General features: G+C 71.3%; 49 protein-coding genes, 1 tRNA gene and 5 pseudogenes. 24 read left to right on the forward strand and 31 right to left on the reverse strand.

Going from position 1 to position 55,803, the window contains the following annotated elements:
- Window positions 1-249: 249 nt before the first annotated feature.
- The 4 genes from ASG96_RS03435 to ASG96_RS23080 all read right to left on the reverse strand — a co-directional run bounded on the left by ASG96_RS03435 (window position 250) and on the right by ASG96_RS23080 (window position 3,223).
- Complete coding sequence (locus tag ASG96_RS03435) at window positions 250-1,323, reverse strand: hypothetical protein (protein WP_056759672.1); 1,074 nt, start codon at window positions 1,321-1,323, stop codon at window positions 250-252.
- A complete protein-coding gene (locus ASG96_RS03440) occupies window positions 1,316-1,822 on the reverse strand; it encodes an RNA polymerase sigma factor (RefSeq protein ID WP_056759670.1) in 507 nt (168 codons plus the stop codon). Before ASG96_RS03440 ends, ASG96_RS03435 begins: the two co-directional genes overlap by 8 nt.
- A 179-nt stretch (window positions 1,823-2,001) precedes the next feature.
- Window positions 2,002-3,075 carry a hypothetical protein gene (locus tag ASG96_RS03445; protein WP_057586590.1) on the reverse strand — a complete coding sequence of 358 codons (1,074 nt, stop codon included), beginning with the start codon at window positions 3,073-3,075 and terminating at the stop codon, window positions 2,002-2,004.
- Window positions 3,068-3,223 carry a hypothetical protein gene (locus ASG96_RS23080; RefSeq protein ID WP_157610612.1) on the reverse strand — a complete coding sequence of 52 codons (156 nt, stop codon included), beginning with the start codon at window positions 3,221-3,223 and terminating at the stop codon, window positions 3,068-3,070. Before ASG96_RS23080 ends, ASG96_RS03445 begins: the two co-directional genes overlap by 8 nt.
- Before the next feature lie 1,511 nt (window positions 3,224-4,734).
- Here ASG96_RS23080 and ASG96_RS03450 point away from each other — a divergent pair.
- On the forward strand, window positions 4,735-5,139 hold the full coding sequence (locus ASG96_RS03450; RefSeq protein WP_157610613.1) for an SMI1/KNR4 family protein: 405 nt from the start codon (window positions 4,735-4,737) through the stop codon (window positions 5,137-5,139).
- Window positions 5,140-5,387: 248 nt separating this feature from the next.
- Here ASG96_RS03450 and ASG96_RS03455 read toward each other — a convergent pair whose 3' ends face one another.
- On the reverse strand, window positions 5,388-6,440 hold the full coding sequence (locus ASG96_RS03455; protein WP_057586595.1) for a cation diffusion facilitator family transporter: 1,053 nt from the start codon (window positions 6,438-6,440) through the stop codon (window positions 5,388-5,390).
- Window positions 6,437-6,823: a metalloregulator ArsR/SmtB family transcription factor gene (locus tag ASG96_RS03460; protein ID WP_056760331.1), complete on the reverse strand. Its 387-nt coding sequence runs from the start codon at window positions 6,821-6,823 to the stop codon at window positions 6,437-6,439. Before ASG96_RS03460 ends, ASG96_RS03455 begins: the two co-directional genes overlap by 4 nt.
- Before the next feature lie 717 nt (window positions 6,824-7,540).
- Between ASG96_RS03460 and ASG96_RS03470 the strand changes: the two genes are divergently transcribed.
- Together ASG96_RS03470 and ASG96_RS03475 are read left to right on the forward strand one after the other, a co-directional pair.
- Window positions 7,541-7,834 carry a hypothetical protein gene (locus tag ASG96_RS03470; RefSeq protein WP_057586597.1) on the forward strand — a complete coding sequence of 98 codons (294 nt, stop codon included), beginning with the start codon at window positions 7,541-7,543 and terminating at the stop codon, window positions 7,832-7,834.
- A 9-nt stretch (window positions 7,835-7,843) separates the two neighbouring features.
- The gene (locus ASG96_RS03475; RefSeq protein ID WP_056760336.1) at window positions 7,844-8,566 is read left to right on the forward strand and encodes a DinB family protein; all 723 of its coding nucleotides are present in this window, start codon (window positions 7,844-7,846) and stop codon (window positions 8,564-8,566) included.
- Between the two features lie 264 nt (window positions 8,567-8,830).
- On the opposite strand, the gene ASG96_RS03480 is transcribed toward ASG96_RS03475, so the two are convergent.
- From ASG96_RS03480 to ASG96_RS03490, 3 genes and pseudogenes are all read right to left on the reverse strand, one after another.
- On the reverse strand, window positions 8,831-9,646 hold the full coding sequence (locus tag ASG96_RS03480; protein WP_057586599.1) for an IclR family transcriptional regulator C-terminal domain-containing protein: 816 nt from the start codon (window positions 9,644-9,646) through the stop codon (window positions 8,831-8,833).
- 48 nt (window positions 9,647-9,694) lie between these two features.
- Window positions 9,695-9,946, reverse strand: a pseudogene (locus ASG96_RS03485) (3-oxoadipate CoA-transferase); the annotation flags it as partial.
- Complete coding sequence (locus ASG96_RS03490; protein WP_056760341.1) at window positions 9,925-11,154, reverse strand: thiolase family protein; 1,230 nt, start codon at window positions 11,152-11,154, stop codon at window positions 9,925-9,927. The gene ASG96_RS03490 and the pseudogene ASG96_RS03485, both read right to left, overlap by 22 nt.
- A 404-nt stretch (window positions 11,155-11,558) precedes the next feature.
- On the opposite strand from ASG96_RS03490, the gene ASG96_RS03500 reads away from it, so the two are divergent.
- Window positions 11,559-12,095: a GNAT family N-acetyltransferase gene (locus tag ASG96_RS03500; protein ID WP_056760345.1), complete on the forward strand. Its 537-nt coding sequence runs from the start codon at window positions 11,559-11,561 to the stop codon at window positions 12,093-12,095.
- Between the two features lie 41 nt (window positions 12,096-12,136).
- Here ASG96_RS03500 and ASG96_RS03505 read toward each other — a convergent pair whose 3' ends face one another.
- Window positions 12,137-12,877 carry a phosphotransferase family protein gene (locus ASG96_RS03505; protein WP_056760347.1) on the reverse strand — a complete coding sequence of 247 codons (741 nt, stop codon included), beginning with the start codon at window positions 12,875-12,877 and terminating at the stop codon, window positions 12,137-12,139.
- Window positions 12,878-13,106: 229 nt separating this feature from the next.
- On the opposite strand from ASG96_RS03505, the gene ASG96_RS03510 reads away from it, so the two are divergent.
- The 3 genes from ASG96_RS03510 (at window position 13,107) to ASG96_RS03520 (ending at window position 18,650) form a co-directional block, all read left to right on the forward strand.
- The gene (locus tag ASG96_RS03510; protein ID WP_056760348.1) at window positions 13,107-13,931 is read left to right on the forward strand and encodes a nucleotidyltransferase domain-containing protein; all 825 of its coding nucleotides are present in this window, start codon (window positions 13,107-13,109) and stop codon (window positions 13,929-13,931) included.
- Between the two features lie 89 nt (window positions 13,932-14,020).
- Complete coding sequence (locus tag ASG96_RS03515; RefSeq protein WP_057586603.1) at window positions 14,021-18,142, forward strand: AAA domain-containing protein; 4,122 nt, start codon at window positions 14,021-14,023, stop codon at window positions 18,140-18,142.
- 70 nt (window positions 18,143-18,212) lie between these two features.
- Window positions 18,213-18,650 (forward strand): tetratricopeptide repeat protein, encoded by a 438-nt coding sequence (locus ASG96_RS03520; protein ID WP_056761101.1) that lies wholly within the window; start codon window positions 18,213-18,215, stop codon window positions 18,648-18,650.
- Window positions 18,651-18,787: 137 nt separating this feature from the next.
- Here the strand turns inward: ASG96_RS03520 and mscL are convergent, their stop codons facing one another.
- From mscL to ASG96_RS03535, 3 genes are all read right to left on the reverse strand, one after another.
- Complete coding sequence (gene mscL, locus ASG96_RS03525; protein WP_057586606.1) at window positions 18,788-19,153, reverse strand: large conductance mechanosensitive channel protein MscL; 366 nt, start codon at window positions 19,151-19,153, stop codon at window positions 18,788-18,790.
- Window positions 19,154-19,313: 160 nt separating this feature from the next.
- The gene (locus tag ASG96_RS03530; RefSeq protein ID WP_057586608.1) at window positions 19,314-20,015 is read right to left on the reverse strand and encodes an SAF domain-containing protein; all 702 of its coding nucleotides are present in this window, start codon (window positions 20,013-20,015) and stop codon (window positions 19,314-19,316) included.
- Window positions 20,015-20,893 carry an S-methyl-5'-thioadenosine phosphorylase gene (locus ASG96_RS03535; RefSeq protein WP_200958665.1) on the reverse strand — a complete coding sequence of 293 codons (879 nt, stop codon included), beginning with the start codon at window positions 20,891-20,893 and terminating at the stop codon, window positions 20,015-20,017. Before ASG96_RS03535 ends, ASG96_RS03530 begins: the two co-directional genes overlap by 1 nt.
- Window positions 20,894-20,976: 83 nt before the next feature.
- Here ASG96_RS03535 and ASG96_RS24595 point away from each other — a divergent pair, with 83 nt between their 5' ends.
- On the forward strand, window positions 20,977-21,195 hold the full coding sequence (locus ASG96_RS24595; protein WP_056760357.1) for a hypothetical protein: 219 nt from the start codon (window positions 20,977-20,979) through the stop codon (window positions 21,193-21,195).
- A gap of 62 nt (window positions 21,196-21,257) precedes the next feature.
- On the opposite strand, the pseudogene ASG96_RS24600 reads toward ASG96_RS24595, so the two are convergent.
- Both ASG96_RS24600 and ASG96_RS03545 read right to left on the reverse strand, forming a co-directional pair.
- Window positions 21,258-21,353, reverse strand: a pseudogene (locus ASG96_RS24600) (FmdB family zinc ribbon protein); the annotation flags it as partial.
- 45 nt (window positions 21,354-21,398) lie between these two features.
- Window positions 21,399-22,919, reverse strand: a complete 1,521-nt coding sequence (locus ASG96_RS03545; protein ID WP_082591586.1) for a potassium/proton antiporter — start codon at window positions 22,917-22,919, stop codon at window positions 21,399-21,401.
- A 229-nt stretch (window positions 22,920-23,148) separates the two neighbouring features.
- On the opposite strand from ASG96_RS03545, the pseudogene ASG96_RS03550 reads away from it, so the two are divergent.
- Window positions 23,149-25,238, forward strand: a pseudogene (locus ASG96_RS03550) (penicillin acylase family protein); the annotation flags it as partial.
- A 1-nt stretch (window position 25,239) separates the two neighbouring features.
- Window positions 25,240-25,637: pseudogene (locus ASG96_RS24015) on the forward strand (penicillin acylase family protein); the annotation flags it as partial.
- Window positions 25,638-25,742: 105 nt separating this feature from the next.
- On the opposite strand, the gene ASG96_RS03555 reads toward ASG96_RS24015, so the two are convergent.
- Entirely contained in the window at window positions 25,743-26,357 is a 615-nt protein-coding gene (locus ASG96_RS03555; protein WP_056761112.1) for a 5-formyltetrahydrofolate cyclo-ligase, read from the reverse strand.
- Window positions 26,358-26,416: 59 nt separating this feature from the next.
- Between ASG96_RS03555 and glp the strand changes: the two genes are divergently transcribed.
- From glp to ASG96_RS24020, 5 genes and pseudogenes are all read left to right on the forward strand, one after another.
- Entirely contained in the window at window positions 26,417-29,062 is a 2,646-nt protein-coding gene (glp, locus tag ASG96_RS03560) for a gephyrin-like molybdotransferase Glp (protein WP_057586610.1), read from the forward strand.
- Window positions 29,059-29,562 (forward strand): cyclic pyranopterin monophosphate synthase MoaC, encoded by a 504-nt coding sequence (gene moaC, locus ASG96_RS03565; protein ID WP_056760363.1) that lies wholly within the window; start codon window positions 29,059-29,061, stop codon window positions 29,560-29,562. The genes glp and moaC overlap by 4 nt, the downstream gene beginning before the upstream one ends.
- On the forward strand, window positions 29,555-30,049 hold the full coding sequence (locus tag ASG96_RS03570) for a molybdenum cofactor biosynthesis protein B (protein WP_056760365.1): 495 nt from the start codon (window positions 29,555-29,557) through the stop codon (window positions 30,047-30,049). The genes moaC and ASG96_RS03570 overlap by 8 nt, the downstream gene beginning before the upstream one ends.
- Window positions 30,050-30,118: 69 nt before the next feature.
- Window positions 30,119-30,757 carry a GNAT family N-acetyltransferase gene (locus ASG96_RS03575; RefSeq protein WP_235509044.1) on the forward strand — a complete coding sequence of 213 codons (639 nt, stop codon included), beginning with the start codon at window positions 30,119-30,121 and terminating at the stop codon, window positions 30,755-30,757.
- A gap of 70 nt (window positions 30,758-30,827) precedes the next feature.
- A pseudogene (locus tag ASG96_RS24020) lies at window positions 30,828-31,079 on the forward strand (hypothetical protein); the annotation flags it as partial.
- A gap of 1,180 nt (window positions 31,080-32,259) precedes the next feature.
- Here ASG96_RS24020 and ASG96_RS03585 read toward each other — a convergent pair.
- Window positions 32,260-33,483, reverse strand: a complete 1,224-nt coding sequence (locus ASG96_RS03585; protein WP_235506828.1) for an AI-2E family transporter — start codon at window positions 33,481-33,483, stop codon at window positions 32,260-32,262.
- Window positions 33,484-33,849: 366 nt separating this feature from the next.
- Here ASG96_RS03585 and ASG96_RS03590 point away from each other — a divergent pair, with 366 nt between their 5' ends.
- Entirely contained in the window at window positions 33,850-34,722 is an 873-nt protein-coding gene (locus ASG96_RS03590; protein ID WP_057586613.1) for an SDR family oxidoreductase, read from the forward strand.
- Window positions 34,723-34,785: 63 nt separating this feature from the next.
- On the opposite strand, the gene ASG96_RS03595 is transcribed toward ASG96_RS03590, so the two are convergent.
- The 9 genes from ASG96_RS03595 to ASG96_RS03635 all read right to left on the reverse strand — a co-directional run bounded on the left by ASG96_RS03595 (window position 34,786) and on the right by ASG96_RS03635 (window position 44,733).
- Window positions 34,786-35,943: an acetate/propionate family kinase gene (locus ASG96_RS03595; protein ID WP_057586614.1), complete on the reverse strand. Its 1,158-nt coding sequence runs from the start codon at window positions 35,941-35,943 to the stop codon at window positions 34,786-34,788.
- Window positions 35,940-38,045, reverse strand: a complete 2,106-nt coding sequence (gene pta, locus ASG96_RS03600; protein ID WP_057586615.1) for a phosphate acetyltransferase — start codon at window positions 38,043-38,045, stop codon at window positions 35,940-35,942. Before pta ends, ASG96_RS03595 begins: the two co-directional genes overlap by 4 nt.
- A 9-nt stretch (window positions 38,046-38,054) precedes the next feature.
- Complete coding sequence (locus ASG96_RS03605; RefSeq protein WP_057586616.1) at window positions 38,055-38,570, reverse strand: OsmC family protein; 516 nt, start codon at window positions 38,568-38,570, stop codon at window positions 38,055-38,057.
- Window positions 38,571-38,690: 120 nt separating this feature from the next.
- A complete protein-coding gene (locus ASG96_RS03610) occupies window positions 38,691-39,521 on the reverse strand; it encodes a DUF72 domain-containing protein (RefSeq protein ID WP_056760387.1) in 831 nt (276 codons plus the stop codon).
- A gap of 40 nt (window positions 39,522-39,561) precedes the next feature.
- The gene (locus tag ASG96_RS03615) at window positions 39,562-40,641 is read right to left on the reverse strand and encodes a sulfite oxidase (protein WP_082588910.1); all 1,080 of its coding nucleotides are present in this window, start codon (window positions 40,639-40,641) and stop codon (window positions 39,562-39,564) included.
- A 45-nt stretch (window positions 40,642-40,686) separates the two neighbouring features.
- Window positions 40,687-41,550 (reverse strand): enoyl-CoA hydratase/isomerase family protein, encoded by an 864-nt coding sequence (locus ASG96_RS03620; protein ID WP_057586618.1) that lies wholly within the window; start codon window positions 41,548-41,550, stop codon window positions 40,687-40,689.
- A gap of 27 nt (window positions 41,551-41,577) precedes the next feature.
- On the reverse strand, window positions 41,578-43,029 hold the full coding sequence (locus ASG96_RS03625; protein ID WP_200962643.1) for a Dyp-type peroxidase: 1,452 nt from the start codon (window positions 43,027-43,029) through the stop codon (window positions 41,578-41,580).
- Window positions 43,030-43,037: 8 nt separating this feature from the next.
- Window positions 43,038-44,168 carry a DUF4331 family protein gene (locus ASG96_RS03630; protein ID WP_056760397.1) on the reverse strand — a complete coding sequence of 377 codons (1,131 nt, stop codon included), beginning with the start codon at window positions 44,166-44,168 and terminating at the stop codon, window positions 43,038-43,040.
- Between the two features lie 28 nt (window positions 44,169-44,196).
- The gene (locus ASG96_RS03635) at window positions 44,197-44,733 is read right to left on the reverse strand and encodes a hypothetical protein (RefSeq protein ID WP_235509045.1); all 537 of its coding nucleotides are present in this window, start codon (window positions 44,731-44,733) and stop codon (window positions 44,197-44,199) included.
- Window positions 44,734-45,091: 358 nt separating this feature from the next.
- Between ASG96_RS03635 and ASG96_RS03640 the strand changes: the two genes are divergently transcribed.
- From ASG96_RS03640 to ASG96_RS03650, 3 genes are all read left to right on the forward strand, one after another.
- Window positions 45,092-45,496 (forward strand): SHOCT domain-containing protein, encoded by a 405-nt coding sequence (locus ASG96_RS03640; protein WP_056760403.1) that lies wholly within the window; start codon window positions 45,092-45,094, stop codon window positions 45,494-45,496.
- Between the two features lie 187 nt (window positions 45,497-45,683).
- Entirely contained in the window at window positions 45,684-46,733 is a 1,050-nt protein-coding gene (locus ASG96_RS03645) for a peptidoglycan-binding protein (RefSeq protein ID WP_235509046.1), read from the forward strand.
- A gap of 143 nt (window positions 46,734-46,876) precedes the next feature.
- Window positions 46,877-46,949, forward strand: a tRNA-Ala gene (locus ASG96_RS03650).
- Window positions 46,950-47,070: 121 nt separating this feature from the next.
- Here ASG96_RS03650 and ASG96_RS03655 read toward each other — a convergent pair.
- The 3 genes from ASG96_RS03655 to ASG96_RS03660 form a co-directional block, all read right to left on the reverse strand.
- Window positions 47,071-47,445: a hypothetical protein gene (locus tag ASG96_RS03655; protein WP_235509047.1), complete on the reverse strand. Its 375-nt coding sequence runs from the start codon at window positions 47,443-47,445 to the stop codon at window positions 47,071-47,073.
- Window positions 47,446-47,566: 121 nt separating this feature from the next.
- Window positions 47,567-47,971 carry an NUDIX domain-containing protein gene (locus ASG96_RS22510; RefSeq protein ID WP_082591588.1) on the reverse strand — a complete coding sequence of 135 codons (405 nt, stop codon included), beginning with the start codon at window positions 47,969-47,971 and terminating at the stop codon, window positions 47,567-47,569.
- Window positions 47,972-48,579: 608 nt separating this feature from the next.
- Window positions 48,580-49,050 (reverse strand): DUF1801 domain-containing protein, encoded by a 471-nt coding sequence (locus ASG96_RS03660; protein WP_057586627.1) that lies wholly within the window; start codon window positions 49,048-49,050, stop codon window positions 48,580-48,582.
- A gap of 617 nt (window positions 49,051-49,667) precedes the next feature.
- Between ASG96_RS03660 and ASG96_RS03665 the strand changes: the two genes are divergently transcribed.
- The 3 genes from ASG96_RS03665 to ASG96_RS03675 all read left to right on the forward strand — a co-directional run bounded on the left by ASG96_RS03665 (window position 49,668) and on the right by ASG96_RS03675 (window position 51,188).
- On the forward strand, window positions 49,668-49,871 hold the full coding sequence (locus ASG96_RS03665) for a hypothetical protein (protein WP_057586629.1): 204 nt from the start codon (window positions 49,668-49,670) through the stop codon (window positions 49,869-49,871).
- A 201-nt stretch (window positions 49,872-50,072) separates the two neighbouring features.
- On the forward strand, window positions 50,073-50,498 hold the full coding sequence (locus tag ASG96_RS03670) for a hypothetical protein (RefSeq protein WP_056760430.1): 426 nt from the start codon (window positions 50,073-50,075) through the stop codon (window positions 50,496-50,498).
- A 36-nt stretch (window positions 50,499-50,534) separates the two neighbouring features.
- Window positions 50,535-51,188, forward strand: a complete 654-nt coding sequence (locus ASG96_RS03675; protein WP_057586631.1) for a vWA domain-containing protein — start codon at window positions 50,535-50,537, stop codon at window positions 51,186-51,188.
- Window positions 51,189-51,671: 483 nt separating this feature from the next.
- Here the strand turns inward: ASG96_RS03675 and ASG96_RS03680 are convergent, their stop codons facing one another.
- Complete coding sequence (locus ASG96_RS03680; RefSeq protein WP_057586633.1) at window positions 51,672-53,267, reverse strand: dolichyl-phosphate-mannose--protein mannosyltransferase; 1,596 nt, start codon at window positions 53,265-53,267, stop codon at window positions 51,672-51,674.
- Window positions 53,268-53,334: 67 nt separating this feature from the next.
- Window positions 53,335-54,210 (reverse strand): CPBP family intramembrane glutamic endopeptidase, encoded by an 876-nt coding sequence (locus tag ASG96_RS03685; protein WP_082591590.1) that lies wholly within the window; start codon window positions 54,208-54,210, stop codon window positions 53,335-53,337.
- Window positions 54,211-54,277: 67 nt separating this feature from the next.
- Between ASG96_RS03685 and ASG96_RS03690 the strand changes: the two genes are divergently transcribed.
- Window positions 54,278-55,015: a dienelactone hydrolase family protein gene (locus ASG96_RS03690; RefSeq protein WP_056760439.1), complete on the forward strand. Its 738-nt coding sequence runs from the start codon at window positions 54,278-54,280 to the stop codon at window positions 55,013-55,015.
- A 59-nt stretch (window positions 55,016-55,074) separates the two neighbouring features.
- Complete coding sequence (locus ASG96_RS03695; protein ID WP_057586636.1) at window positions 55,075-55,455, forward strand: hypothetical protein; 381 nt, start codon at window positions 55,075-55,077, stop codon at window positions 55,453-55,455.
- The last annotated feature ends 348 nt before the right edge of the window (window positions 55,456-55,803 follow it).

Genomic DNA, 55,803 nt, shown 5'->3' on the forward strand with positions numbered 1-55,803 from the left:
GCCTGGGTCTCACCTACCGGGGCCGGGGCCCGGAGACGGGGCAACGCGCTTGCTCATCGGCACGACCCATCAACGGCATGAGCGAGCGTCCCGCCCTCAACGCGACATGACCGGGCGAGCGTGGCCGCCCTCAACGGGCAGAAGAGGGCGCTTCTGGGTTGCCGATCGGATCGAGGCCCTTGGAGAACCGGCCGCCGAGCCGAATCCGCATCCACTGCTGGCGCAGCGGGTGGAGCGCGCCCTGGCCCGTCAGAGCGGGTGGAGGGTTCCGGGTGACTTGAGCGGGTGGGTCATCGGGGGCAGGTCGGCCCAGTGGGGCGGGATGAGGAACCGGTCTCGGGGCTGATGCTCGTAGTATCCGGCCACTTGCGGTAAGGGGGTTTGGCGGATCTGCCAGGTCTTGCCGTGGTCGAGGCTGACGACAAGCTGGTCCCTGTTGTCGGTGACGTTCTGGTAGTAGGCGACCTCGCAGTTCGGTCCGCCCTCGGCCATGGTCGTGGAGTAGGGGGCGGTCGGCAGGTCGGCGCTCGCGAACGACCCGTCGCGCTGCTGGATGACCAGGCGGAGGTTGGCGCCGACCCCGGCCAGGCCCCAGAGCCCGCAGCCGAGGGCGGTCGGGGTCGCCCAGCGGGTGTCGGGGACCTGCGGGATGGCGAGCCGCCCCAGGGTCCTCGCGTTCAGGTCGAGGGTGCACAGGCCAACCTGGTCTGCGCACTCGATGCTCGGGGCCCCGAAGCCGTGGGTGGCGGGGCGGTCCGAGACCGTGAGCTGCACCGGCTGGCGCATCGTCGCCGACACCAGGTAGGGGCCGGGGTGTTGGTGCGCCCAGTACCAGACGCCGGGTGCGACCTCGCGGAGCAGTCCGTCCCCAGCAACGGAGGGCTGCTGGCTCGAGTTGGTGACGGCCCCGAGGGTGACGAGCCGGTGTCCGGAGCCGTCCACGACAGCGATGGCTTCGCGGCCGAGGCAGTCATGGTGTGGGTCGGGGTGGGGGCAGCGTTCCCACACCGTCAGAACGGTCCGGGAGTCGGTGTGGGACTCGAGCTGCTTGACGACGAACGCGTCGGGGTGGTCCACGATCTGGTCCGCGGTCCAGTCCGGCACGAGCAGCTGCGGTGCCGGCAGGGCCGGGATCTGCTTGTGGTGCAGCTGGCCCAGCCCGGCGAGCGCCAGCGCCAGGGCAAGGACGGCGGCGACCGCGGCGGCGACGGAGAAGGCCGCGCGGCGGTGCCGCGCTCGGCGGCGGCCCGCGATCATGACCTCGAAGGGTGGCGGGTCAACGGACCGCTCGGTGTCGCGCGCGAAGCTGCGCAGGTCAGACATGATCGGCCCCCTCGTGGTCGATGAGGTGGGCAGCCATCTTGACGCGGGCCCGGGCCAGACGAGCCTTGACCGTCCCCTCCGGGACGGACAGCTCGTGCGCGATCTGCGCGACGCTGAGGTCGCCGATGTAGTGGAGCACGACGGTCACCCGGACGGGCAGGCTCAGCTGGCTCAACGCGTACACGAGAGCGAGGTGGTCCTCCGGGGCCTGCGGCCCGAGGTCGATCTCGAGCTCTGCACGGAACTTCGGCAGGATGCGCCCGGCGACCCGGGCGCGGCGCCAGCGGTTGCGCAGCACGTTCAGGGCCACCGTCCGCAGCCACGCCTCCTTGTTGGCGGCCAGTGTGAAGTCCTGTCGATGCGTGAGCGCGGTCAGGAACGACTCTTGCACGAGGTCCTCCGCCTCGGACCGGTTGCCGCACAGCGCCACCATCTGGGTCACGAGGCGCCGGTAGGACAGCTCGTACACCGCGCGGACCGCGTCACCCTCGTCGTCCATGAGCTGACCACCTGCCGAATCTCCCTGACGATGCTTCCACTGAGACGAACCCCCGGACGGTGTTTCGGTTGCATACGCTCGAGTGACCTCGTGCGTCCATGTGCTTCGTCGGGGGTTCAGATCCTCGAAGGGGCGGAGATTTCGACGCGGAGGGCGAGGTGGATGCGAGTCCGGAAGCGTCAGAGCGGCTGAAGACCTCGAGGAGCCGCGAGCGGCTGTGGCATCGGGGGCAAATCCGCCCACCGTGGCGGGATCAGAGTCCTGAACCGGGGCTGCCGCTCGGCGTAGCCCGTCCCCTGGGGCATCGCAGTCTGCCGGATCTGCCATGTCTTCCCTTGGTCGAGGCTTACGACGAGCTGGTGTGTGTTCGCGACGCTGGTCTGGAAGTAGGCGATCTCGCAGCCGGGGCCACCCTCGGCCATGGCGGCCGCGGCGCTGTCGTCCGGGATGTCGGCGCTGGCGAAGGAGCCGTCGCGCTGCTGGATCACCAGGCGGAGGTTGCCGCCGACCCCGGCGAGGCCCCAGAGCCCGCAGCCTGTGGCCGTCGGGGTCGCCCAGCGCGTATGTGGGACCTGCGGGATGGCGAGCCGCTCGAGGGTCCTCGCGTTCTGGTCGAGGGTGCACAGGCCTACCCGGTCTGCGCACTCGATACTGGGGACCCCGAAGCTGTGGGTGGCGGGCCGGTCCAGGACGGGCAGCTGCACCGGCTGGCTCATCGTCGCCGACAGCAGGTACGGGCCGGGGTCGTCGTGCGCCCAGTACCAGAGCCCGTCGTCGACCTCGCGGAGCAGCCCGTCATCACCCAGCGAGGGCTGCTGAATCGACCCCGTTACCGCTCCGAGGGTGACGAGCCGGTGTCCGGAGCCATCCACGACAGCGATGGCCTCGCGGCCGAAGCAGTCATGGTCCGCGCGGGGTTGGGTGCAGCGCTTCCACACCGTCAGGGTGGTGCTCGGGTTGGGGCGGGACTCGAGCTGCTTGACGACGAACGCGTCGGGGTGGTCCACGATCTGGTCGGCGGTCCAGTCCGGCACGAGCAGCTGCGGTGCCGACCCGGACGGGACCTGTCTGTGGCCGAGCTGTCCCAGGCCGGCGCCCGCCAGCGCCAGGGCGAGGACGGTGGCCACCGCGGCGGAGAGGGAGAGGGCCGATCGGCGCCGGCGGGCCCGGCGCTGGATCGCGATCATGACCTCGAAGGGCGGCTGGTCAACCGACCACTCGGTGTCGCGGACGAAGCTTCGCAAGTCAGACATGGTCGGCCTCCACGTGGTCGCCGACGTGACCGGCCATCTGCGGCAGAATGCGCTCGCTCAACGCGTACACGAGGGCGAGGTGGTCCTCGGAGGGCCGCCGGTAGGACAGCTCGTACACCGCGCGGACCGCGTCGCCCTCGTCGTCCATGAGCTGACCACCTGCCGATTCGCCCTGACCATGCCTCCACTCCGGACGAACCCCCAAGCGGCCTGATGGTTGCATCCGCCCGGCAACCCGGGTGAGACAACCCGTGAGCTGCGCTGCTTCGCCCTGACCTTGACGTGCTCGTCGACGAGCTCGACATCGTGATGGTCTTCGGCCCAGTCGTCGCCCACGAACGACATCGCACAGATCCTCTTTGCCCCTTGCCGACACCAGCATTCCGTTCAGCAGCGCGGACGAGGACTCCCGCATTGCGTGGCGCGGTCGGCCCCACGCCAGCACGTTTACGGGAACCCGATAGCGGGCACATGGAAGCTATGCGACTACGCGACCACAACAAGGGAGACCTGGCCCTTACGGCTCTGACGCTGGCGGTCGCCACCGCGGCAGCCGCGAGTGAAGCCGCCCGCTGGGCCAGCTGCCTTCTCGCCGACGTCACGACTCCGCGCACGTGCGGCGGCCAACGTCGAAGTAGTCGCCCGCCCGCAGGCGACAGCGGCGTCGATCGAGGCTCAGCTTCGAACCGCCAAACGCCGCAGTGCTGCCCACTCGGTGCGTACATGTCAGTGCGTCCGCTCGGCGGCAGATCCTGACGTCGCTGGCCGCTGCCGGGTACCACGCGGTCACTACGGTTCTGTCATGTCGTGGACAGACGCGTACGTCTTCGTGGATCCGATGGTGGACCTGCGGTCAGACGCCGAGCGTGCCCGCATGGTGGGTGCAGAGCTGCGGCGTGAGGTCGGTCCAGGGCATGTTCTGCACGGACAGCACTGGGAAGTCGTGGCTGAGGCATCACCTCAAGATGAGGTGCTCGTAGCGGCCGGCGAGCTCGCGTTCCTCGTTCACCTGACGTGGACCCGGCAGGTTGAGGTCTCGCCTTGGCCGACAGCATTGCGGGTGGACGAGCGCAGAGGACTTCGAGGGCCTCGTCGAGTTCAGGTACTGATACACGGCGGCGCGACTGCCTCGAGTGGAACGCGCGCCCGTCGGGGCATGGTCGGACGTCCCGTCCTCGACGTGGCATCTCTGTGAGTCGCTTGTCCCAACTCTGCACACCCGCACCGTATGTTGTCCGCGTGCGCAGACCGCTCTCCGCCATCGTGGCCGACGTTGTCAGTGTGGCCATCGGAGGGTGCACTACCACGGGTGATCGCTTCACGGGGTGGTGACGACGACTGCGCCCCGGCTCTGTCTCGGTGCTCCACTGGCCTCTGGCGAATGCTTCGTGGCGACAGCCCAGTTCGTTGAAGGGCTGCGGCTGAACCAATGCGTCACTGTTGTGTATCACGCATCGGACGGCCCACTTCCGGCCCTCGTGGAACGGTCACAGCAGTCGAACCGTCGTCGGATTGCTGATCGTCGAGGCCGCAGACTCACGCCTGGTCGGCCGTCCTTCGATGGGAGGGCGTCCGGACTCAATCCGGCATGGTCGGACGTCCCGTCTTCAACGCGGCAGATGAGTGCGCTCCGTGGGGTGCCCCTGCCAGCATGTGCTCATGCCCGACGGGGATGAGCTGCTTCAACGCGACAGCTACAAGCGGGCGCCAGGGGCCACTGACGACCAACTCGACGCCGCGGAGCAGGCCCTCGCCCTGATGTTCCCCGCGGAACTGCGTTCGCTCTACTTGGTGAGTGATGGGGTGGTCGATGCCGCCGGACAGTGGTTCGTCATCTGGCCGCTCGACATGCTCATTGCAGAGAATCTTCGCCGGCGGAGCGACCAGATGCTGCCGCACGAGGCAATCGCCTTCGGGGACAACGGAGCCGGAGACCCATTCGTCGTGTTTGAGGGACAACGAGCCGTGAGCTGCTGGTACCCGATCGAGGGCCGAACAACACAGCTAGCGGCTGGCCTCGACGTCTTCTGGCGCGGATGGACCGACGGCACGATCGCTACCTAGCGCTGGGTCCCGTATCCGCTTGCGCACCGATGGCCGGCTGCTGAGCTGCCCGCGGAGGTAGTGGTCAGGCGATCCTCGTTCCCCTCAAGAGCGGCATGACCGCACACCTACGCCAAGCGACGACGTAGTTCTTCGTGCTCGTCCTGGAGACGGAGATCGAGAAGGTCGGCGCCCGCGGCGTGGACGTGCGACCCGGTGGGTCGTGCGACCCCGTGGGTCGTGCGACCCGGTGGGCGTGCTCCCGAGGACTATGCGGGTGGGTGGACCAGCTCGTCGTGGTGGGCCGGGTAGGCGTGGACCACTGCGGTGGTGAGCCGCGGTGTCGCACGCACGAGGTCGGCCTCGGCGCGGTGCGCCAGATCGTGTGCTTGCCCCAGGGTGGTGGCGGCATCGACGTCGAGCTCGGCCTCGGCGTGGATCTCGTGGCCGATCCAGCGCATCCGGACGCTGCGCACGGCGGTGACTCCCGGGATCCGGAAGAGGGCGGTCTCGGCTGCGTCGACGAGGGCGGGGTCGATGCCGTCCATGAGGCGTCGCAGGACGTCGCGGCCTGCGGTGCGCAGCACGAAGACGATCGCGACGGTGATGACGAGGCCGACGAGGGGGTCGGCCCAGTCCCACCCGATGGCGACGCCGCCCGCACCGAGTAGCACCGCGAGGGAGGTGAAGCCGTCGGTACGCGCGTGGTGGCCGTCCGCGACGAGGGCGGCCGACCCGATGGCCCGGCCTTCGCGAATGCGGTAGACGGCGACCGTCTCGTTGCCGACGAAACCGACGAGTCCGGCGAGCGCCACCCACCCGACGTTGTCCACGGGCGCTGGGTGCAGCAGCCGGTCGATGGCCTCCCACCCGGCGACCACGGCTGACAGGGCGATCATGGCGATGACGAAGAGTCCGGCTAGGTCTTCGGCGCGGCCGTAGCCGTAGGTGTAACGCCGGGTGGCTGCGCGTCGCCCGAGGGCGAAGGCGATCCAGAGCGGGACCGCGGTCAGGGCGTCGCTGAAGTTGTGGATGGTGTCGGCCAGCAGCGCTACCGACCCCGAGAATGAGACGACGGCGAGCTGCGCGAGAGCGGTGACTCCGAGGACGACGAGGCCGATCTTGACCGCGCGGATGCCGCGGGCGCTCGACTCCAGGGCGGAGTCGATGGAGTCCGCCGCGTCGTGCGAGTGGGGCGTGACCGCGTGCCGGAGTCGAGCCCACCAGCCACTCGCGTGCTCGTGGCTCTGCTCGTGACCGTCGTGGTCGTGCGGGCGGTCGTGAGCATGGTCATGCCGGTGTTGATGCTGGGAGGCGCTCATCGACTCCGCCCCCTTCCGGCGATCCGGGTGATGGTCGAGTCGGCGGACCGGTGGTGTGACGGGACGCCGTCGGAGGCGTGTTCGGCGTTGTGGATCGCGTCGCGGACCAGGCTCGCGACGTGGTCGTTCTCGACCCGGTAGAACACCTGGTTGCCGTCTCGACGAGTACGGACCATGCGCGCCATCCGCAGCTTGGCCAGGTGCTGTGAGACCGCTGGCGCGGGCTTGCCCACGACCTCCGCGAGCTCGTTCACCGAGCGCTCGACGTCGCGCAGCTCCCACAGGAGGCGGATACGAGTGCCGTCGGCGAGCATCCGGAAGATCTCGACGGCCAGCTCCACCTGTTCGTCAGGGAGCCGACCATGCTGCGTATCTGCATCCATACGCAGATTCTAACCCTGCTGCGTTCCCGCGCTTCGACCGCGCCCGCTCTACGAGGTGGGTGCAAGGACGCGGTCGGTGACGGGGAGCGTGCGCAGTGCCGCGACGACGACGTCGTGGGGTAGTGCGCACCGACCGCGGGCCGGGGCCGACGTTGCAGGCACACCAGGGTCGGGCCCGCACTCGGGGCGTCCCGCCCTCACGCGCGGCATGAGCGTCCGTCCGTGGCGGGGATAGAGTTTCGACGGTGACCGACAGCTACGACGACGGCACGATCGTGTGCGGCCCTGACCGGCTGGAGGTCCACTCGTACGCTTCCCGTTCGCTACCAAGAGCGTCCCGTACTCGCAGATCCAGGGCCTCCAGCGCATCGAGGTCAGGGGAGTGTTGTCTGGCAAGTGGCGCCTCTGGGGGACGGGCAATCCGCGGTACTGGGCCAACCTGGACACGAGGCGACCGAGGAAGAAGGCCGTCTTCGTCGTTGACCTCGGGCGTCGGGTCAGTCCCGTCGTCACCCCGGACATGCCTGATGCGTTCGAGTCCGCGCTGCGAGCCCGAGCGAAGCTCGAAGCGGGGAATGCCCGTCAGCTGAACGGCCCCTTCATCTGAGGGTCACCATTCCGATGGCGCCGGCCACGCTGCCGGACACCGGTGTGACACCTGGCCCTGGGCGTCGGCGAGCCCGTGGAGGAGACTGGGGCCGGGAGGAGGTCTCCACGATGGATCCACGGATCGATGACGCCATCGCCCAGCGTGTCGGTGCGCGACGTGTGATCCCACGGTGGGAGTTCCGCCATCTGCGCGCTCCGGGGTACGTCCGCGTCGGAAGTGGGCTCGTCCTCACGACCTGCAGCCTCCTGACCCTCAGTCTCGGTGGAGACGACGCGAAGACCTACGAATGGGCAGTCGCCTTCCTGGTGCTGGCCGCGCTCACGTCGCCCGGGGGTGCATGGGAACTGATGATCGCCCGCTCGGCGGCCGATCCGATCGCGCGCGTGTGCGAGGCGTCCTAGCCTGTCTGCATGCGGCGCTTTGACGACGAGGACCTGACCGGGGCGGAGTTCCGCGAGTGCGACCTGAGTGGGGCGCGGCTGGTCGGTGTTGTCATGCAGAACGTGGAGATCGACGGCCTGGTCACCAACCTCACGGTCAACGGGGTCGAGGTGATGCCGTACGTCGAGGCGGAGCTCGACCGGCGCCACCCGGTGCGGCTGCTCATCCGCTCCGACCAGCCGGGTGACCTGCGACAGGCGTGGCGACAGCTGGGGGATGACTGGGCCACGACCATCGAGCGAGTCCGGTCCATGCCCGAGGGCAGCGAGCATCAGGGTGTCGACGGTGAGTGGTCGATGGTCGAGACCCTGCGGCACCTCGTCTTCGTGCACGACTCCTGGTTCCGGCGCTGCGTGCTCGGGCTGACCGAGCCCTTCACGGCGATGGGACTGGCGTCTCCGTTCGTGCCGGATCAGGAGGAGCTGGGTCTCGACCAGTCGGCCCGGCCGGGTCTCGACGAGGTGCTCATCGTGCGCGACCGGCAGGCGTCGGAGATCGAGGCGTGGCTGGGCGAGGTCACACCCGAACAACTCGCAGAGCCCGCGCCGGTGCCGGACGATGACAGATGGCCGCCGTATGCCAAGGGCCGGCGCGTGCAGCAGTGCCTCGTCACAGTGCTCAACGAGGAATGGGAACACCACGGGTTCTGCAGGCGCGACCTGGACACGTTGTCGCGGCGGGGGATCGTGTAGAACGACTCGAGACAACACCGCACGCTCATCGGCACGGCCGCCCGGAGGCCTGAGCGGTTGCCGGACTCTCCACGTGCTGGGTCGTCCAGCTGGTTGGCAGGTCCACGTGGGTGCCGCTCCGAATCAGGGCCACGCCGTCGCGGCCTGAGCCGCACGTCGCAAGAGGGTGCTGGCGGCTCCGAAATCCTGGTAGCCGCCACGGCGCTCGAGCAGCTCGACGTGAAGCGCCCGGTCACGATGGAGCTGGCCGGCACCGACGCGCAGTCAGGGCTTGGGCGCCCCCGAGCGCTGGGGCTCGTCGGCCATCTCGGACCGGGTCAGCCGCAGGTCGTCGCCGATCGCGCCGGCGGTCGCGAGCAGGCGCCGGGCCAGCTCCTCGTCCGCGAACCGGTCGGAGGACGCGCTGGTCGTCGACACGTTGATGGCGGCGATGGCCTCGCCCCGGGGGTTGAAGACCGGCGCGGCCACCGAGCGCAGGCCGATCTCGAGCTCTTGGTCCACCACGGCCCAGCCGCGCTCGCGGGTGCGCCCGAGCTCATCGCGCAGGGCCGCCGGGTCGAAGAGGGTGTGGGGCGTGACCGGTTCGAGGCTCGCGCGCTCGAAGTACGCCTCGAGGGCGTCGGCGGACGCAAAGGCCAGCAGGACGCGGCCCATCGACGTGGCGTACGCGGGAAAGCGCGTGCCGACCCGTATCTCGACGGCCATGATCCGCCGGGTCTGCACGCGGGCGACGTAGACGATGTCGTCGCCGTCGAACACGGATGCCGACGTCGACTCGCCCAGGTCTGCGGTGAGGGCCTTGAGGTGTGGCTCGGCCACGACGGGCAGGCGCAGGGACAGGAAGGCGTGGCCGAGCGAGAGCACGCGTGGGGTCAGCGAGAAGAGCTGACCGTCGCTCCGGACGAAGCCGAGCGCCTCGAGCGAGAGGAGGAAGCGACGGGCGCTCGCCCTGGTCTGCCCGGTGCGCCTCGCGACGTCGCTCAGCGTCAGGTCGCGGTGCTCGGCGTCGAAGGCGCGGATGACGTCGAGCGTCTTGGCGACGGACCTGACCATCTCCCGGCTGCCGCTTGCCTCAGGCATGAGCTCCTCCCGGCGCTACTGTGTCACAAGGCGATCCATGGGTTTCGGTCAGGCGCGCCGCAGCGGCACCGACACCAGCGCCTGCAGCTCGTCGAACGTCATCCCGTGGGTCTCGCGCACGAGGACGCTGACGTCGGCGTCCGCTGCGGCGGCGTCGCGGTCGATGGGGAACACGGCCACGTCGGTGTAGACGCTGCTGACGCACGCCACCCCGGTGAGTGGGTAGGTGCACGCGTCGACGAGCGTGCACTGCCCGTAGCGGGTGAGCAGGGTCATCATCACGACCGTGTCCTTGGCTCCGCGCTCGGGGCGCTGACGTTCTCGAGCACGACCGCGAGACCCTGGCCGACACCGATGCAGATGCACGCCACGCCCCACCGGCCGCCGCTGCGCTGCAGGTCGCGGGCGAGGGTGCCGAGGATGCGGCCGCCCGAGGCCCCGAGCGGGTGGCCGATGGCGATGGCGCCACCGTGCCGGTTGACGATCTCGGGGTCGATCGGCCAGGCGTCGAGACACGCGAGCGACTGAGCGGCGAACGCCTCGTTGAGCTCGACGGCGGAGACGTCGTCCCACGCGATGCCGGCCCGCGCGAGCGCGGCGTTCGCCGCCTCGACGGGGGCGTAGCCGAAGTACTGGGGCTCGAGCGCGGTCGCGCCGCGCCCTGCGATCCGGGCGACGGGGTCGAGACCGATCTCGTCGCGGGCTGCCTCGCTGCCGAGCAGCACGGCCGACGCACCGTCGTTGAGCGGCGAGGCGTTGCCGGCCGTGACGGTGCCGCCCTCTTTGCGGAAGGACGTGCGCAGTCCGGCCAGCCGTTCCGTCGTGGTGTCGGGACGGATCGACTCGTCGCGGGTGAGGTCGACGCCGGGCACGGGGATGACGAGCTCGTCGTACCAGCCGTCGTTCCACGCCTGGTCGGCGAGGCGGTGCGACCGCTCCGCGAAGGCGTCCTGGCGGTCTCGGGTGACACCGTGCTTCTCGCGCAGCTGCTCGGTGGCTTCGCCGAGCGACACCGTCCACTCCGACGACATGGCCGGATTGACCAGCCGCCATCCGAGCGTCGTCGAGGCCAGCGCCAGATCGCCTGCGGGATAGGGCTTCTCGGTCTTGGGCAGCACCCAGGGGGCACGACTCATCGACTCGGCCCCTCCGCTGATGACGATGTCGGCGTCGCCGGTCTCGATCGAGCGCGAGGCGAGCATGGCCGCGTCGAGGCTGGAGCCGCAGAGTCGGTTGACCGTGGTGCCGGGGACGCTCGTCGGCAGGCCGGCGAGCAGGGTGGCCATGCGTGCGACGTTGCGGTTCTCCTCGCCGGCCCCGTTGGCGTTGCCGAGCACGACCTCGTCGACCTGCTCGCCGAAGCCACCCTCGGCGAGGCCGGGCGCGCGGGTCACGATCTGCCGGACGACGTGGGCTGCGAGGTCGTCGGGGCGAGTGCCGGCGAGCAGTCCCCCGAAGCGGCCGAACGGGGTGCGGACGGCGTCGTAGACGTATGCGGCAGTGGTCATCACCGGACTCCTGCTTCCGGGCCGCGCGCGCGGCCGCTGTCGTGTGCGTCGTGGTGGTCGGTGTCAGTGTCGATGGTCGTCTCGCCCTCGGACTGCTCGAAGCGGGCGAGCTCCTGCTCCGCGACGGCGAAGGCGTGGTTGGCGGACCCTCGCGATGCCGCGGGCCTCGTCCTCGCCGTGGACGTGCGCGATCTCGGCGCTGATCTCGGCCTGACTGTCCCGCGCCGGCGTGGCCTGTCGGCTCTCTACGACTGATTCGCTCATCTCGACCTCCTCGACGAGGGCGCCGATCCTAGCAATTCGTTCGCATTGCGCACCGCTGTGCGCTAAGCGCACACATGGCCGCATGAGATGGTCCGTGACCCCGCGTCGGGTGGGTGTTGCCCCGTGAGAGGGTCGCGTGCATGACGGGTGGAGCGAGCCGCGGTCGCGAGGTCGGGCTCGAGACGAGTCGCCTGCTGCTGCGGCCCTGGCGGGTGTCTGAGGCCGTCGTCCAGCGTGACCTGTGGACCGAACGCGACTCACGCGTGCCCCCGCATCGCCGCATCGACGCGGACGGACACCCGACGGTCGCAGACCTCGAGGAGTCGATCCGCACCGACCAGCCGTCGTCGATCGGTCTGCTGGCGGTCGAGCGGAAGGACGTCGGTGACGTCATCGGCTACTGCGGCCTCGTCGAGAGCGGACGCGGAGCGGAGGGGGAGCCGGAGCTGGCGTTCGAGCTGCTCCGTCGGGTCTGGGGCCAGGGTTATGCGACCGAGGCCTCGAGCGCGGTCCTGGACTGGGCGAGATCGGCCGGCTACGAACGGGTCTGGGCCACGGTCTGGGACTGGAACGCCGCCTCGCGCCGGGTGCTCGCCAAGGTGGGCTTCACCGAGACGGACCGCCAGGAGGTCGACCCGGCACGCGGGACCACCGTGTTCACCGTGCGGCGGCTCTGACCCCGGCCGATCGCGCACGATCGGTCCGAGCGCGAGCATCCTCAGAGCTGCGCCCTCAGCACGTCGATCTCGCAGCCCGGTGCCGCCGGGTCGAAGCCGTGCTCGACGAGCCAGCGGATCGCCGTCAGGCTGCGCAGTGACCACCAGGCCCGGACGACGTCGAGGTCGACGGACGACGCGCCGTAGCCGGCGACGACGTCGCCGAGGTGCTCCGGATGGCCGAGCGTCAGGCTGGCGACGTCGTACATCCCATCGCCCTGGCCCGCCTCGGACCAGTCCAGGACGCCGGTGACCTCGTCACCGTCGACGAAGACGTGGGCGACCTGCAGGTCGCCGTGCATGAACACCGGCCTCCACGGCCGGAGTGCCGCCTCCGCGACCTCCCGGTTCCGCGTGACCAGGCCCGCCGGAAGGACGTCGTTCGCCAGGAGCCACGCGCACTCGCTCTCGAGGCTCGACGCCTTCTCGTCGAGGCTCGCGCCCGGCCATGGCGGCAACGGCGCGTCGTGCAGGACGCGCAGCGCTGCACCCGCCGCGGTCCACGCCCCCGCCGACGCGGTCGACGGTTCGCCGAGGCGACCCAGCGCCGTCCCCCGCAGCGCGGCCAGCGCGAGCACGGGCGGCTTGCGCCACAGGACCTTCGGGGTCGGGATCGGCGCCAGCGTCATCGCCTCGACCTCGACGTCGGTGTACGTCTGGTCCCCGTCGACCTTCAGGAACACGTCGCCGACGCGGAGTGTCGCCCGCGCCTGGTGGGCCACCACGACCTCGACCTCGTCCACGTCGGTCAGTGTCGCGCACGAGCCACGTGGCGCCCACCGAATTGTCGGGCGCAGGACGGCACGTGCCGCGCGGCACCACACCGCCAGCGGTCGTCGGGCTCTGCCGGCATCGGCCGGGCTGGCACCGATCCTAGAAGGTGCGTTGCATCGGCAGTCGCGGTCACCGCGCTCGCGGAGGCCGGCGTCGCGTCGCCTCGGGTAGCCTCCGCCCCATGCCGACGGTGTCGCGATGATCCCCGACGAGACGCTGCGCCGGATGGTCGACGAGCTGACCGACGTGCGCGGGGTCGTCGGTGTCGTGCTGGGGGGCAGTCGGGCGCGGGGGGACGCGCTGCCGACGTCCGACGTCGACCTCGGCGTCTACTACGAGGGCACGCCCGACACCGCCGGGCTGAGCCGGCTCGCGAGCCGGTGGTCGGGGCGTGACGTCATGGTGGGGGAGCCCGGCTCGTGGGGCCAGTGGGTCGACGCGGGAGGCTGGCTCGAGGTCGACGGCACGGCAGTGGACTGGATCCTGCGCGACGTCGATCGCGTTGCCGCGCAGACGGATCGGGCTCGTCGGGGCGAGTTCGCCTTCCACGCTCAGGCCGGCCATCCTCTCGGCTTCCTCGACGTGTCGTATGCCGGCGAGCTGGCCACCGGGGTCGTCCTGGCCGACCCGTCGGGTCGGCTCGCGTCCCTGCGGACGGGCGTGACGGCATACCCCCGTGCCCTGCGCGACGCGTTGGTCGGCGCGCTGTGGGAGGCCGACTTCCTGCTCGGCGCGGCGGGCAAGGGTGCCAAACGAGCGGACACGACGTACGTCTCGCTGGCGCTCGCGCGGGCGCTCCTGCTGTGCGCGCACGCGCTCCATGCCGACGCCGGTCGGTGGGTGACGAACGAGAAGGGGCTCGTCCCCGCGGTGGCGACGCTGCCCCGGGCGCCGGCAGGCTTCTCCCGTGACGCCGCGCAGGCCCTGGGCTCGCTGGGGGCGACCGAGGAGTCCCTCGCAGCGACGATCGAGGCGGCGACCCGGCTGGTCGCCCGCACCCGGGCCGTGCTCGGCGAGCACTGACGACGGGTGGCGTACCCGTGCGGCGGATTCCTCTGCGCGGTGGTCTGTCGGTGGCCGGTACGCAGAGGTTCGTTCGTTAGCCTGCTGGAATGACCGACGCACCCAGGACCGACCCTGCCCTCACGGCCGAGTCGCCCTCGGGTGACCCCCGCGCCGACCGCGTCGCGGCCGCGGTCAAGACGTGGCAGCGCACCCTCGTCGACCTCGGCGGGCGCAACACGCTGCTCTGGTACCGCGACCTCCCGTCCGGCACACTCGACCTGACGACGGCCCATCCCGGTGGCGTCTCGATGCTGCTGGCCGGCCGCCGCACGCGCCTGTCCGACCTCGTCCGTGAGCCGGCCGCCTTCGACGAGGCCCGCCGCCGGGCGCGCGCGATCCGGTCCAAGGCCCTCGAGCTGCACGAGGAGCGGGGCATCGCCGCCGGCTTCGTCGCCATCGGCATGGCCACGTGGTCCGTGCCGCGCGCCGCCCGGCCGCCGGCCTCACCCGTCCTGCTGCGCTCGTGCGTGCTGCGGCCCACCGGCGCCGCCCAGGAGGACTTCGAGATCGACCTCGGGGCCGAGGCGGAGCTCAACCCCGTCCTGCGCGAGTACCTCCGCTCCGAGCAGGGCATCGAGGTCGACGGCGACGCGCTCGCCGACCTCGCCACGGCCGGCAACGGCTTCGACCCCTACCCGGTCTATGCCGCGCTCGGCCACGCGTGCGAACGCGTGCCCGAGTTCGAGATCAGCCCGCGGCTCGTCCTCGGCACCTTCTCCTACGCCAAGCTGCCGATGGTCGCCGACCTGGCCCTCCAGGGCGAGGCGCTCGCCAACCACGACGTCGTCGCGGCGCTCGCGGGCGACGAGTCGGCGCTCGCCGCCGTGCGGCTCCGCCTGCCGGAGAGCGACCCCGACCCCGACCCTGAGCACGAGTACCTCGTCCTCGACGCCGACGCCTCCCAGCACGCGGCCATCGACGCCGTCCGCGCGGGCGCCCACCTCGTCGTCAAGGGCCCTCCCGGCACGGGCAAGTCGCAGACCATCGTCAACCTCATCGCCTCGCTCGCGGCCGAGGGCAAGTCGGCCCTCTTCGTCGCCGAGAAGCGCGCCGCCATCGACGCCGTCCTCAGCCGTCTCGACCGGCTCGGCCTCGGTGACCTCGTGCTCGACGCGTACGACGGCCCGACCAACAAGCGCGCGACCGCCCAGCAGTTCGCCAAGAGCCTCGACGCCGCGGTCGAGAACGACGCTCCGGAGACCGACCGCACGACCTCGACGTTGCGCGACCGTCGGGCTCGACTGCAGAAGCACGTCGCGGCCCTGCACGCCGTGCGCGACCCGTGGGGGGTGTCGGCGCACGACGCACAGGAGGCCCTCGTCGACCTCGGCACGCGCACGCCTCCACCCACGTGCCACGTGCGCCTCAGCAGCCGCGACCTCGCCGGCCTGAGCCGGACCCGCGCCGTCGAGCTCAGCCGGCGCCTGCGGGACGCGGCCGGTCTCGGGGCCTGGACCCGGGACGGCGACGACCCGTGGTTCGGCGCCCGCATCCTCACCTCCGACGACGCCGCCCGCGCGCTCGACGTCACGACGCGCCACAGCACGATCGGGCTCGAGGACGCGGCCCGACAGCTCAACCGCATCCTCTCCGAATCCCGTGTGCCAGAGGCGAACTCGCTCGACGACTGGAAGTCGGCCTTCGCGACGATGTCGAGCGTCCGCGAGACGCTCGAGGTGTTCCGGCCCGAGGTCTTCGACATCCCGCTCAAGGAGCACATCGCCGCGACCGCCACGCGCGACTGGCGCGAGGCGCGAGACGTCGACATGGGCTGGCTCGACCGCTGGAAGATCCGCCAGCAGACCAAGCGCCTGCTCCGTCCCGGTCGGCCGCCGGCCAACCTCCACGAGGAGCTGGTGTCGGCCAGCGAGCAGCGCGAGCACTGGTTCGAGCTCGTCGGCGGCGGCGGCCGACCCGAGATCTCGCCGCGCCTCGACGAGGGACTGTCGCTGCTGGCCGGGCTCACCGCTGACCTCGAGTGGCTCGACGACCGCCTCCAGTCCGGCCCCGACGGGCAGACGCTGACGTCGCTGCCGCTGGGTGAGCTGCGCGAGCGTCTCGCCGGCCTCGCGAGCCGGCCGGACCGGATCGCAGTGCTGCCGCAGGTCACCACGGCCCTCGACGAGCTGCGCTCGGCCGGACTCGGTCCGGTCGTCGACGACCTCGCGGCCCGCGGCATCCCCACCGACCAGGTCACGGCCGAGGTCGAGCACGTGTGGTGGGCCTCGCTCGCCCAGGAGATCACGGTCCGCGACCCCGCCTACGGCGCCCACGACGGCGCGGGCCTGCGCCGTGACGTCACCGAGTTCGCCGACGCCGACCGCGCCCACCAGTCGGCCACGGTCGACCGCGTGCGCGCAGCGGTGGCCCGCAACATCCGCGAGGTCCTCGCCGACCACCCGGCCCACGAGGCGCTCGTGCGGGCGGAGGCCGGCAAGGCCCGCCGCCACAAGCCGCTCCGCGACCTCATGCCGCAGGCGTCGGCGACGCTCACGGCGATCAAGCCGTGCTGGGCGATGAGCCCGCTCGTCGTCGCGACGACGCTCCCACCGGGCCGCTGGTTCGACGTCGTCATCTTCGACGAGGCCTCGCAGGTGCAGCCGGCCCAGGCGATCTCGGCCATCTCGCGCGCCCGGCAGGTCGTCGTCGCCGGCGACGAGCGCCAGCTGCCGCCGACGAACTTCTTCACCGTCGTGTCCGACGACGAGTCCGACGCGTCCGCCCCCGCCGACGAGACCCTGACCGAGGGCTTCGAGTCGGTGCTCGACGTGCTCGCCGCCGCGCTGCCGACCCGCGACCTCACGTGGCACTACCGCAGCCGCGACGAGCGACTCATCGCCTTCGCGAACGACGTGATGTACGACGGTCGCCTCACGACCTTCCCAGGCACGTCGCTCGAGTCCGCCGTCACGTTCGAGCCGGTCGACGGGCAGGCCGTCGTCCAGCCGGGCGTCGACACGATCGAGACGACCGACGGGGAGGTGGCCCGGGTCGTCGAGCTCGTCCTCGAGCACGCCCGCACCCGACCTGCCGAGTCGCTCGGCGTCATCGCGCTCGGCATCAAGCACGCCGACCGCCTCGAGGAGGCGATCACCGACGCACTGCGCACCGCCCCCGACGTCGCAGCCTTCTTCGACGACTCCCGCGACGAGCGCTTCTTCGTCAAGAACCTCGAGCGCGTCCAGGGCGACGAGCGAGACGCCATCATCCTGTCGATCGGCTACGGCAAGACCCCGCACGGTCGTGTCCTGCACCGCTTCGGCCCGCTCAACATCGAGGGCGGCGAGCGGCGCCTCAACGTCGCCATCACCCGCGCCCGCGCCCGGATGACCGTCGTGTCGGCCCTGCGCGCCATCGATCTCGACCCCGAGCGGCTCAAGGCCCGTGGCGCGCTCATGCTGCGCGACTTCCTCGCGTATGCCGAGCGACGGGGCGGCGTCGGCGACGACGACACCCTGTTCGCCTCGGCCCCCACCACCGTCGACCCGCTGCGCCACGACCTCGCGGAGCGGCTTCGCCGTCAGGGCCTCACGGTCCACGAGGACTATGGCACCGCGACCCACCGCATCGACATCGCCGTCGAGGACCCCTACCACCGGGGCCGGGCGCTCGTCGCCGTCGAGACCGACGGGAGCAGGTATGCCGCCCTCCGCAGCACGCGCGACCGTGACCGCCTGCGGCCCGAGCAGCTCGCCCGCCTCGGCTGGGTGCACGAGCGGGTGTGGAGCACCGACGTGTTCCGCGACCCCGCACGCGAGATCGCTCGCATCGTGACGCTGGCCCGCACCTCGTCCCCGCCCCGAGAGGAGGAGGCGTCGATCTCGACGCCGACCGACGGCGCGTCGCCCCCGACGGGAGCAGCGGACGGGGCCGTCGGGACGCACGGCGCGACCTCGGACGGCGAGCCCGGTCCCTCGGCGGACACCACGTCCTCGAACGGGGACGGGGCGACGGCTGAGCCTGCTCCGGCACCGAAGCGCAAGCGGCGCCGGGTCTTCCGCAAGGGGACCGGAGCCGCCGAGGGCGCGGCCGAGGCCGATGCCGCCGAGCCCGGTGCAGCGCTCGGCCGCAGCAGCGACGAGCTCGACCTCGGCTGGGGAGAGCGACCCGCCGGGTCAGGTCTCGGCGACCGGTGGCTCGAGGAGCAGCGACCTCCCCACTACGAGTAAGCCCACGTGCGGACGGCCGGGACGAGGTCGCCGGCGGAATGCCGCGACCCTGCGCCGCGTTGTGGGGCTCATGAACACGACGACACCGTTCTCGCTGCGCCTCTCCTGGGCTCAGGGACTCTTCGAGCGGGGTGACCACGTGGCCGCCGCGACTGCACTGGCCGAGCTCGTCGACGAGATCGAGTCGTCGCGGACGGCCGGGGCGACCGACGAGGCCGTGCTGCACTCCGTCACCGACCTGCGCCTCATGTTGGCCCGGGCCTACTTCCAGTCCGCCCAGCTCGGCCGGGCCGAGTCGACCCTGACCCAGGTCATCGAGGAGTCGCCGACCGACTCCTACGCGCACCTGCTGCTGGGGCGCACGCTCCAGCGGGCCGGTCGCCACGCCGAGGCCGCCCGTCCTCTCGCCCTCGCCGAGGTCCTCGGTGACTACGAGCGCCCGCAGGCCTACGGCACCGCGACCCCCACCGTCACGACCGACACCGCCGACACCGCCGACACCGTCTGACCCGACATCGCACTCGGGGGCCCGTCAGGGGTGACGGTGGTGACCCTGCGCCAACTCGAGAGGGATGGCGGGTGGGACCGACGAAGGGGCGGGAGCCAACGGCTCCCGCCCCTCGACGTCCTGCTGCGTGGTCCGACTCAGCGAGCGCGGAGGCTGTCGCGGATCTCGGTCAGGAGGATGATCTCCTCCGACGGTGCCTCCGGCTCGGGCTCGACGCCCGCCTTGCGCCGCTCGGCGAGGTGGTTCATCGGCACGACGACGATGAAGTAGACCGCGGCAGCCACGATGACGAAGCTGATCAACGCGGTGAGGAACGCACCGAATGCGACCCCACCGGGCTTGTAGTCCGAGAAGTTCGGCGTGCCACCGAGCTTGCCGAGGACGTCCATGATGACCTTGACGAACGCGTCGACGACCTTGGCGAACGCGGTGCCGATGACCACCGCGACGGCGAGGTCGACGACGTTGCCTCGCATCAGGAAATCCTTGAAACCCTTGATCATGAAGCGTCCCTTTCTGTGTCCCCGGACGGGGTGCTCGATGCCTCGGGGTCGGACTTGCGACGTCCCCGTGCGTCCTGCCTGGTCCTGCTGAGGGTGCGGGCCCGTGTGCGACGCTGCGACGGGAGTGGCGCATGAGGCGCGCACTCCGGGCATTCCGAGCCTACTGTGCAGGCCCCGACCCGTGCCTGATGGCGACGACCAGACTCTGGCCGGCCTCGAGAGCGCTGAGGCCTCGTGCCACGTCGGCGGCCTGCGCCGGGTCGAGGGCCAGGGTCACGCGTGCCGGCGCCCCGGTGCCGAGACCCGTCGACTCCTCGGCGTCGTGGACGGCGAGGACCACGACGTCGGCAGCGGCCCGCGTGCCGGAGCCGGTGGCGTAGAGGTCGACGTGGTCGCCGGCTCGCACCCCGACCGAGGCGGCGTCGAGGACGGGGACACCGAGGGCCACCCGGTCGTCGGGCTGGCCCGCGAGCAGGTCGCCACCGACCAGGCGCTCGGGGGTCACCACCTCGCGCGTGGTCAGCGGAGCGGCGGCGGAGCGGCCCAGCACGGCGTCGAGCGTCGTCAGCGCCGACACCGGTCGCTGCCCGTCGGGTCGCACCGAGACCGTGACGTCATCGGCACCGATGGGCTCGCCGGCAGCGACGTCCCGGACCATCACGACGGTCGGAACACCGGCTCCTCCCGCGGGGGCCGGGCGCAGCGCGCCGACCGTGACGAGCACGGCCAGAGCGGCGAGCCCCGCCGCAGCCCACCGCCGCCAGCGCGCTCGCCGGGCCCGTCGTCGCCGCGGACCGTCGGGCCACGCCGCGTGGCCGCGACCACGACGCCACCGCGAGCCCCAGCGGGTGCCGGCCGGCATCAGGGGAGCGGGAAGGGCAGCTCGAGACCGTCGAGGCTGCGCCGGCACGGGCAGGTCGCCGTCTCGTCGGGCTCGTGGGCCGGCATCTGGCCGATGGCATCGCGCAGGATGGACGTCAGGTGCTCGACGTTGGTCGCGAAGACCCGGAGCACCTCCTCGTGGGTGACGGCATCGCCACCCTCGATGCCCGCGTCGTGGTCGGTGACCATGGCGATCGTCGTGAAGCACATGGCGAGCTCGCGGGCCAGGGCCGCCTCGGGCATCGTCGTCATGCCGACGATGCCGAACCCGGCCTGCTGGTGCATGAGGGACTCGGCGCGGGAGGAGAACCGGGGCCCGTTGACGACGACGAGGGTGCCGTCCGTGACGACCTGCAGCTCGGAGAGCCGGGCCGCGTCGACGGCGACCTGGCGTCCGTTGGGGCAGTAGGGGTCGGCGAAGCCGACGTGCACGACCGGCCCCTCGGTCTCGTAGATGGTGTGCGCGCGGCCCCACGTGCGGTCGACGACCTGGTCGGGCACGACGATCGTGCCCGGGCCGTGCTCGGGCCTGAGCGACCCGACCGCGCAGGGGGAGAGGATCTGCCGCACGCCGACGGCCCGCAGCGCCCAGAGGTTGGCGCGGTAGTTGACACGGTGCGGGGCGAAGCGGTGGCCCTTGCCGTGGCGCGCGACGAAGGCGACGCTGCGCCCCTCCACCTCGCCGATGACGAGAGGGTCGCTGGGACGCCCGAACGGCGTCTCGACGTCGAGGGTGTCGTAGTCGTCGAGGAACTCGTAGAGGCCGGACCCGCCGATGACGCCGATCTCGGCGCGCGGACCCGGGGCGGGCACGCTCTGGACGGCGGGGTCGGACACGGTCGTCTGCTCAGTCGTCATGCGAGGAGCCTAGGGCGGGCACCGGGCCGACCGGACGGCATACGCCCTCGGGTGGGGACAACGTCCCCCGAGCTCAGGTGGTTGTGGACGACGAGCCGGACGACGACGACCCCGACGACCCCGACGACCCGGACGAGGTGGACGCAGGCGTCGACGACGTGGTGGAGGTGCTCGAGCCGCTCGACGAGTCGGACGAGGACGACGCCGCGCCGTCCTTCTTCCCCTTCTTCGTGTCACCCGAGCCGTCACCGGTGGCCGGCGTCGAGGTGCTCTTCGAGGCGGCGCGCGAGTCGGTCTTGTAGAAGCCCGAGCCCTTGAACGCGATGCCGACCGGGTGGATCACCTTGCGCAGCCGGGGCTCGCCGCACTCCGGGCACACCGTCAGGGAGTCGTCGGTGAACGACTGGCGGATGTCGAAGGCGTGGCCGCACTCTTGGCACGCGTAGGAGTAGGTGGGCACAGGTGAACCTCGGACGTCGGGGGTGGAAGAGAGCCGAGGGTCAGTCTACGGCCAGCCGGCGAGGCGCCCGCCCCGGCTGATCTCGCGGATGCGACGCTCGGTGCGCTGCTTGACCTTGGACGTCGTGACGACGAGCAGCCGGTCGCCGTGGCGGATCGTCGTGTGCCGTTCGGGCACGAACCCCTCGCCGCCGCGCACGACCAGCGTCACGTTGGCGCCCTTGGGCAGGCGGAGCTCGAACACGGCGACCCCGTGCAGCCGCGACTCCTCGCCCACGGTCACCTGGATGACGTCGGCGCTGATCTCCATGAGGGAGGTCGACTCGAGGTCGACGTCGACGGAGTGCACGTGCTCGGTGAGTCCCAGCCGTTTGGCCACCCACGGCAGCGTCGGCGCCTGCACGATCGTGAAGATGACGACGAGCATGAAGACGAGGTCGAAGATCCACTCCGTGTCGGGCGTCCCGACGACGAGCGGCACCGTGGCGAGGACGACGGGCACGGCGCCGCGCAGCCCCGCCCACGACAGGAAGGCCTGGTCGCGCCACGGCACCCTGAACCACGACACCGACGCCACCACCGACAAGGGGCGGGCGACGAGGAGCAGGACGAGGCCGATGGTGATGGCCGGGACGAGCTGCTCGTCGAGGCGCGTCGGGTCGGCGAGCAGGCCGAGCAGCACGAACAGCCCGATCTGCGCGATCCAGCCGAGCGCGTTGGCGAAGCTCTGGAACGCCACCCGGTTGGGCAGGCCCATGTTGCCGAGCACGAGGGCCGAGAGGTAGGTGGCGAGGAAGCCGGAGACGTGCAGGGCCGCGCCGACGGCGTACGCGAGCACGGTGAGGGCGACGACGCCGATGGAGAAGAGGGCGGACGACGCGCTCGCCACGCGGTGCAGCACCTGCCCGCCGAGCCAGCCCACGGCGACCCCGACGAGCGCGCCCCCGGCGAGCTCCAGCGCGGCGTGCAGGAGCAGCACCCACCACGGGTCGGCAGTGCCGCCCGGCATCCCCTGCGCAGCGAAGGCGACGACGAGGATGACGACGGGCGCGTCGTTGAAGCCCGACTCCGCCTCGAGCATCCCGGAGAGCCGTTTGGGCAGCGGCACGTTGCGCAGCACCGCGAAGACGGCGGCTGCGTCGGTCGAGCTGACGATGGCGCCGATGAGGAGGGAGATCGTCCACGACAGGGGCAGGAAGGCGTGCGCGGCCACCGCGACGACGAGGACCGACACGACGACCCCGACGGTCGAGAGCACGGCGGCCGGGGCCACCGAGTCCTTGATGTTGGACCACGACGTCGTCAGGCCGCCCTCGGCCAGGATGAGCACGAGCGCCGCGTAGCCCAGGACGCGGGTGATCGAGGCATCGTCGAACTCGATGCCGGCGCCGGCGTTGCCGAGGGCCAGCCCGATGCCGAGGTAGATCAGGAGCGACGGCAGGCCCGAGCGGACCGACAGGCGAACGGCCGCGACGGCCACGAGGAGCACGAGCGAGCCGATCAGGAGCACGCGCGTCAGGTCGTCGAGGTCCATGGTCGACGACGTGATGCTCGCGAGTGCGGTCAACGGCAGCTCCTCAGGTGTGGGGCAATCCAACCATCCCGGCGCCCGCCGCCGCGGGGCGGTCCGCGAGGCGTCGCGCCCGCGTCGGCCGGGTTTGTCGTCGGTTCGGCAACGATGTGGCGCAGCGCCCGACGGGCTGCGAGCCGCGCTATCCGCGGTGGCCTAGGCTCGTCGCGTGTCACGGTTGAAGCGCGCCCGTCGGATCGTCCTGCTCGTCGCCGTCCTCGTCGTCATGGCGGTGGTCGGGGTCGGGATCCTGGCGATCGGGGTGGTGCGGCAGTCGTTCCCCGAGACCTCGGGCCAGCTCGAGATCGAGGGCCTGACGAGCTCGGTGTCGGTGCACCGCGACGCCCAGGGCGTCCCGACGATCTACGCCGACAACGCCAACGACCTCTTCCGGGCGCAGGGTTTCGTCAGCGCCCAGGACCGCTTCTTCGAGATGGACCTGCGTCGCCACGTCACGGCCGGCCGGCTCTCCGAGCTCGTCGGCAGCGCCGGCATCGACAAGGACAAGGTCATCCGCACGATGGGGTGGCGCCGTGTCGCCGAGCAGGAGCTGCCCAAGCTCGCGCCCGAGACCCGGCAGTACCTCCAGGCGTACGCCGACGGCGTCAACGCGTACATCAAGAAGGCCGAGACGCCCGAGAAGATGTCGCTCGAGTACACCGTGCTCGCCCGCCGCAACCCGGGCTACCGCGTCGAGCCGTGGACGCCGGTCGACTCGCTCTCGTGGCTCAAGGCGATGGCGTGGGACCTGCGCGGCGACTACAACGACGAGCTCGCCCGCGCGCGCCTCTCGCGCACGACGCGCTCGCTCAAGCAGATCAACCTGCTCTACCCGCCCTATCCCGTCGACCGCAACCTGCCGATCCTCTCGGAGCAGGACTGGCAGCCGGCGACCGCGAGCGACCAGGCGGCAAGCCCCGAGCCGTCGGCCCTCAAGGCGATGCGCTCGCAGGACGGCAACGCCGCGATCGACTCGGCGCTCGCGTCGGTCAACACCGTCCCCTCGAGCCTCGGCCGCGGCGACGGCATCGGCTCCAACTCGTGGGTCGTGTCGGGCGCGCGCACGACGACGGGCAAGCCGCTGCTCGCCAACGACCCGCACCTCGCCCTGTCGATCCCGGGCATCTGGGGCCAGGTCAACCTCCAGTGCCGCACGTTGAGCGCCGCCTGCCCCTTCCAGGTCTCGGGCTTCGCGTTCTCGGGCCTGCCCGGCGTCGTCATCGGCCACAACGACAAGGTCGCGTGGGGCATGACGAACCTCGGCGCCGACGTCACCGACTTCTACCTCGAGCAGGTCTCGGGCGACTCCTACCTGCGTGACGGCCTCAACGTCCGGATCGTCAAGCGCGAGGAGACGATCAAGGTGGCGGGTGGCGCCGACGTCCCGCTCACCGTGCGCTCGACCGTGCACGGCCCGATCCTGTCCGACGTCGTCCCGGCCGTCGACGCGGCGGGTGACCGCAGTGTCGTGCGGGGCGCCCCGCAGTCCAACCGGTATGCCGTGTCGCTCGCGTGGACGGCGCTGACCCCGGGCACGACGGCCGACGCGATCTTCGCCCTCAACCGGGCCACGAACTGGTCCGACTTCCGCAAGGCCGCGGCCCTCTTCTCGGTGCCGTCGCAGAACCTCGTCTACGCCGACACCGCCGGCCACATCGGCTACCAGGCCCCCGGCAAGGTCCCGGTGCGACGCTCGGCGACGCCCGGCGCGCCCCCCGGCTTCTGGCCGTCGCCCGGCTGGGACTCGCAGTGGGACTGGAAGGGCTACGTCCCCTTCGACGACCTGCCCAACACCTTCGACCCCGCCGAGGGCTTCCTCGTCACGGCCAACCAGGCCGTCACCGCGAGCCCGACGCCCTTCCTCACGTCCGAGTGGGACTACGGCTTCCGGGCCCAGCGCATCCGCACGCTGCTCGCGGCGACGCCCAAGGTCTCGCCCGAGGCGATGTCGCAGATCCAGGGCGACATCCGCAACACGTACGCCCCGGGACTCGTCGAGCGCCTGCTCGCGGTGCAGGTCGACGACTTCACCGCCCAGGCGCAGCGCCTGCTGCGCGACTGGGACGGCAGCCAGCCCAACGACAAGACGCGCGACGCGGCGTCGGCGGCGTACTACAACGCCGTGTGGAAGCACCTGCTCGAGTACACCTTCGACGAGCTCCCGCCCGACATCGCCCCCGACGGCGGCAGCCGGTGGATGGTCGTCATGGAGCAGCTGCTCAAGGACCCGAAGAACGACTGGTGGGACGACAAGACGACGCCCGGTGTCACCGAGGGCTCCGGCGAGATCCTCAAGCGGGCGCTCGTCGAGGCCCGNGCTGGGGACGCCTGCACTCGCTCGACCTGACGCACCAGGTCATGGGCGCCGACGGCGTGCCCGAGCTCGTCCAGAACCTTTTCGACCGCGACGACATCGAGCTCGGGGGCGGCAACTCCATCGTCAACGCCAACGCGTGGAACGCCTCGAAGCCCGGCTACGACGTCACGAGCGGGCCGTCGATGCGGATGGTCATCGACCTCGGCAACTTCGACGCGTCCCGCTGGGTCAACTCGACCGGCCAGTCGGGGCACGCCTACGACGACCACTACGCCGACCAGATCGACGCCTGGGCGGCCAACGAGACCTTCGCCTGGCCGTTCAGCCCGGCGGCGGTGCGCGACGCGACCGACGACGAGCTCACCCTCGTGCCGCCGTCGCAGGCCTCCACCCCCTAGCGCCCGCCCGGTCCCGGCGCGCCGAGGCGACCGATGGCGTATGCCGTGTGCCGGGCCCCACGGGCGGGCGCGGCGGGCGTCCAGGTGGGCTGCGGTGGGCGGGCGTCAGCGCAGCCGCACCACGCGCCCGGTGGTCGTGACGTAGCCGTCGACCGGCTGGTCGTGCGCGTCGGCGGGCAGGTCGGTGTCGCTCTGCTCGCCCTCGTGGAGCAGGGTGACGACGGGCGTGGCCGGGTCGCGGTGGAGCAGCGCGCGATCGTAGCAGCCGCCGCCCTGGCCGAGCCGGGTGCCGTGGGCGTCGACGGAGAGCCCGGGCGTGACGACGAGGTCGCACGTGGCGAGGGCGTCGGTCCCGAGCCAGTCCTCGCGCTCGCCGGCGTCGGCCGCGTGGCCGCCGTGGCTCGGGCGGCGCACGGTGTCCCGGTCGCCCGAGGTGCCGGGGACGGCATACCTCCACTCGAGCGAGAAGTCGTCGAGCACCACGGGCACGACGACCTCGTGACCGGCGGCGAGGAGCGCCTCGACGAGGCGTCCCGTGGGCGGCTCGTCGGGGAGCGACTCGTAGACCGCCACGCGGGACCGGTCGGGCACGAGGCGCAGCACGGCATCGGCGATCGCCGCTGCCGCCGCCTCGCGCGCGGCCGGGTCGAGGTGCGACGCGATCTCGCGCCGTCGGGCCCGCGCGGCGTGACGCAGGTCACGCTTGTCCAGGCCGCTCACGGGGAGCACATTCCGCGCACTCGGGTGACGCACATGAGGCTCATCGTAAGGTGATGCCCATGAGTGACCAGGGGCTCCACGCGTCCGTCGCACTGATGCGCGAACGGGGCCTCGGTCCTGAGGCGATCAGGGTGTTCGAGCACTACTACGAGCAGCTGCAGGCGGGGGCGCTGGGCACGATCCCCGAGGAGTCGATCGAGCCGCTCGGCGAGGTGCAGACCCTCCGCGAGGTGCAGGTCTCCGACGAGGAGGCGCGTGAGGCGCTGTCGCGGACCGCGGTCATCAAGCTCAACGGCGGCCTCGGCACCGGGATGGGCATGACCGGCGCCAAGTCGGCGCTCGAGGTCAAGGACGGCCTGACCTTCCTCGACATCATCGCCCTGCAGGTGCTGGCCCTGCGCGAGCGCTGGGGCGTCGAGCTCCCGCTCGTGCTGATGAACTCCTTCCGCACGTCGGAGGAGTCGCTCAAGATCCTCGCGAAGTACCCCGACCTCCCGGTCGAGGGGCTGCCCCTCGACTTCATCCAGAACGCCGAGCCGAAGCTGCGGCCCGACGACCTCATGCCGGTGCAGTGGCCCGACGACCCCGAGCTCGAGTGGTGCCCACCCGGCCACGGCGACATCTACGTCTCGCTCGTGACGTCCGGCGTGCTCGACTCCCTCCTGGAGAAGGGGATCCGCTACGCGTTCCTGTCCAACTCCGACAACCTCGGCGCGACGTGCGACCCCGACGTCGCGGCCTGGATGGTCGAGCACGGGCTGCCCTACGTCGCCGAGGTGTGCAAGCGCACGAAGAGCGACCGCAAGGGCGGCCACCTCGCGGTCCGCAAGTCCGACGGCCGGATCGTGCTGCGCGACACGGCGATGGTGGCCGAGGGGGAGGAGCGCTACTTCCGCGACATCAAGCGCCACAGCACCTTCAACGCCAACAACGTGTGGATCAACCTCGAGGTGCTGCGCGAGCGGATGACGGCCAAGCAAGGCGTCCTCGGCCTGCCGATCATCGTCAACCACAAGAACGTCGACCCCGCCGACCCCGGCTCGCCCGAGGTCATCCAGATGGAGTCGGCGATGGGCACGGCGATCGAGGTGTTCGAGGGCTCCGAGGCGATCCTCGTGCCGCGCACCCGCTTCCGGCCCGTCAAGACGACGAACGACCTGCTCGTCATCCGGTCCGACTTCTTCACCCTCGACGAGGGCTACCACGTCGTCGCGACCGTCGACGCGCCCGAGCCCTACGTCGACCTCGACTCGGCCTACCGCTTCGTGTCCGGCTTCGAGCAGCGCTTCCCCAAGGGGGTGCCCTCGATGCGCGACTGCACGAGCCTGCGCGTCATCGGCGACCCCGTCTTCGGCCGCAACGTGCGCTGCGTCGGCGACGTGCTCATCGACGGCTACCGCCGGGTCCTCGACGACGCCGTGCTCGGCGAGCTGCCGACGCCGCAGGCGGCGCCCGTCACGACGCCGGGCGACGTGCGCACCGTCGACGAGCACCTCAAGGCGATCCTCTCGACCCTGGAGCCGTCGCCGACCGAGTGGACGCCGCTCACCGAGGCGCTCGGCCTCGTCGTGGCCCGCGACGTCCGCGCCAAGGTCAACCTCCCGCACTTCGACAACTCCTCGATGGACGGGTATGCCGTCCGCGCCGAGTCGCTCGCGGGCGCCGGTGACGCCCCGGTGCGGCTGCGCATCGTCGGCGAGGTCGCCGCCGGAGCCAACCCGACCTTCTCGGTCGGCGTCGGGGAGGCGGCGCGGATCATGACCGGCGCCCCGGTCCCCGAGGGCGCCGACGCCGTCATCGCCGTCGAGGACACCGACGCGGCCGCGACGGGCGAGGTGGAGTGCCGCACCTCGGTCTCCGCGGGCCACTACATCCGTCCGCAGGGTGAGGACGTGCGGTCGGGTCAGGTCATCGTCGCGGCGGGCGAGGTCGTCGGCGCCCGGACGATCGCGCTGCTCGCGGCCTGCGGCCACGCCGACGTCGAGGTGCACCGACGGCCGCACGTCGTCGTGCTGTCGACCGGTGCCGAGCTCGTCGAGCCCGGAAAGCCCTTGCAGCCCGGGCAGATCCACGACTCGAACTCGTCGATGCTCTGGGCTGCCGCCGTCGGCGCCGGGGCCTCGGCCGAGATCCGGGACGCCGTCGGCGACTCCGACGAGGAGCTGCTCGCCGTCCTCGACGAGGTCGTCGCCGACGCCGACGTCGTCATCACGAGCGGCGGTGTCTCGATGGGGGCCTACGACGTCGTCAAGAGCGCCCTGCGCGGTGAGGGCATCGACTTCGTCAAGGTCGCGATGCAGCCCGGCAAGCCCCAGGGGTACGGCCTGCTCACCGGACCGAACGGCAAGCGGGTGCCGCTCTTCGCCCTGCCCGGCAACCCCGTGTCGTCGTTCGTGTCGTTCGAGGTCTTCGTGCGTCCCGCGCTGCGGCGGCTCATGCGACTCACGCCGGAGAAGCGCCGGCTGCGGCCCGCGACGCTCATCTCCGGCGTCGAGTCCTTCGGCGGACGCCGCCAGTTCGGCCGCGCCGTCGTGTCCCGCTCCGCCGAGGGCACCCTGGTGGCCGTCCCGGTCGCCGGGCAGGGGTCGCACTTCGTCGCCGACCTGTCCCGGGCCAACTCCCTGTTCGTCGTGCCCGAGGACGTCACCGAGCTCGTCGCCGGCGAGGTCGTCGACGTCCTCGTCCTCGACAAGGAGGAGGGATGAGCGACCAGCCGACCGGGCCCGGCGCTCCGGAGGTGCCGGCCCTCACGCACGTGCGTGCCGACGGGAGCGCGCACATGGTCGACGTGTCGGCCAAGGCCGTGACCGCCCGCGAGGCGAGCGCCGCCGGACGGGTCCTGCTCAGTGCCGACGCCGTCGCCGCGCTGCGCGCGGGGCGCGTCCCCAAGGGCGACGCCCTGGCGGTCGCCCGGATCGCCGGCATCCAGGCGGTCAAGCGCACCCCCGACCTCATCCCGCTCGCGCACCCCATCGCCGTCCACGGCGTCGAGGTCGACGTGACGGTCGCCGACGACGGCGCCGACATCACGGCGACGGTGCGCACGGCCGACCGCACCGGCATCGAGATGGAGGCGCTGACCGCGGTGTCGGTCGCCGCGCTCGCGCTCATCGACATGGTCAAGGCCGTCGACAAGCACGGCCGCATCACCGACGTGCGCGTCACGGCCAAGTCCGGCGGACGCTCGGGGGACTGGCATGAGTGACGGCCCGGGCGCGGGGCGTCGCGCCGTCGTCGTCACGGCCTCGACGCGAGCGGCCGCCGGCGTCTACGCCGACCGGTCCGGACCGGTCATCGTCGAACGGCTCCGGGCCTGGGGGTTCGAGGTGGGCGCCCCGGTCGTCGTGCCCGACGGCGACGAGTTCGGGCTGGCCCTGCGAGAGGTCCTCGCCAGCGAGCCGGAGCTCGTGCTCACGACCGGTGGCACCGGCCTCACCCCGACCGACGTGACGCCCGAGCAGACCGCGCCGTTGCTCGACCGGATCGTGCCGGGGGTCGCCGAGGCGATCCGCGCGGCCGGCGTCGCCAAGGGCGTGCCCACGGCCATGCTCTCGCGTGGTCTCGTCGGCCTCGCGGGGCGCACCCTCGTCGCCAACCTCCCGGGCTCGCGCGGCGGCGTGACCGACGCGCTCGACGTGCTCGAGCCGGTCCTGGGTCATGCCCTCGACCAGGTCCCCGGCAGTGACCACTGACGTGTGGGCACGAGTTCGACTGTGCCACCTGGTGATCCGACCTGAGCCGAGGCCGAGCGGGCGGCTCGCATGAGGATGCCGTGGCGCCCGCACCGCGACGGCCAGGCCCGCTGGCCCGTCGTCCTGCGCGACTCCTCGTCCGAGCCGCCCATCGTGCTGCGGCCCCTGCGTCTCGACGACGAGCGCGACTGGCAGCGGGTGCGACGGGACAACGCGGCCTACGTCCAGCCGTGGGAGCCGACCCTGCCGCCGGGCTCGCCCGCCCGGGCACCCGTCTCGTTCCGTCAGTTCGTGCGTGACCTCGACACGGAGGCGCGCGCCGACCGGGCCATGCCGTGGTGCATCGAGGTCGGCGGCCGCATCGTCGGTCAGGTCCACCTCTTCGGGATCGTCCGCGCGGCCCAGCAGTCGGGTGCGGCCGGCTACTGGCTCGACGAGTCGGTCACGGGTCGCGGCATCGCCACTCGCGCCCTCGCGCTGGCCGTCGACCACGCCCTCGGAGCGGCTGGACTGCACCGCGTGGAGGTCAACATCCGGCTCGACAACCTGCCCTCGCTCCGGGTCGTCGAGCGCCTGGGCCTGCGCGACGAGGGCGTGCGCGAGCGCTTCCTCCACATCGACGGAGCCTGGCGCGACCACCGGTCCTTCGCCGTCACGACCGAGGACCTCGGCGGCTCGACCCTTACGGCTCGCCTGTCACAGGTGTAACACCAGCCTCTTGCGCGACACGCCTCGAATGTGCGAGGTCGTTACCGAACCGCGTCCTACCGTGGGTCACGTGCCCGTCAGCAGCCTCATCTTCGTCGTCATCGTGGCGATCTGGGCTGCCTATCTCGTGCAGCACTGGGCCCGCCGCCGTGAGGACGCGGCCGCGTCCCGGTCGGTCGACGGCTTCTCCGAGGCCATGCGGGTCCTCGAGAAGCGACCCGCCCTGCCGACCCCCGCGCTGAGCACGCCCCGACCGCACTCGTATGCCGTCAAGCCCGCCAGTACCGGCCGGCCGACCGTCGACGTGAAGCGGGCCGTCCCGNNNTCGCGTCGGCACTCTCCCCTCGTCGCCCGCCGCGCCGACGAGCGGGTCCTCGCGACATCGCTCGCCGCCGCGGGCGTCCCGTCCGAACCGAGCCACACCGACCACGACATCGCCCCCTACCCCGCCGAGGTGGACCGCATGCCCGAGTCAGCGCGCCCGTCGAGCCACGGAGCCGAGCGACGCCACGCGCGTCCAACGGGTCCGGCGCCCGCCCGGGTGCCGCTGGCGCAGCGCCGCCTCCGAGCGGCGCTGCTCCTCGTCGCGGTCGCCTGGCTGCCGGTCTCCGTCGTGCTCACGGTCACCGACGTGCTCATGTGGATCTCGATCCCGTTCGCCGTGCTCACCGTCTTCGCCGTGCTCGTCTGGCTGCGGGCCGAGGCCCAGGCCGATCGCCTGCGCACCGGCTCCGTCGCCGAGGGCCGCGTCCGCGGTCGGCGGCGCGGTCGTCGCCACGACGAGTCCTACGGCTCGGGCGACAGCGCGCACCACCTGCCCGTGCTCTCGAGCGAGGACACCCAGGTCATCCGCAGCGCAGCCACCGTCGCGCCGTCGGAGGGCGTGGCGGTCTCCCGCGAGTCGCAGACGGTCGTCGCGCAGCACGCCGCTCAGGTCGAGCCGGGCGTCTTCGACGTCCAGGCACCGATCACCGGTGAGGTGCCCGTCGCCGCCGTCGAGCACCCCGCGGAGGGCAGCTGGAGCCCGGTCCCCGTGCCGCGCCCGACCTACTCGCTCAAGGCGAAGGCTGAGCCGCGCTACACCGAGTCCGGCATCCCGGCCGACGTCTTCGACACCCCGGAGTTCGCCGAGGAGGCCGAGGAGCTCGACGACCGGGCCCTCTTCGCCCGTCGCGCCGTCTCCCACTAGGACCACCCGCTCCACCGACTCCTGGCTCGAACGTGTCCCCCGCCAACGGCGATCGAGCCATGGCGCACCATCTGGTGGCAATGCGGTCCCCGAGCGCCACGAAATCGTGCCATGGCGCACGTCTGGCGGAAGACGGTAGCTGACCGCCACGAAACCGCGCCACGGCGCACGTCCGGCGACTGCCGCCCGACGGGTGGAGGGGTGCAGCGGCCGGGGGCGCGTGGTGCGCCTGTGGAAGTGGGCCACTCGAGGCTCGAGTGGTCCCACCGGTCACGGACGTCCGCCGAGCCGGCCGGACGGCATACGGCCTGCGTCAGGCGTTGGCCGGTGCGCTTCCCTCGTCGGCAGAGGCGGTCATCTCCCGATCGAGCTCGGTCTCCGTCTCGTCGCTGAAGAGGTGCTTGCCCACGGCGTTGAGCACGGCGGCGAAGGGAACGGCGACGAGGGCGCCGACGATGCCGGCGATGATCGACCCGGTGGCGATCGCGAGGATCACGGCGAGCGGGTGGACGCTGACGGCCTTGCCGAGCAGGAACGGCTGGAGCACGTGCGACTCGAGCTGCTGCACGCCGATGACGACGGCGAGCATGATGAGCGCGACGCCGGGGCCGTGCGCGACGAGCGCGAGCAGCACGGCGACGGCGCCCGAGAGCAGAGCACCGACGATCGGGATGAACGCGAGGATGAAGACGAGGATGCCGATCGCGAAGGCGAAGGGGACCTTGAGGATGGCGGCGCCGACCGAGATGCCGACCGCGTCGACGAAGGCCACGATCATCGTCGCGCGCACGAACGCCGACAGCTGGTGCCAGGCGATGTGGCCCGAGGAGTTGACGCGCGGTCGGGTGGCGCGCGGGAAGAGCCGCACGACCCAGCTCCAGATGCGCGGCCCCTCGTAGAGGAAGAAGAAGAGCGAGAAGAGCGCGATGAAGAGGCCCGCGATGAAGTGCGTCGCCGTCAGGCCGACCGACGTCGCCGTGTCGCCGAGGTTGCCGGACTCGCTGACCTTGTCGCGGATCGTGTTGAAGTACTCGTCGAACTGGGCGTCCGTGATGTTGAACGTCGTGCGCACCCAGTCACGGATGCGCTCGAGGCCGGTGGCGACCTGGCTCGTCAGGTCGGACAGGCCGGCGCTGAACTGGGTTCCGACGAGCGTGAAGAGGGCGCCGATGAGCAGGATCGTGCCGAGCAGGGTGATGCCGGCGGCGGCTCCCGGCTTCATCCGGTGGTTCAGCCATTTCGCGACGGGGCGGAGCAGCGCGGTCAGCAGGATGGCGATGGCCACGGGCACGACGATCTCGGAGACCGAGCGGACCGCGAGCGAGAACAGGTAGACGGCCGCACCGATGAGCAGCAGGCGCCACGCCCAGTCGCTCGCGACCCGGATGCCGGGCGGCACGGCTGCGGCCTCGATGCCGGGCAGCTCCGTGGCCGCCTCGCGGGCCTCGGCCTGCAGGGTGTCGCGGCCGTCGTGGGTGTGGACGGGCACGGTCGCGTCGGAGGGCGTGCCTGAGGGGTCGGCATGGTTGTCGGTCACGACCACACCGTATGCCGCCGCGCCGGGCTTCCGGGGGATCGCCCCTGCGCGTCGACGTCAGGACGGTGCGCGAAGGCCCTCACCACCGTCGTCACACCGGAGGCATCGGTGACGGTGACGTCGCCGAAGGTCACGTACGTGGTGTTGAGCTCACCCGGGGCGCGGTAGAACGAGCCGGTCGACGAGAGTGCGATGCCGAGCAGCGCGAGGCAGTCCCCGTCCTCGGCCGCGATGTGGAGGTCTCCTGGTCGAAGTCGTAGCCCTCGGCCGTGCCGAGCCCCCCTTCGAGGCCGGCCCGCGTGCCTCGCTGGGCGACATGACCGCATCCGGCTAGCCGTGGCGCTCGGGCTGCGTACGCTGGAGGGCATGGATGCTGACGCCTCTGCCGACCGTCCGGTCCTCGCCGTCACCGGCTCGACCGGGTGGCTCGGCGGGCTCGTCGCACGGGACCTCGCCGACCGAGCCGTCGCCCAGCGGCTGCTCGTGCGCGACGTGTCGCGTGCGCCCGAGCTGCTGGGTTCTGTTGCGGCTCAGTGCAGCTACCGCGACGTCGACGCCGCGCGGGCGGCCCTGCAGGGCGCCGAGACCCTCTTCATGGTGTCGGCCGCCGAGAGCGAGGACCGGCTGGACGAACACCGTGCCTTCGTCGATGCGGCCGCGGCGGCCGGCGTGCGCCACGTCGTCTACGTGTCGTTCTTCGGCGCCGCTCCGGACGCGACGTTCACGCTCGCGCGCGACCACGCCGCCACCGAGGAGCGCCTGCGCGCGTCCGGCATGGCGTGGACCTTCCTGCGCGACAACCTCTACCTCGAGTTCATGGACCACATGGTCGGCGAGGACGGCGTCGTCCGAGGTCCCGCTGGCGACGGCCGGGCCGCGGTCGTCGCGCACGACGACATCGCACGCGTCGCGGTCGCCGTCCTGACGGACCCGGCGTCGCACGCCGGGGAGACCTACGACCTCACGGGTCCCGAGGCGCTGACCTTCACGCAGATGGCGGCGGTCATCAGCGAGGTCACCGGCCGCGAGGTGCGCTTCCACGACGAGACGGTCGAGGAGGCGTACGCCTCCCGCGCGGTCTACGGCGCGCCCGACTGGCAGGTGGACGCGTGGGTGTCGACCTACACCGCCGTCGCCGCGGGTGAGCTGGACGGTGTGAGCGGCGACGTCGAGCGGCTGACGGGTCGACGCCCGACATCTCTGCGCGAGTACCTCGAGGCCCAGCGTCCGTCGAGGTGATCGCGGCACTCGCATGGTGCCGACATCACCTCCAACCGGTGCGCAGCGGCGATGGGCGGCGCGTCAGCCGACGAGGTCGGCGGTCTGCCGGGCGATGGCGAGCTCCTCGTTGGTCGGCACCACCGCGACGACGACGTGCGACCCGTCGGGCGAGATGACGCGCGCCTCGTTCGAGCGTTCCTCGTTGAGCGCGGAGTCGACGACGATGCCGAGCTCGGCGAGCCCCTCGGCGACGGCGGCCCGGACCGGCGCGCTGTGCTGTCCGATGCCGGCGGTGAAGACGAGCACGTCGGCGCCGCCGAGGATCGCGAGGTAGGCGCCGACGTAGTGCTTGAGCCGGTGCACGAAGACGTCGAAGGCGAGGCGTGCGTCCTCGTCACCGGCGTCGACCCGCTGCACCAGCTCGCGGAAGTCGTTGACACCGCTGAGCCCGAGCACCCCGGACTTCTTGTTGAGGAGCGTGTCGATCTCGTCGAGCGTCATCCCCGCCTCGCGGGCGAGGTATGCGTGCAGCCCGGGATCGACGTCACCCGAGCGGGTGCCCATGACGAGACCCTGCAGCGGCGTCAGGCCCATGGACGTCTCGACGGCCCGACCCCCGTGGACCGCGGAGGCCGAGCACCCGTTGCCGAGGTGGAGGATCACCTGGCGCAGGTCACCGAGTGGACAGCCCAGCAGGTCGGCGGTCGCCTGGGCGACGAACTGGTGGGAGGTGCCGTGGAAGCCGTAGCGGCGGATGGAGTGCTTCGCGGCGAGGTCGCGGGGCACGGCATACGTCGACGCCGGGGCGGGGAGCGAGGAGAAGAAGGCGGTGTCGAAGACCGCGACGTGCGGCACGTCGTAGTGCCGGCGAGCGGCTTCGATGCCGATGACGGCCGCCGGGTTGTGCAGTGGCGCAAGGGCGCTCAGCTGGCGAATGCGATCGAGCACGCCGTCGTCGATGACGACAGGCGCGGAGAAGTCAGGGCCGCCGTGGACGACGCGGTGGCCGACGGCGCGGAGCGGCACGTCGTCGAGGTCGACGCCGTCGGCGCGCAGCCGCTCGGTCATCGCGGAGAGGGCGGCCGAGTGGTCGGCGACGTCGCTGCCGGACTCGCCGATGCGCTCGACGACCCCGCCGGCCCGCACCGCGCCCGACTCGGGGAGGACGAGCTGGTACTTGAGTGAGGAGGACCCCGCGTTGAGGACGAGGACCGGGCGGCCGTCGGTGGACTCCGTCACTGGCCGGCTCCCTGGTCGTCGGTGGACGTGCCCTGTGCCTGCACGGCGGTGATGGCGACGGTGTTGACGATGTCGTCGACGAGCGCCCCGCGGGAGAGGTCGTTGACCGGCTTGCGCAGCCCTTGGAGCACCGGTCCCACGGCGATGGCGTGGGCGCTGCGCTGCACCGCCTTGTAGGTGTTGTTGCCGGTGTTGAGGTCGGGGAAGACGAACACCGTCGCGTGCCCGGCGACGTCGGAGTCGGGCATCTTGGCCCGACCGACGACGGGGTCGATGGCCGCGTCGTACTGGATCGGCCCGGCGAGCGCGAGGTCCGGTGCCCGCTGGGCCACGAGCTGCGTCGCGGCCCGGACCTTCTCGACCTCGGTGCCCGACCCGCTCGTGCCGGTGGAGTAGGAGAGCATCGCGACGCGGGGCTCGATGCCGAACTGCTGGGCCGTCTGCGCCGACGAGACGGCGATGTCGGCGAGCTGCTCGGCGGTCGGGTCGGGGATGACCGCGCAGTCGCCGTAGACGAGGACCCGGTCGGCGAGGCACATGAGGAAGACGCTCGAGACGGTCTTGACGCCGTCGGCCGTCTTGACGAACTCCAGAGCCGGCCGGATCGTGTGCGCCGTCGTGTTGACCGCACCCGACACCATGCCGTCGGCGAGACCGAGGTGGACCATCATCGTGCCGAAGTAGGAGATGTCGGTGACGACCTCACGGGCGCGCTCGACGGTCATGCCCTTGTGGGCCCGCGCGGCGGCATACGTCTGCGCGAAGCGCTCCACGAGGTCCGGGTCGGTGGGGGAGACGACGACGGCGGCGTCGAGGTCGAGGCCCAGGGCCGAACCCCGCGCGCGCACCTTCGTCTCGTCGCCGAGCAGGGTCAGGTCGGCGACGCCGCGGCGCAGCAGCACGTCGGCCGCCTCGAGGATCCGGTCGTCCTGGCTCTCGGGGAGCACGATGTGCTTGCGGTCCGAGCGAGCCCGCTCCATGAGCTGGAACTCGAACATCAGCGGCGTGCGCACCTCGGACGCCGAGACGTCGATGGCCGTCAGGAGCGCGGCCTGGTCGACGCTCTCGGAGAAGAGGCGGCGCGCCGTCTCGATCTTGTTGCGCGAGCCCTTCGTCATCGGTCCGCGCACCTGCATGAGGCGTTCGGCCGTGCGGAAGGTGCCGTCGTCGGTCAGGGCGATCGGCAGGTCCTGCTGCACGCCGGCCGACAGGCGCGCGATGGTCTCGGGGATCGGGTAGCCGCCGGTCAGGATGATCCCGGCCAGCGTCGGGAAGGTCCCGGACTGGTGCGCGAGCATGAGGCCGGGGATGAGGTCGGTGCGGTCGCTCGGCGCGATGACCGTGACGTCGGGGCCGAGCCGGGCCAGCACGTTCGGCAGGCTCATCGCGGCGACGACGAGACCGAGACTGTCGCGGTCCATCCACGACTCGCTGCCGAGGACGAGCCGCGCCCCGATCGCGTCGGCGAGGGCGCGGAAGCTCGGCGCCGAGAGCAGCGCGTTCTCGGGGATGGCGGCGGTGACGGGGAAGGGCAGCGTGGCGAGGACCCCGCGCACCTCGTCGAGGTCGGCCGGGTCGACGCGGTTGGCGACGACGGCGACGGTCTGGGCGTGGTTGGCGCGCAGCTCGGCGATGGCGCCGTCGGCGGCGACCAGGATCTGGTCGGGTGTGCGGTCGCGGCCGTGCACGACGAGGACGACGGCCGAGCCGAGGTTGGCGGCCACCCGGGCGTTGAAGGACAGCTCGGTGCCGGTCGACACATCGGTGTAGTCGGAGCCGACGACGACCACGACCTCGAACCGCGCGCTCAGCGCACCGAAGCGCTCGACGATGGCGTGCAGCGCCTCGTCCGGGTCGTCATGGGCCTGGGCGTAGGTGACGCCGAGGGCCTCCTCGTAGGTCTGCTCGATGCCGGGCTGGCTCACGAGCATCTCGACGATGTGGTCGACCTCGTCGTCAGGCCCGGTGCCGCCGAGCGTCGTCAGCGGACGGTAGACGCCCACCGACCCGACCTCGCGCAGGAGGGCGTCGAGCAGGCCGAGGGCCACGGCGGACTTGCCCGTCAGGCCCTCCGGCGAGGCGACGTAGACGCTACGGCTCACGTCACGAACCTATCGGTCCCGGGGGGCGCGGCGCCGGACCTCGATGGTCGGCGGCTCCCGCAGCGACTGGCCGACGACGCAGTAGCGCTCGGTGGCGGTGGCGAGCCGCTGCAGCGTGGTCTCGTCGGCGTCGGTCGTGACCTCGGCGACGACCTTCGGGCCGAGGACGCCGACGGGTGCCGTCCGGTCGACACCGAGGGTGCCGCGCGCGTCGAACGTCGCCTCCGCCCGCACCTCCACCTCGCGCAGGTCGACGCCGAACGCGACCGAGACGGCGTGGAGCGTCACCCCGGCGCATGCGACGAGCGCCTCCATGAGCATGTCGCCCGAGCACGCGTCGGACCCGTCGCCGCCCGCGGCGGGGTGCAGTCCGGCGCGGACCGCCCCGGCGGCGGTGCGCACCTCGACGGTGACCGGCCGGCCGAAGACGGCGCTCGCCGAGACCGCGTGCACCGCCGAGCCCGGGGCGTCCCGGTAGCGCGCCTTGAGCGGCTCCTGCGCGGCGCGCAGCTCGTCGCGGTTCACGCGGCCTCATCCGGGTGGTGCTCGGTCATGGCTGTCTCCCGTCGTCCGACGACTCTCGTGACGACACCGTATGCCGGGTGGCCGGGTGCCGGGCGGACGCGTCGAGCGGCGTCTCCCGGTTCAGGCGACCGTGGACAGCCCGAGCCGCCGGACGAGGCGCACGGCGTCGTGCGGCGCGTGACCCCTCGCGTCGTTGTCGAAGTAGACGTGGACGTCGTGGCCCTCGTCGAGCCAGTCCCGGCACGTGCCGGCCCACCGGTCGAGCGAGGCGTCGGTGTAGCCACTCGCGTAGAGCTCGCTCTCGCCGTGCAGCCGCACGTAACGGAAGTCGCTCGTCGCGTCGCGCATCACCGGCCAGCGGCCGGCACTGTCGGCGACGACGAGCGCCACGCCGTGCTCTGCACAGAGCGCGCGGGCCTCGTCGGACTCGAAGCTCTCGTGGCGCGGCTCGAGGGCGTGGCGCACGGGTGCCTCGACGTCGCACGTCGTCAGCACCCGGTCGTCGGCGAGCTTGTCGTCGTGGCCGGCAGCGAGCCGGGCGGCGTCGCTCGTCGAGCGTGGGAGCAGCTCGAAGAACCGGGCCAGGCGCTCCCGGTCGAAGGCCAGACGTTCCGGGAGCTGCCAGAGGACCGGTCCGAGCTGGGCGCCGAGCGCGAGGACCCCGCTCGCGAAGAAGTTCGCGAGCGGGGTCTCGACGTCGCGGAGGGACTTCAGGTGGGTGATGAACCGTCCACCCTTGACGGCGAGCACGACGTCGGCTGGCACGGCTGCCCGCCACGCGGCATACGAGCTCGGACGCTGGAGGGAGTAGAAGGAGCCGTTCACCTCGATCGACGTCATCCGCTCGGCGGCATACGTCAGCTCGAGCCGCTGGGGGAGGCCCTTCGGGTAGAAGTCGCCGCGCCACGACGGGTAGCGCCACCCGGAGACGCCGATCCTTGCGTGGGGCATGCCTGTCCCTTACCCACGCGGGGTCCGCGAGCGCCCGAGGTCAACGGACGTCGACGTACGACACCTCGACGGCGTTGTTCCCGTATCCGAGCCGGTTCCACGGCGGGACGTCCGGCTGCTCGTTGCCGGCCGCGTCGGTCGCCCTGGCGCGGATGCTGTACCGCCCGGGCAGGTCGACCTCCCACTCGTAGGCCCAGTTCTGCCACTGGTGAGGCCCCTTGGGAGCCTCGACCACGGCCGGGCTCCAGGTGCCCTCCCCGGTGAAGCTCAGGTCGACGTTCGTCACCGGGCCCGTGCCCGACCAGGCCTTCCCGCGGATCACGTGGGTGCCCGGTGTGAGGACGGCCCCCGGCGCCGGGTCGGTGATCCGGGCCCGCACGCGCATCGTCGTCACCCGCTCGTGGGGACGGTCCGGCCACTCGTAGACGTAGTGCCCGGTCTGGAACTCGCCCTCGAACGGCTCCGTCACGACGTCGATCCGCTTGAGCCACTTCACCGAGGCGACGGCGAACCAGCCTGGCACGACGATCCGGAAGGGCGCCCCATGGTCGGGACCGAGGGGGCGTCCGTTCATCTCGTAGGCGATGAGGATCTCGGCCGCCGGGTCGAGAGCGTGCTCGAGGGTCAGCGAACGGACGAACGTCAGGTCGGACTTCACGGTCTGGGCGAGCACCGGGTTGAGGAGGTAGGAGCCGCTGTCGGCGCCCTCGAACCGGACCTCCACGCCGTCAGCGGCGGGCTGCGCCCGCTCGAGCACGTCACGCAGCCAGGTGCCCGTCCACACGGCGGTGGAGACCGCGTACGCCCCCCACGGCTCCCCGGCGGGTAGTGGTCTCGTCTCGAGCCTGCCGTTTCCCGCACACTCGAGCGTGACGGCCCGCTCGACGGACGGCATGGCGCGCAGGTCGTCCAGGGTGAGCGTCGTGGGCGAGCCCACGGCCCCACCGATCTCCAGCGTGCCGTCATGCTCCGGCAGCGCGAAGTTGCTGCGCACGTAGTGCTGCTCCGTCGGGGTGGTGTCGCCGGTCAGCCCTTCGGGTGGCGCCTCGGCGTTGAACGGCAGGTGATGGATCATCGTCAGCGCCGAACGGGCTCGTCGGAGACTGTCTTCAGCCAGCATGGTGGGCTCCTCGTCGATCAGGGGTGTTGATCACGGTGTGTTCGGTCAGTAGTCCGAGTCCTGGAAGTGGGGGTCCCGGTTCTCGTTGAAGGCGCCGATCCCCTCGACCCGGTCGGGGTGCACGGCGGAGCGCCAGTGGGCCTCCATCATGATCGCGATGGCCTGCTCGATCGGCTGTCCCTCGCCCAGGTGAACAGCACGCTTGACCGCCTGGACGGCGGTGGGCGAGTTGCTCGCGATCTTCTCCGCGATGGTCCGGGCGGCGGCCATGAGCTCCGCCGGCGGGTGCACCTCGTTGACCATCCCGATCCGGTGGGCCTCGTGCGCGGTGATCGGGTCTCCGGTCATCAGCATCTGCAGCGCCCGCCCCCGTGGCAGCAGACGCGGGAGGAGCGCGGGCGAGCCGCCTCCGGCCGAGAGCCCGATCATGGCCTCGGGCTGCCCGAAGGTCGCGTTCTCCGACGCGATGATGAAGTCCGTGCTCTGGGCGATCTCGGACCCGCCGCCGTACGCGATCCCGTTGACCACGGCGAAGATCGGCTTGCGGACCTGTCGGAGCGTGTAGAGGGTGCGGTCGAAGTCCTGCCGCTGCCGCAGCCACTGCTCCTTCGTCATGCTCTTGCGCTGGCGCAGGTCGCTGCCGACGGAGAAGGCGCGCTCACCGGCGCCGGTGATCATGGCGACGCGGATGGAGGGCCGGACGGCGATCGTCTCGAGCACCTCGGTCAGGCGTGCGCCCATCTCGGTCGTGATGGCGTTGTCGGCGAGCGGCCGGTTCAGGGTGATCACCGCGATGGTGTCCCCGGCCTCGTAGTCGACCAGCACGGAGGGCTCGGCCCCGTCCTCGTCGGGGGGAGGCGGCGCGAAGTCAAGGGCCTTCCAGCGGTCGGTGCCGGTCGTGTCGGACATGCGCTCTCCTCGGGTGGGTGCTCGGCTTCAGGTGAGTTCGGCCAGCCAGCGCAGCGCTCGCAGTCCCGGGGCGAAGCAGTACTCGCCACCCCGGGTGACCACGAAGGGCGGCACGTCCGGCAACCTGCGACGGATGGGGTGCTGCGGGATGGTGAAGGCGCCGGATCCGTCGGTCGCCCCGACGAGGGGGTCCTTCTCGGCAGGCGCGCCGATGAAGATCCCGTCGTTGAGCCACTGCGTCTTCACGAACTCGAACTGGCGCTTGAGGTGTGCCCCCGCGAAGACGAAGATGATGCCCCGGTCCTCCCCGTCGTCCTCGAGGACACCCTCGGGCAGCATCGGACCGTAGCTCGTTCCCCGGCGGATCATGCGGTGGAGGCGCACGTCGACGCTCATCTCGTGGTCGAGGGAGTCCCTCGGGTTCGCGCGTCGGGCATGGGCTCCGGCGGGGCACTTGAAGCCGCGCAGGTCGGAGGTGTAGCCGAAGTCGTTGTTGCGTCCGGGGTCGCTGCCGAGCTCGGGGTCGTCCTCGTCGGGGGAGAGGACCAGCGGCGCGCCGCTCTGCCAGCGCCCGACCATCTTGGCCCCCAGCAGGGCCTCCTCCTCACGCGTCCTCGCCTTGTCGCGCAGGTACTGGCGGTACGCGGCAACGCGGGTGTGCAGCTTCCTGAAGACGATGTACGTGCCGTTGCGCCCGAGGACCTCTGGGGTCGGCATGGGGGCCAGGCCGCCGGTCTCGTCCGGGTAGCCGAGGATGAACTCGCCTGCCTTGATGGGCGGCTCCCCGCGTCTCGTGGTCGGCGTTCCCACCCCTTCCACCGCTGGCTGCCCGATCCCGTCCTTGAAGCCGAACGACGTGCGTCCGGTGGGGAGCTGGTAGCAGTCCTGGCGCCAGATGACCTCGACGCCGGGGATCTCCTCCTGCGCGCGGCGGGCCCGGGCGACCACCGACTCGAGGTCGGCGGCATCGGGGGCGAGCGCGGCCAGGGCGATGTGCACGTCGCGGGTGCCCAGCGGCTTCTCCCAGTGCTCGGGGCTGCTCGCGCCCACGTCACCGAGCTCGGCTGCGCGGGCCGCCATCCCTTGTCGGAACTCGGGGGCGAAGCTGTCCAGCGACTCCTGCGGGACACCGAGCACCGTGAGACCTTCGTAGGTGAAGGCCACGGTCAACCAGGCGCCGGACCGCGGTTCGGTGGAGGCGGGGCCCGGCTCGAGGAGCGGGAGCAGCCGCCGGATGAGCTCCCTCCCGTCGGCGGGCTCATGGATCTGGAGGAGCAGGTAGGTGCCGACGTAGGGCGAGGGCCGCTCGTAGAGAGCGCCGCCCTGGATGTCGTCGATCTCGAGGGGCCCGGTGGGCTCGATGGGCTCGATGGGCTCGGTGGGCTCGGTGGGCTCGGTGGGCTCGGTGGGCTCGGTGGCCCCGGTGGCCCCGGTGGTCCGGGAGGGGCTCTGGGGTGAGGCCGGCGTCGGCGAGTTCACGGCTCGACCTAGATGTGGGCCGGCGGCACGGGTGGCTCCGGGTTCGGGTCGGCCAGGTACGGAAACGAGGTCGAGGCAGGCCTGCTCGCCGCATCGACGCCGTCGCTGATGACCGGACCGAGGCCGGCGTTGACGAGCAGGCTGAAGATGGTGTCCATCACGTCGTCGTTGAGGGCACGCCCACCACACGTCCGGTGCGACTCCCCGTTCATGAGCGCCCGCTCGATCTCGAAGAACGAGCCCTGCTCCGCATACGACTTGCTGACGTCGACGACGAGGAAGTCGTCGAGCATCACCCCGCGAAGGGCATGCGCTCCGCTCTCGTCGACCGACCAGTCCGCCGTGCCGTCGAGGCCGTCCCAGAAGGCGAGGTTGGCGTCCAGTCGAGCCCGGTAGGCGCCCTTGTACCCCTCGGCGAGGTGGAACCCGTCCTCCATGTTGTAGAGGTCGCGGATCTCGAGGTCGCGGTTCACCTGGTCGAACTGCTTCGGGGCGAGCATGAGGTTCTTGACCTCGGGTCGGCCGACCCGTTCGATGCGGACGTTCAGCCTGCCGCGGGTGAGGGTCTCCGCGATCACCCCCACCAGGGCGGCATCCGCGCCCAGGAGGGTCGCCACGTCGAGCTCGACCACGATGCTGAGCACGTTCTTGCCGTCCAGGAAGATGGTGCCGGACTCCGCGAAGCTGAGCTCTCCGGTGGAGATGGTCTTCAACGCGGCCGGGGCGTCCATGAAGAACGGATCCCAGCGCACTCCGGCGAAGACGCGCAGCGGGTCGGTGGAGCCGCCGCTCCGCTCGCCGGCGCGGAACGACTGGCTGACGCCCTCGGAGGTGCGGACCACCCCGTCCTGCGCGTGCGGATCGTCCGCGTCCGGCTCGTCGAAGACGACGTCGACGGTGACCTCGCGCTCGGAGATGTCGAACAGTCTCGGGCCGGCGCCGTCGCGTGCGGCGAGCTGCCGCAGGCGGAACCGGTAGATGAGTCCGTCCGAGAACCGATCGTCGGGCTGGGCGAACGGCAGCGTGTTCATGACGAGCACCAGCCGTCCGGGCCGCTGCGGGCTCGGGAAGGCGTACACGTCGGTGATGTCGGCGATGGGCTCGGCCAGCGCGCGCGGGCCGGAGATGTGGTCGGACATGCATACGCTCCCGAGGTAGGGCTGTCGACTAGTCCGCGGCCACGTCGAGCAGCGGTCGCAGCGCTGGATGCTGCAAGGCGTCGGCGGCCGCGGGATCGTCGAGGACCTCCTGGAAGGCGTCGTTCACCGTGATGGCCTTGCGGATCTCCTTCACCGTGCCGCCGTAGTTTCGGGCGTAGCCACCGGCGGTCTGTTGCGCGCTCAGGATGAAGTCCTTGACCGCCTGCAACGACGGGAGGCCCTCGTAGCCGACGACGTGCTGGAAGATCGAGTCGAAGAGCTTGAGCGGCTTCGCGGCGAAGTCCTCCATGTACGCGTCCCAGGGGCCGTCGAAGCTCGTGGCGAAGAGAAGCCGCGTGTCGTCGTCGAAGGGGACGAAGCGTGCCTCGTGGATGGAGGCGATCGGCATCTCGTAGTCACCGGGCCGGTAGCCGGGCGCGTCCTGCAGGTCCCGGAGGGCCTGGTGCAGGGCCTCGCCGTGTCCAGGCTTGACGTGGAAGAACAAGCTGAACTCGCTGGTGGACCCGACCCTGACGCCCGGCCGGGAACCTGCCTCGGAACCCATCATTGGTGCCCTGTCTCTCGTACGGCGTGTGTCGGATGTCGCGCTGCCCCGAGCGGACTGTGTCATTCGGTCCACTCGCCGCTCGGGGCCCCACGAGAGCCCTCCCACCGCTCCCACGGTCACTGTTGGACTCGTGGCGAACATCACCCCCGCAGGATGAAAGACCACGCGAGCGGCGCTCCCGGAGGCCTTGCCGGCGGGGGCGGGAGGTCGTGGAGGCGGACGGCGGCCGGCCACGCCGGCCAAAGTGCGGTCGGAGGGTTCACCCTCCGCGGCTGAGGCTGCACCCGGACGCCGAGGGCAGGCTGTGCACCACGAGGCAGGTATTCGCCACGATCACCGCTATGAGGGGACTGTCATGGACAACATCACCAACAACTTCTGGGACGTCCTGCTGTGGAGCTTCTGGTTCTTCATCTGGATCGCCGCGATCACCGTCTGGTTCCGGTGCATCTTCGACCTGTTCCGCGACCGTGAGCTGAGCGGGTGGGGCAAGGCCGGCTGGGCCGTCCTGCTCATCCTCGTTCCCTGGCTCGGCGCCCTGATCTACCTCATCGCCCGCGGTCGGAGCATGACCGAGCGGCAGATGACGGAGATGGCGCAGATGAAGGCCCAGCAGGACGAGTACATCCGCCAGGCGGCGGCCGGCTCGCAGACGTCGGAGAGTCCGGCAGCCCAGATCGCCAGCGCCAAGGCCCTGCTCGACTCCGGGACCCTCACGCAGGACGAGTTCGATGCGCTGAAGGCCAAGGCGCTCGCCTGACGGGGGGTGTGCCGACATGTCACCGCTGACCCGCCCGGCTGACGCCGTCCACCGCGACGACGTCGCCGGGGGGCCACCCGGAGCAGGCCGCCGAGCGATGGCCCGCCTCGGGGGGTGCGTCGTGGTGGGGGCGCTTGCCCTGGGTGCCTGCAGCAACGAGACCGCAGTGCCCGATGCACGAGTGTCCGTGAAGCAGCAGGCACTCGCGCAGGCCCGGACCGACGCCGCGGCCGCCGCTGCGCACTTCTGCACGACGGCGGCCGACTACGTCACGGCGGTCGACCGCTACGGGGACGTCCTGACCGCGACCGCCCCCACGGTGGGGGACGTCCAGACGGCCGGAACCGACCTCGAGCAGCCTCGCGCGGACGCGACCGCAGCCGCGCAGGCAGCGGTCGACACCCAGGCCGCGGTGGTGACGGCCGAGAAGGAGCTGGCGGCCGCGCAGGCAGCCGCGGCGGCGGCGAACACCACTGCCGCCGGTTCGTCGAGCGCCACGAGCCCGACGCCGAGCCCGAGCCCGGCCCCCACCGTGCCACCGGCCACCGTGACCCGGGTCAAGCAGGCCGAGACCGAGTTCACGGCGGCTCAGCAGGGCATCTCCGCCCAGACGCCCCTGCGCCAGGCCGCCCAGCAGTTCAACGCTGCCGCGGTGGCCCTGGAGATGTCGTGGCTAGCGCTGTTCGCGGACGCCGGCTGCCTCACCGACGAGGCGGAGAAGTCCGCCCAGAAGGCGGTGCACGACTACACGGCGGCGCTGCAGCAGTCCCTCAGCGACACCGGCTACTTCTCCGGCAAGGTCGACGGCGTCTACGGCCCGTCGACGGTCGATGCCGTGCAGGCGCTGCAGAAGGCGCACGGGCTGCCGGTCACCGGCACCGTCGACAAGGCGACGCAGGAGGCGCTCCAGTCGGACCTGCAGGCGAAGGGCGGCGCAGCGGCCCAGGAGGAGCTCGCGTCGACCGCCGCCGTGCAGCAGACCCTCAAGCTCGCCGGCTTCTGGGACGGCCCCGTCGACGGCCGGTGGACACCCGCCCTGACGGAGGCGCTCAAGGAGTTCCAGACCGAGCTCGACGTCCCTGCCACCGGGACGGTGGACGCCGCGACGATCGCCGCGCTCGAGAAGGCGATCGCCGAGGCCGGCAAGCCGACGCCCTCACCGACCCCCTCGCGGTCAGCCACGTCGACAGCGCCGGAGCCGTCTGCGTCGACACCGAAGGCGTCGACGCAGACGTAGCCGCCGCGGCCGCTGGGAGCCGGGGACCGCGCCCAGTCGTGGTGCTTTCCCGGCGCCGGGAGCCGACGATCCACCACGATCTGCGGGGGCGCGGGTCGATTGGGTATGCCGGTCGGCGTGGTGTTATCGTTCCTTCGCACCTTGGGGCTGTGGCGCAGTTGGTAGCGCGTCTCGTTCGCAATGAGAAGGTCAGGGGTTCGAATCCCCTCAGCTCCACAACACGAAGAAGGACCGGACACGCTTTTCGTCTGGTCCTTCTTCGCGTTTCTGAACGTGCAGGGCGCGGAGAACTGCCGACCGGTGCAGCTGTGACCCACGATCGGTCGTCAGGAGCAGGTCATCGGACCTTCCTGACGCGCATGTCCCGGACCATGGGCCGCACGCGGTTGGCGAGCGGGCCGGCGCGAGGACCTGCCCTCGTCGACATGACCGCCTCGCCCTCGGATTTGTGACCGGCGGACCAGCCGGCCGGCGTCGGGACGTCAACGACGTCGGCCACCCGCAGCAAGCGAGCCTCCGCCCACCGCAGCAAGCGAGCCTCCGCCCACCGCAGCCCCGTCCACGCCAGGACGATGAGAAGGTCGGCGAGCCGGGCGCCGCCGCGTGCCACTGTCGCTTGGACCGCCTCCAGCTCTGCCTCGCTGACGGGGTCCATCTCGTCCGTCTCGTCTGACTGCCGCAGGACGCGTCCGCTGGTGACCGGGTTGATCACGATGAGCTTCTCGCGCGCGCCCCCGCTGAGGAGACGACAGGCTGCCGCCGGGAGACGAAGAACCACGCCGAGTGTCCGAGCGAGAACCTTTCACCGCATGCCGATGACAGTGCGTTGTACTTCAGCGCCGGTGACTCCGTATCGCAGCAACCAAGGCGGCGCGCACAGGAACGTGCACGGGGGGAGGCATGTCGTCGATGTCGAACCATCGGATGTCGTCGTGTTCGTCGGGAGCGACATTCGCCGGCGTCCCCTCCCAGTCGGACACTAGCCAAGCGCTGAGGCGGGCCTGCCCTTCCGCCGGTCCCGCGGTCAGCCGGCACAGATGAGACGCCGAGCCAGTCGCTATGTGCACGCCGAGCTCTTCGCGCAGTTCCCGCCTCAGCGCGTCAAGTTCTGACTCGCCGGGCTCCACCACACCACCGGGCAACTCCCAAACGGCTGGGTACGCACGCTTGTTCTGACTCCGATACGCGAGCAGGACTCGACGTTCACGAACCAGCGCGCCGACAACGACCTCAATCATGTGCCCATGAGAGCAGGAACATCCGACATGCGAACGTCCGCTCCTGCTGCGGTGAGGACGGGACGTCCGACCATCAGCGTGAGGTGTTTAGCGTCAAGGGCTGGGCGGGTGCCGGTGTCTCGCCATCGGTCCCTGCATGGCTAATCGAGTTCGTGCTCGGCAGCGTGTGATCGGGTTGTGTCGACGACGCGACGGGGCTTCCTGTGATGACCGACGAGATACCGCGAGCGGTTCTCAATGCCGCAGAGAAGGCTCACCTCGGCCCAGCTCGTGAGCGTCGTTCCTCCATCCCCGGGTCCGGGTGCAGGAAAGCGCGGATTCCTTTATGCCGCAGTGGTTGCGGAGATCGCCTTCCACGAGGTGGTGCCGGGGCGGCGATGGTCGGGTCCCATGCCCGCTGTTGGGTGACGACGGCGTACAGCTGCCGCAGGATCGCTCCGGCGACCGCGGTCTGGGCTTGGGTCGGGGTGACCCGGCTGGTGAGGTGGCGGTAGCGGGCGGCGTACACCCGGTTGGTCTGTAGACATCCCCCCACGAGGACCTGCTGAGGGGGCGAATCGGGGCGCGAGGGACCGAGCCCGAGGTTGACGACGGTGCGAGCAGTCAGCTCAGTTCAGGACGGCCTTCTCGACGAGCTTCGCGATGGTCTTCGCGCTGTCGTCGGTCACGTCTTCCAAGGCGTAGGAGGTTGGCCAGAGCCCGCCCTCTTCATCGAGTTTGGCTTGGACGCTGAATCCCAGTGTCGAATAGCGTGCCTTGTCCACCAGGCCGCTCTTGAAGAAGACAATGACCTTTCCCCCGGCGTTCGCCCAGCCCGGCTGACCGTAGTAGAGCTTCGGCAGCAGTTCTGGGGCGGCCTCGGTCACGATCGCGTGAACACGTTCAGCCGTGGAGCGGTCGGGCTGCGGCATTTCGGCGATCTTCGCCTCAAAAGCCGCCGCATCGGCTGCCGCCTTTTCCTCAGCGGTGGCGCGGCGGACCTCGGCCTTCAACTCCGCCGCGCGGGCCCTCATCGCGGTTCGCTCCTCCTCAGAGAATCGCCCTTCCTGATTCTTCTTAGCGTTCGCCGCGCCGCTCATTCCTTGGCCGTCCCCTCGTCCGACTTGGTTGCTGACGACGGTAGACCACCTCAGCGTGCGAGCGAAGAGTGCAGAAGCGTCTACGACCACCCGAAGAGTGATCCAGTCTGCTGGCCTCCCATCCTCAGCTGGCGCGTTGAAGACGGGACGCCCGGTCATGGCACCCCTTTAGGTCAAGACATGTTGGGGGCTGGGTTCTACGCTGGGTGGTGGCGGGTCCGGGAAGTGGCTTGTCCGAAGAGCCGGTGTGGGGTTGTGAGCCGGTCGCGCTGGAGTCAGAGTCGTTGCCCCGGTGCCCTCCCGGGCCCGTCACCTCACCTGTCACCTCACTCGAGTGGAGGGCGAGGTCGCGTCGGGTCCCGCCGGTGTCCAAGGCCTGCCGCCGGCTCAACAGGCTACGGTCGTGGCGGCCTATGCCGACACGCTTCAGTACGTGTTCGCCTCCGCCATCCCCGTCGCGGTGCTGGCCTTCGTGGTCGCCTTGTTCCTGAAGCAGGTCGCGATGCGGGGGCTGACTCAGCCAGGGGCTTCCGAGATCGGACCGGCCTTCGCGATCCCGAACCGGCGCTCGGCGCAGGAGCAGCTCGAGGGCCAGGTTGTGCGGCGCGGACAGTCGGGTGGAGCTGACAGACCAGGGCCGCGAGCAGTTCCGCGCGTTCGTGCGAGAGCTCTGGCAGTGGCTGGTCGTCGAGGTGGAGCTCGCCAACGGTGGGCCGCTCGACGAGCAGGGCCGCGAGGATCTGCGCACCATCGCCCGACGTCAGATGCTCTCCGACGACCCCGTCACCGAACCGAAGGAGCTTGCGCAGGCCGGCGCCTAGCTGTCGGCACTCTCTCTCGGCCCCTATGTACAGGGGCAGCAGCAACCGTTGGCAGCCAACGTCGAGAACCTCGGCGGCCTGCGGCATCTGTTTCTCCGCGAGGACGCCCCGACGAGGCGGATGACGGCGGGATGACTCGGCCGGCCCGTCGGATCGGCTCAACTCTTGCGGTGCCGCAGTTACTGCGCCTACGATCAATGGATGAACGACGACGCACTGCGCCCCCTGCCGGCCGAGACGGAGCAGGCCCTGCGCACCGCGGTCGACGCCGCGCGCGAGGCGCTCGACCGTGCCGACGCCTCCCGCCCCCTCGACGCGCTGCCGCTTCTGCGAGCCGCCCAGGAGCACCTGACATCCGCTGTCGACGAAGCGATGGCGGCGGTCCTCGTGGCCGAGGGCGGCACGATCCGGACCGCCGGCGCCCTGGCCGGGCTGTCGGAGAACGCCGTCGGGCCGCGCCTGGCCCGCACCAGCCTGCTCGGCGCCTACGGCTCCGAGGCCGGACGCGTCACCGCCGCCGGCGTCGAGCGTGCCCGCTACGACCTCGAGGAAGGACGCCACCGGCCCGCGTCCGAGGCGTCGGATCGCCCGCTGCGCTTCCGCGCCCGCCGTCGCAGCAGCACCTGAGGATCACCAGCCCAGCCCGACCACGGAGGAGACGCCATGACGAACCCGAACCTCACGCACCTCTACTTCCTGCTCGACCGCAGCGGGTCGATGCAGTCGATCAGGGACGACACCGAGGGCGGCTTCGACGCGTTCATCGCCGAGCAGCGCAGCCAGCCCGGCGACTGCCGGGTCACCCTGGCGCAGTTCGACGACCAGTACGAGGAGGTCTACCAGGACGTACCCGTGGCCGACGTGCCGCTGCTGTCCCTGTCACCACGCGGGTCCACCGCGTTGCTCGACTCCATCGGGCGCCTCCTCGGCGAGGCCGGAACCCGCCTCGCCGCCCTGCCCGAGCACGAGCGGCCAGGCGTCGTCATCGTCGGCATCATGACCGACGGCCACGAGAACTCCTCGCACGAGCTCACCCACGCCCAGGTCAAGGCGCTCATCGAGCGGCAGACCTCCGAGTACGCGTGGCAGTTCCTCTACATGGGCGCCGACCAGGACGCCATCGAGGTCGGGTCGAGCATCGGCGTCGCCGCCGCCAACTCGATGACCTACGGCCGCGGCCGGGTCGCCGCTGCCATGGCCGCCACCTCGCGCAACATCGGGCTGACCCGCTCGGCCGTCGCCGCGGGCGCCTCCGCCAAGGATGCGGCCGTACACCTCGCCTTCGACGACGAGCAGCGTCGAGCCGCCACCGAGTGACGCGTCACGGGCCATCACCGGGAGGCACGTCAAGCCTGATCGCCCTCCTCGCGGTCCAGCTGCCTTCGTACGACGCCCACATCGTCGTATTGAGGACGGGACGCCCGGAGCATGCCGCGAAGAGCTAGAAGGACGGGGTCGAGGTCCCGTCAGCGAATGACTCCAACTCGCCGGCGAACAACTCGAGGAAGCCCGCGAAGGAGGGCGCGATGTGCCGTACCTGGCCGTCCTTGGCCACTCCCAGACCTCCCTCGCTCTCTTGAGACCCGCCGCCTGAACGTCCGGAACTGGCTCACCTCTGTGTCAAGAGGCCGATGCGCGAGCCTTTGGGGCCGCGGCTTTTCGGGGTGGCGGGGTCGGGCGTACGTTCGGTGTTGCCCGTCCGGGAAGCGGCTGTCGGAAGGGTGGATGTGCGGGTACAGGTCGACCGCGCTGGATCGAGGAGTCGCCCCGCAGTGCCCTCCCGGCCGCGTGTCGGCTGGCTCAGACCCAGCTGGGGAACCACATCCGGGCCTGCCACTCCGACAGCGGGATGACGTCGGCGACGTAGATCGGGTGGAAGAACGCGAAGAGCCCGATCGTGAGGAGGACGAACGCACCCATGACGCCGTAGCCGATGCGGCGGCGGGTCAACGACGACTCCCGGCCTCCGACGATGAGGCCGAGGACGTAGACGCACGCCAGCACCACCCACGGGACGAAGGCGACCTCGTAGAAGGAGTAGATGGTGCGGTTGCCGAGGAAGAACCACGGCAGGTAGCCGGCGAAGAGGCCGCAGAGGATCGCGCCGGCCCGCCAGTCGCGGCGCAGGGCCCACATGAAGAGCAGCACGAAGACCGCGAGCGCCGCGCCCCACCAGATGGAGACGGTGCCGATCGAAGTGATCGCCTTGCTGCACTGGTCGACGAGGCACCCGTCGGCGCCCTTCTTGGGTCCCTCGTAGAAGAACGACGTCGGCCGCCCCTGGATGAGCCAGGACCACGGGTTGGTCTGGTAGGGGTGCGAGGAGGTGATCGCCTGCGTCGAGGCGTACATCTGCTGGTGGTAGGCCCAGAGCGAGCGCCACCATTCGGGCAGCCAGCCGTAGTCGGTGTCGGGGTTGTTCTGGGCCCACGTGCGGAACGAGCCGCCCTTGGTGAGGATCCAGCCGGTCCAGCTCGCCACGTAGGTGACGACAGCGGTGACGACGAGCTGCGCGAACGCATACGGCCCGTCCTTGGCGACGCCGCCGGCGCCCCAGCCGCACACGCCGGCGGCGCGGCGCGCGCCGACGTCCCAGAGGACCGTGAGCACCCCGAAGAAGACGAGGAAGTAGAGCCCCGACCACTTCACGCCGGCCGAGAGGCCCAGCATGATGCCGGCGACCCAGCGCCAGGGCCGCCAGCCGAGCCACGGCCCCAGCCACGACGTCGCGGCGCGGGCGCGGTCACCGACCTTGCGGGCGAGCACCTCGCGGGCTTGGTCGCGGTCGATGAGGAGGGCACCGAACGCGGCGAGCCCGAAGAACATGACGAAGATGTCGAGCAGCCCGGTGCGCGAGTGGACGAAGTGGTGGCCCTCGAAGGCGAGCAGCGCGGCCGCCACGGTGCCGAGGAGGTCGGACCGGAAGAGCCGGCGCGCGATCCGCCCGAGCATGAAGATCGAGATCGTCCCGGCGAGGGCGACGGCGAAGCGCCAGCCGAAGGAGTTGAGGATGCCGAAGGGCGTCTCGCCCCAACCGATGAGCCACTTGCCGACGGGCGGGTGGACGACGAAGTCGCCCTCGGTGCCGTAGACCATCGGGTCGTTGGCGGTGAAGTGCTGGTCGACCTGGTTGGCCTGTTGAAGCACGTCGTCGTTCTTCATCTCGAACCAGTAGAGGACCATCGACCAGCCCTGCTTGACGTAATACGTCTCGTCGAAGACCAGCTGGTGCGGGGCGCCCACGTGCCAGAAGCGCATGACGCCGCCGACGAGCATGAAGAAGAGGGGCCCGGCCCAGCCGAGCCACGCGATGCGGCCGGCGGTGCGGCGGGTCAGTCGGAAGTCGTCGGCCGGGTCCCCGAGCAGGCGAGCGCGCACCTGTCTGGCCGAGTTCATGGGCGACATCGTATGCAGTGTGGCTGGGTGGGGTGTGCAGCCCGCCGGAGGAGGCGCGCACGGAAGGTCAGATCGAAACTCCGCGTGCCCGCAGCACCGAGTAGCCGACGAAGGCCACCGTGTCGAGGAGCGCGTGGCAGACGACGAGCGGCATGACGCGCCGGGTGCGCACGAAGACCAGCCCGAGGACGAGGCCCATGACGATGTTGCCGGCGAATCCGCCGAAGCCCTGGTAGAGGTGGTAACTCCCGCGGATCAGGGCCGAGAGCCCGATGACGAGCGGCCACGACCACCCCGTCTGGCGCCACCGGGTGAAGAGGTAGCCGACCATGATGACCTCCTCGAGGAGGGCGTTCTCGACGGCCGCCAGGACGAGCACCGGCGCCGACCACCACACGGGCTCGAGGTTCGCGGCCGACACCTGGGTGTTGATGCCGATGGCCTTGGCGAGGAAGTAGAACGCCAGCCCGGGGATGCCGATGACGGCGGCGAGACCGAGCCCGCGCAGCAGGTCGCGCCCCGGCTCCCGGCGGTCGAGGCCGACGAAGTGGCCGGCCCGCACGTCGACGGCGGGCCGGCGGATGTGGTTGAGCAGGTAGAGGGCGAGGGCGACGGCGACGAGGGGCAGCACGATGCCGGCGAGCTGGTAGGCGAGGTCGAGCCAGGGCCGCCCCGGGGTCGCCGACTGGTTCATCGCCGTGGTCTGCTGCGACAGCGGGACGGGGCGGGTCAGCTTCTCGATGATGCTGAGCACGGCGTAGACGGCCGACGACCCGAGACTCACACCGAGGACGAGGACCGTCTCCCAGCACAGGCCGCGGCGCGCAGCCGGGTCGGTGACGGGTGACGGGTCCCGTGGCGAGGGCCGGGACAGGAACCGCGCGAGGGGGCCGCCGCTCTTTGCGGGAGCCTGGGTCGGGGCCGCGCCGGCGTCGCTCGACATGGCGTCACTGTAGCCGCGCGGCCGACTCCACCCACGGGGAGCGCCGGGCCGCCGTAGGGTCCTGTGCATGTCGTTGCTGACGGGCTGGTCCCGCGGGTCGTTCGCCGAGGACGGTTTCGCCTACCCCGTCTACGAGCGTGGCGTGGGACCGGGGATCGTCGTCGTGCACGAGAGCCCGGGCCTGACCCCTGAGGTCATCGAGCTGGGTGACGAGCTCGTCGAGGACGGCTTCACCGTGACGATGCCGCACCTGTTCGGCTCGTCGCACGCACCGCCGCGCACGTGGGAGGCGATGCGAGTCGTGCCGCGTCTCTGCGTCACCCGCGAGTTCACGATGTTCGCGACCGGCCGCACCGCGCCGCTCGCCGGGTGGCTGCGTGCGCTTGCGCGGGACCTGCACGTCCGCGCGGGCGGTCCGGGGGTGGGCGCGATCGGGATGTGCGTGACCGGCGGGTTCGCGCTCGCCATGATGGTCGACCCCGTCGTGGTCGCACCGGTCGTCGCCCAGCCGGCGACACCCCTGCCGCTGGGCCGTCGGCGGGCGGCAGACATCAACCTGGATGCCTCGGACCTCGAGGCGGTGCGACGCCGTGTCGCGCAGGGATGCCCGGTGCTCGGCGTCCGATACCGCGGTGACTGGGCCACGGGGACGCGGTTCGAGACGTTGCGTCGTGAGCTCGGCGACGGCTTCATCGCGGTGGAGCTCGACGGCCACGACCACGCGACCCTCACGGACCACAAGCACCCGGAGGCCGTCGCCGCCGTCCGAGAGTTCTTCCGGGAGCGGCTTCTTCCGCCGGACTGAGCCGAGTCGCGGACGAAACTCTTTGGCGCACAAGGCGGGCGGCGGCATACGGTCTCGGCATGTCCTCCTCGCTGCGCCCTGTCCTCCGGACCCGTCTGACCACGGCGATGCGCGAGCGTGACCGCGCGGCCGTCAGCGCGCTCCGCAGCGCGGTGGCCGCGATCGAGAACGCCGAGGCCGTGCCCGTCCATGACGGGCCGACCCCGACCGCGTCGGCTGACGTGGCCGGAGCGGCCGTCGGGCTCGGCGCGACGGAGGCGCAGCGGCGCCTGCTGGGCGAGGACGCCGAGCGCTCGCTCGTCCTCGCCGAGGTGCAGTCGCTCGTCGAGGCGGAGGCCGCGTATGCCGCTGCGGGAGACCGTGATCGGGCGCAGTCGGCGGCGGTCGGGATCGCCGTTCTCACGGCCGTTCTCGACGAGGTGGGTGACGACTCCCACTGACTGCCGTTCTCCACAGGGCCGGTGCACAAGCTGTGCACCCTCGGCTCGGTCGTGTGGAGAAGGGGCCCACTTCTGTGGACGACACGCCGCCCGCCTGTGGACCGTCGAAGAGTTTTGCGAAAGCCCTTGCGGACCTCGCCGGAGGGGGATAGAAATCTCTCACGCCCTCCCCTCGGGGAGAGCGGGACAACTCGGAGACGAGGGTCCACACGGTGGGGCGACCCACTGCGGCAGCCGGGTGACGAGGCGGCCGGGACCGGAGACGACGAGGAGTCGATCGGGAGCGTCACCATCGACCGGTCACCCAGAAGGGCCCTTGAGACTCATACTCCCAAGGGCCCTTCGCCT

Source organism: Terrabacter sp. Soil810 (genome assembly GCF_001429645.1).
In the GTDB taxonomy this organism is placed as follows: Bacteria; Actinomycetota; Actinomycetes; order Actinomycetales; family Dermatophilaceae; genus Terrabacter.

Coding starts and splice junctions, on each gene's coding strand:
- ASG96_RS03680 (WP_057586633.1), bottom strand. CDS start 53,267: ATGAACTCGGCCAGACAGGTGCGCGCTCGCCTGCTCGGGGACCCGGCC.
- ASG96_RS03610 (WP_056760387.1), bottom strand. CDS start 39,521: ATGCCCCACGCAAGGATCGGCGTCTCCGGGTGGCGCTACCCGTCGTGG.
- ASG96_RS03500 (WP_056760345.1), top strand. CDS start 11,559: ATGACGGGTGGAGCGAGCCGCGGTCGCGAGGTCGGGCTCGAGACGAGT.
- ASG96_RS03450 (WP_157610613.1), top strand. CDS start 4,735: ATGCCCGACGGGGATGAGCTGCTTCAACGCGACAGCTACAAGCGGGCG.
- ASG96_RS03535 (WP_200958665.1), bottom strand. CDS start 20,893: ATGACGACTGAGCAGACGACCGTGTCCGACCCCGCCGTCCAGAGCGTG.
- ASG96_RS03470 (WP_057586597.1), top strand. CDS start 7,541: ATGGATCCACGGATCGATGACGCCATCGCCCAGCGTGTCGGTGCGCGA.
- ASG96_RS03570 (WP_056760365.1), top strand. CDS start 29,555: ATGAGTGACGGCCCGGGCGCGGGGCGTCGCGCCGTCGTCGTCACGGCC.
- ASG96_RS03690 (WP_056760439.1), top strand. CDS start 54,278: ATGTCGTTGCTGACGGGCTGGTCCCGCGGGTCGTTCGCCGAGGACGGT.
- ASG96_RS03460 (WP_056760331.1), bottom strand. CDS start 6,823: ATGGATGCAGATACGCAGCATGGTCGGCTCCCTGACGAACAGGTGGAG.
- ASG96_RS03575 (WP_235509044.1), top strand. CDS start 30,119: ATGAGGATGCCGTGGCGCCCGCACCGCGACGGCCAGGCCCGCTGGCCC.
- ASG96_RS03480 (WP_057586599.1), bottom strand. CDS start 9,646: ATGCCTGAGGCAAGCGGCAGCCGGGAGATGGTCAGGTCCGTCGCCAAG.
- mscL (WP_057586606.1), bottom strand. CDS start 19,153: ATGATCAAGGGTTTCAAGGATTTCCTGATGCGAGGCAACGTCGTCGAC.
- moaC (WP_056760363.1), top strand. CDS start 29,059: ATGAGCGACCAGCCGACCGGGCCCGGCGCTCCGGAGGTGCCGGCCCTC.
- ASG96_RS03660 (WP_057586627.1), bottom strand. CDS start 49,050: ATGAGCGGCGCGGCGAACGCTAAGAAGAATCAGGAAGGGCGATTCTCT.
- ASG96_RS03630 (WP_056760397.1), bottom strand. CDS start 44,168: ATGTCCGACCACATCTCCGGCCCGCGCGCGCTGGCCGAGCCCATCGCC.
- ASG96_RS03620 (WP_057586618.1), bottom strand. CDS start 41,550: ATGTCCGACACGACCGGCACCGACCGCTGGAAGGCCCTTGACTTCGCG.
- ASG96_RS03510 (WP_056760348.1), top strand. CDS start 13,107: ATGATCCCCGACGAGACGCTGCGCCGGATGGTCGACGAGCTGACCGAC.
- ASG96_RS03490 (WP_056760341.1), bottom strand. CDS start 11,154: ATGACCACTGCCGCATACGTCTACGACGCCGTCCGCACCCCGTTCGGC.
- ASG96_RS03515 (WP_057586603.1), top strand. CDS start 14,021: ATGACCGACGCACCCAGGACCGACCCTGCCCTCACGGCCGAGTCGCCC.
- ASG96_RS03695 (WP_057586636.1), top strand. CDS start 55,075: ATGTCCTCCTCGCTGCGCCCTGTCCTCCGGACCCGTCTGACCACGGCG.
- ASG96_RS03435 (WP_056759672.1), bottom strand. CDS start 1,323: ATGTCTGACCTGCGCAGCTTCGCGCGCGACACCGAGCGGTCCGTTGAC.
- ASG96_RS03445 (WP_057586590.1), bottom strand. CDS start 3,075: ATGTCTGACTTGCGAAGCTTCGTCCGCGACACCGAGTGGTCGGTTGAC.
- ASG96_RS03615 (WP_082588910.1), bottom strand. CDS start 40,641: ATGCTGGCTGAAGACAGTCTCCGACGAGCCCGTTCGGCGCTGACGATG.
- ASG96_RS03685 (WP_082591590.1), bottom strand. CDS start 54,210: ATGTCGAGCGACGCCGGCGCGGCCCCGACCCAGGCTCCCGCAAAGAGC.
- ASG96_RS03675 (WP_057586631.1), top strand. CDS start 50,535: ATGACGAACCCGAACCTCACGCACCTCTACTTCCTGCTCGACCGCAGC.
- ASG96_RS03590 (WP_057586613.1), top strand. CDS start 33,850: ATGGATGCTGACGCCTCTGCCGACCGTCCGGTCCTCGCCGTCACCGGC.
- ASG96_RS03475 (WP_056760336.1), top strand. CDS start 7,844: ATGCGGCGCTTTGACGACGAGGACCTGACCGGGGCGGAGTTCCGCGAG.
- ASG96_RS03455 (WP_057586595.1), bottom strand. CDS start 6,440: ATGAGCGCCTCCCAGCATCAACACCGGCATGACCATGCTCACGACCGC.
- ASG96_RS03530 (WP_057586608.1), bottom strand. CDS start 20,015: ATGCCGGCCGGCACCCGCTGGGGCTCGCGGTGGCGTCGTGGTCGCGGC.
- ASG96_RS03440 (WP_056759670.1), bottom strand. CDS start 1,822: ATGGACGACGAGGGTGACGCGGTCCGCGCGGTGTACGAGCTGTCCTAC.
- ASG96_RS03670 (WP_056760430.1), top strand. CDS start 50,073: ATGAACGACGACGCACTGCGCCCCCTGCCGGCCGAGACGGAGCAGGCC.
- ASG96_RS03635 (WP_235509045.1), bottom strand. CDS start 44,733: ATGGGTTCCGAGGCAGGTTCCCGGCCGGGCGTCAGGGTCGGGTCCACC.
- ASG96_RS03520 (WP_056761101.1), top strand. CDS start 18,213: ATGAACACGACGACACCGTTCTCGCTGCGCCTCTCCTGGGCTCAGGGA.
- ASG96_RS03640 (WP_056760403.1), top strand. CDS start 45,092: ATGGACAACATCACCAACAACTTCTGGGACGTCCTGCTGTGGAGCTTC.
- glp (WP_057586610.1), top strand. CDS start 26,417: ATGAGTGACCAGGGGCTCCACGCGTCCGTCGCACTGATGCGCGAACGG.
- ASG96_RS22510 (WP_082591588.1), bottom strand. CDS start 47,971: ATGATTGAGGTCGTTGTCGGCGCGCTGGTTCGTGAACGTCGAGTCCTG.
- ASG96_RS23080 (WP_157610612.1), bottom strand. CDS start 3,223: ATGGACGACGAGGGCGACGCGGTCCGCGCGGTGTACGAGCTGTCCTAC.